This window comes from Kribbella sp. CA-294648 (assembly GCF_050943845.1).
Taxonomy (GTDB): Bacteria; Actinomycetota; Actinomycetes; order Propionibacteriales; family Kribbellaceae; genus Kribbella.
Genome location: NZ_CP191981.1, coordinates 6058701 through 6114577, shown reverse-complemented (window position 1 = coordinate 6114577; position 55877 = coordinate 6058701). Strand labels below are relative to the sequence as shown.

At 68.6% G+C, this 55877-nt stretch carries 55 protein-coding genes (2 of these 55 cut by a window edge); 39 read left to right on the top strand and 16 right to left on the bottom strand.

The window, feature by feature from the left end; genetic code table 11:
* Together ACQPYM_RS28870 and ACQPYM_RS28865 are read left to right on the top strand one after the other, a co-directional pair.
* Nucleotides 1-569, top strand: partial view of an HAD-IA family hydrolase gene (locus ACQPYM_RS28870; protein WP_433006573.1) — the 3' portion only. Its footprint begins 49 nt before the window's first position; only the last 569 of its 618 coding nucleotides appear in the window; its start codon lies beyond the left edge, outside the window; it ends in the stop codon at nucleotides 567-569.
* Nucleotides 566-1726: an MFS transporter gene (locus tag ACQPYM_RS28865; RefSeq protein WP_433006570.1), complete on the top strand. Its 1161-nt coding sequence runs from the start codon at nucleotides 566-568 to the stop codon at nucleotides 1724-1726. Before ACQPYM_RS28870 ends, ACQPYM_RS28865 begins: the two co-directional genes overlap by 4 nt.
* On the opposite strand, the gene ACQPYM_RS28860 is transcribed toward ACQPYM_RS28865, so the two are convergent.
* The gene (locus ACQPYM_RS28860) at nucleotides 1665-2279 is read right to left on the bottom strand and encodes an HAD-IA family hydrolase (protein ID WP_433006567.1); all 615 of its coding nucleotides are present in this window, start codon (nucleotides 2277-2279) and stop codon (nucleotides 1665-1667) included. The genes ACQPYM_RS28865 and ACQPYM_RS28860 overlap by 62 nt on opposite strands.
* 187 nt (nucleotides 2280-2466) lie before the next feature.
* Here ACQPYM_RS28860 and ACQPYM_RS28855 point away from each other — a divergent pair, with 187 nt between their 5' ends.
* The 5 genes from ACQPYM_RS28855 (at nucleotide 2467) to rpmB (ending at nucleotide 7949) form a co-directional block, all read left to right on the top strand.
* On the top strand, nucleotides 2467-3750 hold the full coding sequence (locus ACQPYM_RS28855) for an ABC transporter substrate-binding protein (RefSeq protein WP_433006564.1): 1284 nt from the start codon (nucleotides 2467-2469) through the stop codon (nucleotides 3748-3750).
* A gap of 1 nt (nucleotide 3751) precedes the next feature.
* Nucleotides 3752-4801 carry a carbohydrate ABC transporter permease gene (locus tag ACQPYM_RS28850; protein WP_433006561.1) on the top strand — a complete coding sequence of 350 codons (1050 nt, stop codon included), beginning with the start codon at nucleotides 3752-3754 and terminating at the stop codon, nucleotides 4799-4801.
* On the top strand, nucleotides 4791-5618 hold the full coding sequence (locus tag ACQPYM_RS28845; protein WP_433006558.1) for a carbohydrate ABC transporter permease: 828 nt from the start codon (nucleotides 4791-4793) through the stop codon (nucleotides 5616-5618). Before ACQPYM_RS28850 ends, ACQPYM_RS28845 begins: the two co-directional genes overlap by 11 nt.
* Nucleotides 5619-5648: 30 nt before the next feature.
* Nucleotides 5649-7643, top strand: a complete 1995-nt coding sequence (locus tag ACQPYM_RS28840) for an aldo/keto reductase (protein WP_433006555.1) — start codon at nucleotides 5649-5651, stop codon at nucleotides 7641-7643.
* An 84-nt stretch (nucleotides 7644-7727) separates the two neighbouring features.
* Nucleotides 7728-7949, top strand: a complete 222-nt coding sequence (gene rpmB / locus ACQPYM_RS28835) for a 50S ribosomal protein L28 (RefSeq protein WP_360286914.1) — start codon at nucleotides 7728-7730, stop codon at nucleotides 7947-7949.
* 69 nt (nucleotides 7950-8018) lie between these two features.
* Here the strand turns inward: rpmB and ACQPYM_RS28830 are convergent, their stop codons facing one another.
* Entirely contained in the window at nucleotides 8019-8501 is a 483-nt protein-coding gene (locus ACQPYM_RS28830) for an AAA family ATPase (protein WP_433006551.1), read from the bottom strand.
* A 183-nt stretch (nucleotides 8502-8684) separates the two neighbouring features.
* Here ACQPYM_RS28830 and ACQPYM_RS28825 point away from each other — a divergent pair, with 183 nt between their 5' ends.
* The gene (locus ACQPYM_RS28825; protein ID WP_433006548.1) at nucleotides 8685-9314 is read left to right on the top strand and encodes a hypothetical protein; all 630 of its coding nucleotides are present in this window, start codon (nucleotides 8685-8687) and stop codon (nucleotides 9312-9314) included.
* 5 nt (nucleotides 9315-9319) lie between these two features.
* On the opposite strand, the gene ACQPYM_RS28820 is transcribed toward ACQPYM_RS28825, so the two are convergent.
* The gene (locus ACQPYM_RS28820; protein ID WP_433006545.1) at nucleotides 9320-10303 is read right to left on the bottom strand and encodes an SAM-dependent methyltransferase; all 984 of its coding nucleotides are present in this window, start codon (nucleotides 10301-10303) and stop codon (nucleotides 9320-9322) included.
* Between the two features lie 75 nt (nucleotides 10304-10378).
* On the opposite strand from ACQPYM_RS28820, the gene ACQPYM_RS28815 reads away from it, so the two are divergent.
* The 16 genes from ACQPYM_RS28815 (at nucleotide 10379) to ACQPYM_RS28740 (ending at nucleotide 26055) form a co-directional block, all read left to right on the top strand.
* Entirely contained in the window at nucleotides 10379-12073 is a 1695-nt protein-coding gene (locus tag ACQPYM_RS28815; protein WP_433006542.1) for a DAK2 domain-containing protein, read from the top strand.
* Nucleotides 12070-14319, top strand: coding sequence for an ATP-dependent DNA helicase RecG (recG, locus tag ACQPYM_RS28810; protein ID WP_433006539.1), 2250 nt, complete (start codon nucleotides 12070-12072; stop codon nucleotides 14317-14319). Before ACQPYM_RS28815 ends, recG begins: the two co-directional genes overlap by 4 nt.
* A 157-nt stretch (nucleotides 14320-14476) precedes the next feature.
* Nucleotides 14477-15040 (top strand): 16S rRNA (guanine(966)-N(2))-methyltransferase RsmD, encoded by a 564-nt coding sequence (rsmD, locus tag ACQPYM_RS28805; RefSeq protein ID WP_433006536.1) that lies wholly within the window; start codon nucleotides 14477-14479, stop codon nucleotides 15038-15040.
* Nucleotides 15033-15503 (top strand): pantetheine-phosphate adenylyltransferase, encoded by a 471-nt coding sequence (coaD, locus tag ACQPYM_RS28800; RefSeq protein ID WP_433006533.1) that lies wholly within the window; start codon nucleotides 15033-15035, stop codon nucleotides 15501-15503. The genes rsmD and coaD overlap by 8 nt, the downstream gene beginning before the upstream one ends.
* Before the next feature lie 173 nt (nucleotides 15504-15676).
* Nucleotides 15677-16189 carry a YceD family protein gene (locus ACQPYM_RS28795; RefSeq protein ID WP_433006530.1) on the top strand — a complete coding sequence of 171 codons (513 nt, stop codon included), beginning with the start codon at nucleotides 15677-15679 and terminating at the stop codon, nucleotides 16187-16189.
* 93 nt (nucleotides 16190-16282) lie between these two features.
* Complete coding sequence (gene rpmF, locus ACQPYM_RS28790) at nucleotides 16283-16474, top strand: 50S ribosomal protein L32 (protein WP_020389378.1); 192 nt, start codon at nucleotides 16283-16285, stop codon at nucleotides 16472-16474.
* Between the two features lie 13 nt (nucleotides 16475-16487).
* Nucleotides 16488-17222: a ribonuclease III gene (rnc, locus tag ACQPYM_RS28785; protein ID WP_433006526.1), complete on the top strand. Its 735-nt coding sequence runs from the start codon at nucleotides 16488-16490 to the stop codon at nucleotides 17220-17222.
* Nucleotides 17223-17228: 6 nt separating this feature from the next.
* Nucleotides 17229-18083 carry a bifunctional DNA-formamidopyrimidine glycosylase/DNA-(apurinic or apyrimidinic site) lyase gene (mutM, locus tag ACQPYM_RS28780; RefSeq protein WP_433006523.1) on the top strand — a complete coding sequence of 285 codons (855 nt, stop codon included), beginning with the start codon at nucleotides 17229-17231 and terminating at the stop codon, nucleotides 18081-18083.
* Between the two features lie 189 nt (nucleotides 18084-18272).
* A complete protein-coding gene (locus ACQPYM_RS28775; protein ID WP_433006520.1) occupies nucleotides 18273-18428 on the top strand; it encodes a hypothetical protein in 156 nt (51 codons plus the stop codon).
* 235 nt (nucleotides 18429-18663) lie between these two features.
* Nucleotides 18664-22212 (top strand): chromosome segregation protein SMC, encoded by a 3549-nt coding sequence (gene smc, locus ACQPYM_RS28770; RefSeq protein WP_433006517.1) that lies wholly within the window; start codon nucleotides 18664-18666, stop codon nucleotides 22210-22212.
* 41 nt (nucleotides 22213-22253) lie between these two features.
* A complete protein-coding gene (locus ACQPYM_RS28765; protein ID WP_433006514.1) occupies nucleotides 22254-22547 on the top strand; it encodes a type II toxin-antitoxin system Phd/YefM family antitoxin in 294 nt (97 codons plus the stop codon).
* Entirely contained in the window at nucleotides 22540-22944 is a 405-nt protein-coding gene (locus ACQPYM_RS28760) for a type II toxin-antitoxin system VapC family toxin (protein ID WP_433006511.1), read from the top strand. The genes ACQPYM_RS28765 and ACQPYM_RS28760 overlap by 8 nt, the downstream gene beginning before the upstream one ends.
* Before the next feature lie 77 nt (nucleotides 22945-23021).
* Nucleotides 23022-23504, top strand: coding sequence for a hypothetical protein (locus ACQPYM_RS28755; RefSeq protein WP_433006508.1), 483 nt, complete (start codon nucleotides 23022-23024; stop codon nucleotides 23502-23504).
* A gap of 111 nt (nucleotides 23505-23615) precedes the next feature.
* On the top strand, nucleotides 23616-24149 hold the full coding sequence (locus ACQPYM_RS28750) for a sigma-70 family RNA polymerase sigma factor (protein ID WP_433006505.1): 534 nt from the start codon (nucleotides 23616-23618) through the stop codon (nucleotides 24147-24149).
* On the top strand, nucleotides 24146-24880 hold the full coding sequence (locus tag ACQPYM_RS28745; RefSeq protein ID WP_433006502.1) for a zf-HC2 domain-containing protein: 735 nt from the start codon (nucleotides 24146-24148) through the stop codon (nucleotides 24878-24880). The genes ACQPYM_RS28750 and ACQPYM_RS28745 overlap by 4 nt, the downstream gene beginning before the upstream one ends.
* Before the next feature lie 56 nt (nucleotides 24881-24936).
* Nucleotides 24937-26055, top strand: coding sequence for a threonine aldolase family protein (locus ACQPYM_RS28740; RefSeq protein ID WP_433006499.1), 1119 nt, complete (start codon nucleotides 24937-24939; stop codon nucleotides 26053-26055).
* A 154-nt stretch (nucleotides 26056-26209) separates the two neighbouring features.
* On the opposite strand, the gene ACQPYM_RS28735 is transcribed toward ACQPYM_RS28740, so the two are convergent.
* Complete coding sequence (locus ACQPYM_RS28735; protein WP_433006496.1) at nucleotides 26210-27115, bottom strand: M56 family metallopeptidase; 906 nt, start codon at nucleotides 27113-27115, stop codon at nucleotides 26210-26212.
* Complete coding sequence (locus ACQPYM_RS28730; protein ID WP_433006493.1) at nucleotides 27112-27498, bottom strand: BlaI/MecI/CopY family transcriptional regulator; 387 nt, start codon at nucleotides 27496-27498, stop codon at nucleotides 27112-27114. The genes ACQPYM_RS28735 and ACQPYM_RS28730 overlap by 4 nt, the downstream gene beginning before the upstream one ends.
* Nucleotides 27499-27578: 80 nt before the next feature.
* Between ACQPYM_RS28730 and ACQPYM_RS28725 the strand changes: the two genes are divergently transcribed.
* Genes ACQPYM_RS28725 through ftsY form a run of 5 tightly spaced genes read left to right on the top strand, consistent with a single transcriptional unit; the run spans nucleotide 27579 to nucleotide 34596 of the window.
* Nucleotides 27579-28997, top strand: coding sequence for a cytochrome ubiquinol oxidase subunit I (locus ACQPYM_RS28725; RefSeq protein ID WP_433006490.1), 1419 nt, complete (start codon nucleotides 27579-27581; stop codon nucleotides 28995-28997).
* Nucleotides 28998-29008: 11 nt separating this feature from the next.
* Nucleotides 29009-30103, top strand: a complete 1095-nt coding sequence (cydB, locus tag ACQPYM_RS28720) for a cytochrome d ubiquinol oxidase subunit II (RefSeq protein WP_433006487.1) — start codon at nucleotides 29009-29011, stop codon at nucleotides 30101-30103.
* Nucleotides 30104-30153: 50 nt separating this feature from the next.
* Nucleotides 30154-31749, top strand: coding sequence for a thiol reductant ABC exporter subunit CydD (cydD, locus tag ACQPYM_RS28715; RefSeq protein ID WP_433006484.1), 1596 nt, complete (start codon nucleotides 30154-30156; stop codon nucleotides 31747-31749).
* Nucleotides 31746-33365: a thiol reductant ABC exporter subunit CydC gene (gene cydC / locus ACQPYM_RS28710; RefSeq protein ID WP_433006481.1), complete on the top strand. Its 1620-nt coding sequence runs from the start codon at nucleotides 31746-31748 to the stop codon at nucleotides 33363-33365. Before cydD ends, cydC begins: the two co-directional genes overlap by 4 nt.
* A 37-nt stretch (nucleotides 33366-33402) precedes the next feature.
* Nucleotides 33403-34596, top strand: coding sequence for a signal recognition particle-docking protein FtsY (gene ftsY / locus ACQPYM_RS28705; protein ID WP_433006478.1), 1194 nt, complete (start codon nucleotides 33403-33405; stop codon nucleotides 34594-34596).
* On the opposite strand, the gene ACQPYM_RS28700 is transcribed toward ftsY, so the two are convergent.
* From ACQPYM_RS28700 to ACQPYM_RS28685, 4 genes are all read right to left on the bottom strand, one after another.
* Nucleotides 34593-35357 carry a class I SAM-dependent methyltransferase gene (locus ACQPYM_RS28700; RefSeq protein ID WP_433006475.1) on the bottom strand — a complete coding sequence of 255 codons (765 nt, stop codon included), beginning with the start codon at nucleotides 35355-35357 and terminating at the stop codon, nucleotides 34593-34595. The genes ftsY and ACQPYM_RS28700 overlap by 4 nt on opposite strands.
* Nucleotides 35358-35370: 13 nt before the next feature.
* Nucleotides 35371-36303, bottom strand: a complete 933-nt coding sequence (locus tag ACQPYM_RS28695) for a nitric oxide synthase oxygenase (protein ID WP_433023409.1) — start codon at nucleotides 36301-36303, stop codon at nucleotides 35371-35373.
* Between the two features lie 300 nt (nucleotides 36304-36603).
* Nucleotides 36604-37119 (bottom strand): DivIVA domain-containing protein, encoded by a 516-nt coding sequence (locus ACQPYM_RS28690; RefSeq protein ID WP_433006472.1) that lies wholly within the window; start codon nucleotides 37117-37119, stop codon nucleotides 36604-36606.
* Entirely contained in the window at nucleotides 37103-38359 is a 1257-nt protein-coding gene (locus ACQPYM_RS28685) for a globin domain-containing protein (protein WP_433006469.1), read from the bottom strand. Before ACQPYM_RS28685 ends, ACQPYM_RS28690 begins: the two co-directional genes overlap by 17 nt.
* A gap of 445 nt (nucleotides 38360-38804) precedes the next feature.
* On the opposite strand from ACQPYM_RS28685, the gene ACQPYM_RS28680 reads away from it, so the two are divergent.
* A complete protein-coding gene (locus tag ACQPYM_RS28680) occupies nucleotides 38805-40043 on the top strand; it encodes an RNA polymerase sigma factor (protein ID WP_433006466.1) in 1239 nt (412 codons plus the stop codon).
* On the opposite strand, the gene ACQPYM_RS28675 is transcribed toward ACQPYM_RS28680, so the two are convergent.
* Entirely contained in the window at nucleotides 40015-40998 is a 984-nt protein-coding gene (locus ACQPYM_RS28675) for an asparaginase (RefSeq protein WP_433006463.1), read from the bottom strand. The two genes, ACQPYM_RS28680 and ACQPYM_RS28675, sit on opposite strands and share 29 nt — an antisense overlap.
* Before the next feature lie 86 nt (nucleotides 40999-41084).
* Nucleotides 41085-41666, bottom strand: coding sequence for an XRE family transcriptional regulator (locus ACQPYM_RS28670; RefSeq protein WP_433006460.1), 582 nt, complete (start codon nucleotides 41664-41666; stop codon nucleotides 41085-41087).
* An 85-nt stretch (nucleotides 41667-41751) separates the two neighbouring features.
* On the opposite strand from ACQPYM_RS28670, the gene ACQPYM_RS28665 reads away from it, so the two are divergent.
* Complete coding sequence (locus ACQPYM_RS28665; protein WP_433006457.1) at nucleotides 41752-42729, top strand: NAD(P)/FAD-dependent oxidoreductase; 978 nt, start codon at nucleotides 41752-41754, stop codon at nucleotides 42727-42729.
* Here ACQPYM_RS28665 and ACQPYM_RS28660 read toward each other — a convergent pair.
* Nucleotides 42707-43291, bottom strand: coding sequence for a CGNR zinc finger domain-containing protein (locus tag ACQPYM_RS28660; RefSeq protein ID WP_433006454.1), 585 nt, complete (start codon nucleotides 43289-43291; stop codon nucleotides 42707-42709). The two genes, ACQPYM_RS28665 and ACQPYM_RS28660, sit on opposite strands and share 23 nt — an antisense overlap.
* A gap of 25 nt (nucleotides 43292-43316) precedes the next feature.
* Here ACQPYM_RS28660 and ACQPYM_RS28655 point away from each other — a divergent pair, with 25 nt between their 5' ends.
* Genes ACQPYM_RS28655 through ACQPYM_RS28645 form a run of 3 tightly spaced genes read left to right on the top strand, consistent with a single transcriptional unit; the run spans nucleotide 43317 to nucleotide 46232 of the window.
* Nucleotides 43317-44498, top strand: coding sequence for an MFS transporter (locus ACQPYM_RS28655; RefSeq protein ID WP_433006451.1), 1182 nt, complete (start codon nucleotides 43317-43319; stop codon nucleotides 44496-44498).
* Nucleotides 44499-44529: 31 nt separating this feature from the next.
* Entirely contained in the window at nucleotides 44530-44988 is a 459-nt protein-coding gene (locus ACQPYM_RS28650; RefSeq protein WP_433006448.1) for a sigma factor-like helix-turn-helix DNA-binding protein, read from the top strand.
* Nucleotides 44985-46232: a hypothetical protein gene (locus tag ACQPYM_RS28645; RefSeq protein ID WP_433006445.1), complete on the top strand. Its 1248-nt coding sequence runs from the start codon at nucleotides 44985-44987 to the stop codon at nucleotides 46230-46232. The genes ACQPYM_RS28650 and ACQPYM_RS28645 overlap by 4 nt, the downstream gene beginning before the upstream one ends.
* Here ACQPYM_RS28645 and ACQPYM_RS28640 read toward each other — a convergent pair whose 3' ends face one another.
* A complete protein-coding gene (locus tag ACQPYM_RS28640; protein WP_433006442.1) occupies nucleotides 46233-46832 on the bottom strand; it encodes a TetR/AcrR family transcriptional regulator in 600 nt (199 codons plus the stop codon).
* Nucleotides 46833-47083: 251 nt separating this feature from the next.
* Between ACQPYM_RS28640 and ACQPYM_RS28635 the strand changes: the two genes are divergently transcribed.
* The 4 genes from ACQPYM_RS28635 to ACQPYM_RS28620 are packed head-to-tail and all read left to right on the top strand — an operon-like array spanning nucleotide 47084 to nucleotide 52075.
* Entirely contained in the window at nucleotides 47084-48427 is a 1344-nt protein-coding gene (locus ACQPYM_RS28635) for an ammonium transporter (RefSeq protein WP_433006439.1), read from the top strand.
* Nucleotides 48424-48762, top strand: a complete 339-nt coding sequence (locus ACQPYM_RS28630; protein WP_131346991.1) for a P-II family nitrogen regulator — start codon at nucleotides 48424-48426, stop codon at nucleotides 48760-48762. The genes ACQPYM_RS28635 and ACQPYM_RS28630 overlap by 4 nt, the downstream gene beginning before the upstream one ends.
* Complete coding sequence (locus tag ACQPYM_RS28625) at nucleotides 48763-51024, top strand: [protein-PII] uridylyltransferase (RefSeq protein WP_433006435.1); 2262 nt, start codon at nucleotides 48763-48765, stop codon at nucleotides 51022-51024.
* A 10-nt stretch (nucleotides 51025-51034) separates the two neighbouring features.
* Entirely contained in the window at nucleotides 51035-52075 is a 1041-nt protein-coding gene (locus ACQPYM_RS28620; protein ID WP_433006432.1) for a DUF2332 domain-containing protein, read from the top strand.
* Nucleotides 52076-52231: 156 nt separating this feature from the next.
* On the opposite strand, the gene ACQPYM_RS28615 is transcribed toward ACQPYM_RS28620, so the two are convergent.
* The 3 genes from ACQPYM_RS28615 to ACQPYM_RS28605 all read right to left on the bottom strand — a co-directional run bounded on the left by ACQPYM_RS28615 (nucleotide 52232) and on the right by ACQPYM_RS28605 (nucleotide 54622).
* Nucleotides 52232-52975 carry an arginase family protein gene (locus ACQPYM_RS28615; RefSeq protein WP_433006429.1) on the bottom strand — a complete coding sequence of 248 codons (744 nt, stop codon included), beginning with the start codon at nucleotides 52973-52975 and terminating at the stop codon, nucleotides 52232-52234.
* Between the two features lie 195 nt (nucleotides 52976-53170).
* Nucleotides 53171-54178: a hypothetical protein gene (locus ACQPYM_RS28610; protein WP_433006426.1), complete on the bottom strand. Its 1008-nt coding sequence runs from the start codon at nucleotides 54176-54178 to the stop codon at nucleotides 53171-53173.
* A 3-nt stretch (nucleotides 54179-54181) separates the two neighbouring features.
* Nucleotides 54182-54622, bottom strand: coding sequence for a hypothetical protein (locus tag ACQPYM_RS28605; protein WP_433006423.1), 441 nt, complete (start codon nucleotides 54620-54622; stop codon nucleotides 54182-54184).
* A 113-nt stretch (nucleotides 54623-54735) separates the two neighbouring features.
* Here ACQPYM_RS28605 and ffh point away from each other — a divergent pair, with 113 nt between their 5' ends.
* Nucleotides 54736-55877 carry the 5' portion of a signal recognition particle protein gene (gene ffh, locus ACQPYM_RS28600; protein WP_433006421.1) on the top strand. Its footprint extends 427 nt past the window's final position, so 1142 of the gene's 1569 nt are visible here — the first part of the coding sequence; the start codon lies at nucleotides 54736-54738; its stop codon lies off the right edge, out of view.

Genomic DNA, 55877 nt, shown 5'->3' with positions numbered 1-55877 from the left:
TGGTCACCTCGGACGCGTCTGTCGAGCGCGCGTGGACGACGTGGGCTTCGGAGTACGGCGTATCCGTGGCCGAGGTGCTGTCGCAGGCGCACGGCGCGCCCGCCGAGTCGACCGTCGCCCGGATGCTCCCGCAACTCGGCGAGGTGGCCCGGTCGACGGCCGCGGCCCGGCAGTTGGAGTTGCAGTACGACGATCTCTCCGACGTCGTCGCGGCGCCCGGTGCGTTCGAAGTACTGGCGTCGCTCGGCGGTCTTCCGTGGGCAGTCGTCACGAGCGCTGACCTCAGGCTTGCGAAAGCACGTCTCGGCGCGGCCGGCATCGACCCGCCGCTGCTGGTGACGATCGAAGACATCAGCCGGGGCAAACCCGACCCTGAGGGCTACCTTCGCGCTGCCGAATTGCTCGCCGTCGATCCGCGGTACTGCCTGGTCGTGGAAGACGCCGAAGTGGGACTGGCCGCCGGCCGGGCGGCAGGTGCCCGGACCGCGGCGCTCAAAGGCCTCGACGGTGACTTCCGGCTCCGCGACCTCCACGACCTGGCGTCCCTGCTGAACCGGTCGGGAGGATGACCGACCAGTCGCTGGACCAGAGCGGCCGGCGGGAGGAGGTGGAGATCGGGGTCGCGCTGGGGGCCCTGGGGTTCCTGCTGTCCGGGCTCGGCGCTTGTGTCGCGGTACTGGCCCGGGATCTCGATTTGCCCGCGGAGCGGCTGGCCTTGCTGCCGTCGGCCTTCGCGGTGGGCTTGCTGGTTGTCGCGGTGGTCGGGCCGGTGGTGCTCAGGACGTTCGCCATCAGCGCGGTACTGCGGGTGGGGTCGATCGTCTGCGCGCTCGGTGGAGTGCTGATCGCGGTTGCTCCGCAGTACGTCGTGGCGATCGGTGGCGGGTTGTGTGTCGGACTAGGTGGAGCCCTGCTGATCCTGATCGCGCCGCTGCTGCTGAGCGGTCCGACGGCCGCGGTGAGACTCACCAAGGTCAATGCCTTCGCCAGCGCGACGGGCATCCTGGCTCCACTGGCTATCGGTGCGGTAGACACCCTCGGCTCCACCGGACGCCTGGCGATGCTCGCCGCAGCGCCGCCACTCCTGGCTTTGGCCGTCTTCGCCCGGCCCGCGGCGACTCATCAGCAAGCAGCCAGCGGCGGACTGGTCGTGTCGCAGGTGGCCAAAGGCTGGCTTCGCGTGGTGCTGGCCGTGGCGGTGGAGTTCTGCTTCGTTGTCTGGGCTGTGGCGCGACTGGTCGCCACTGGGTTGCCGATGGCAACGGCTGCTCTGCTGGGCAGCGCGTTCCCGGTCGGGCTGGCAGCAGGGAGGGCAATCGGCCCACTGAGTCTTCGCGGCTGGTCGCCGCTGGTGCCAGCCGGCGTACTGGCGGTCGGAGGCACGCTGTTGGTCAGCCTGTTTGACGGACCGGGCATGGTGACGGTCGGCCTGGTGGTCGCGGGGATCGGCATCGCGCCGCTCTATCCCATGACGGTGGCTGCCCTGGTCGCCACCCCGGGCCTCAGCCCGGCGCGCCTGGCAGCACTCGGAGCTGCCGCTTCCGGTGCGGCGATCCTGTCGGCACCAGCCATCCTCGCCGGCCTCACCCGGGTCGTCGACCTACGAATCGCCTTCCTGATCACCATCCCGCTGCTGGCGATCCTGTTCGCCATCAGCCGCCCGCTCAGACCACTGTCAGTCCGTACTTCGCCAGGAGATCACGCAGCACCTCGTGTCCTTCGCTGAGGTCGTAGAGCTCGGCGTGCAGGCCCGCATCGCGGGCACCCTTGATGTTGGCCTCGTTGTCGTCGATGAACAGCGTCGAGGTCCCCGGCCGGTCCACGGCGGTCAGGATCGCGGTGAAGTACGCCGGATCAGGTTTGGCCAGGCCGAGGTCGCACGAGTAGAAGGTCTGGTCGAACCAGTCGCCGTACCGGCGCTCGTCGTGCATGATCGCCCGCCGGTAGGTCTGCTGGTTGGTGGCGAGATGACAACCGATCCCGGCGGCCCGGAGCTGCTGGATCCAGCCGACCACGACGGGATCGGCCTCGAACTGGTGCCACAGCTGCAGCACCTCCTCGAGGGTGCCGGTCGATGACCAGCGCTGGAGCACCTCGGCCAGCGCCTCGCGGAAGTCACCCTTGCCGGTGAGTGTCGGAGCCTCCGAGGCCATCAGGTCGAGGATGAACTCCTCGGCCTCGGCCGGCTCGACGAACGAGGACAACGTTCCCCGCCAGTCACTGGTGCCTTGCTGGATGACTCCGTCGGCGTCGAACAGGACGGTATCGATCGTCGGCATGGCCCCATCCTGTCAGTTCCGTAACAGTCGGGCCCGCACCGGCTGGAGGTGGGATGACCCCTTGACCGGTTCAGTTGGTATGCGCTTACCTAGACCCTTGTGTGAACATTTCTCGACACGTTTTCGCGGAAATGAACATCTGTACTTCCCTCCCGGTAGCGACGCGAAGGTGTAGGTGAGGCGGTTCATGGCAGTGACACGCAGGCGGTTCCTGGTGCTCGGCGCCGGGGCGAGTGCCGCGGCGGCCGGGCTGACCGGATGTGGATCCCCAGGTTCGCTCGGCGCCGCCAACCAGCTGAGCATGTGGACCTGGACCGGCTCGGTCAACGACGCCCTGATCGCCGAGGCCGAGAAGGCCATCCCCGGTGGCAATGGCAAGCAGCTCTCGATGACCCGGATCGGCGGCGACTACAAGACCAAGGTGCTGACCTCGCTGGCCGGCAAGTCGATGGTCCCCGACATCATCGCGATCAACGACGACGTCGCCACCTACTTCCCGAACGCCGACCAGTTCCACGACCTGCACGAGCTCGGCGCGGACAGGTTCAAGGCCGACTTCCTGGAGTGGAAGTGGAAGCTCGGCATCACGCCGGAGAACCGGATGATGGCCTATCCGATGGACACCGGACCGACCGCGCTGTTCTACCGCCGCGACATCTTCGAGAAGGCCGGCCTGCCGACCGAGCCGCAGGACGTGGCCGCTGCCGCGCCCGACTGGGACCGCTACATCCAGCTCGGCAAGAAGCTCAACCAGGCGGTGCGCGGCTCGGCGATCACCGACAACATCACCTCGGTCTATTCCTACGCCCTGGCCCAGTTGCCGCAGCGCTACATGACTGCCGACGGCCGCTACATCGGCGACGGTGAGCACATCAGGAAGGCCTGGGAGCTGGCCGTGCGGGTGGTCAAGGAAGGCCTGTCGGCCAACGCGCAGCAAGGCAGCACCGATGCCAACGCCGTGGTCACCAACGGCCGGCTGGCGGCCTTCATCGGCGCGGTCTGGTGGGCCCAGCTGGGACCGAAGAACGCCGCACCCAAGACGAAGGGCCTGTGGCGGGTCACGCCGTCGCCCGGCGGTCCGGGCAACCGGGGCGGCTCGTTCCTCGCGATCACGAAGTACTGCAAGGACCCGCAGGCCGCCTTCGCCTTCATCACCTGGCTGGAGTCGGCGAAGAACCAGGCCCAGTCCTTCCTCGATCCCGTGCTCTTCCCCTCCACTCCGGCCAGCTACACCGATCCCCGGCTGGCGGCTCCCGACCCGTTCTTCGGCGGCCAGAAGATCGTCGACGTGTTCGCCGAGTCCGCGAAGAAGTACCCGGGCGCCTACTTCAGCCCGTACGACTCGATCATCAACAAGCCGTTGACGGCGGAGCTGGTCAACGTGGAGATCGGCAGCAAGACCTCCGACCAGGCCTGGCAGGACGCGCAGCACCAGATCGACCGCGAACTCACCCGGGCGGGGGCGATCTGAGATGGCCGTCAGCGACGCGCTGCGCAGTACCGCCGCGGTGACCACCAAGGACCCGGCGCCGGACAAACCACCCAACAAGATCCGCCAGGCACTGCCGCAGTACGCCGCGGTGTCGCCGTTCTTCATCCTGTTCGCGATCTTCGGCGCGTTCCCGGTGTTCTTCTCGGTCTGGCTGTCGTTCCACGCCTGGGACGGGATCGGCACGATGAAGTGGGTCGGGCTGGAGCAGTACAGCTACCTGCTCACCGACCCGACGTTCTGGAAGTCGATCACGAACACCCTGCTGATCTGGGTGCTCTCGACCGTACCGATGCTGCTGCTGGCCCTGGTGATCGCGAACGCGCTGCACAACGCGACCCGGTTCCGCAGCTTCTACCGGATCGCCTACTTCATCCCGAACATCACCTCGGTGGTCGCGGTGACGATGGTGTTCGGCTCGATCTTCAGCAACAACTTCGGCCTGCTGAACGCCTTCCTGCAGTCGATCGGGCTGGACAAGATCGAGTGGCTGAGCCAGCCGTGGGGAATCAAGGTCGCGATCGCGACCATCGTGGCCTGGCGGTGGACCGGCTACAACGCGATCATCTTCCTGGCCGGCCTGCAGGCGATCTCGTCCGACATCTACGAGGCCGCCAAGGTGGACGGTGCCTCGCCATCGCAGACGTTCTGGCGGATCACCGTCCCGCTGCTGCGCCCGGTGATCCTGTTCACCGCGGTCACCTCGACGATCGGCGGCCTGCAGATCTTCACCGAGTCGCAGGTGCTGTTCGGCAGCAGCGGCGCGATCGGCGGGCCGGGTGACGGCGGGCTGACCATCGTCTCCTACCTGTACGACAACGCGTTCGGCTCCAACCAGTTCGGCTACGGCGCCGCGATCGGCTGGGCGCTGTTCATCCTGATCGTCTTGTTCTCGATCATCAACTGGCGGCTGATCGGCGGCAACGACGACGAGCGGATCACCAAGCGCGCCGCGCGCCGGGTGCAGCGCAGGATCGCCGCGGAACAGGTCGCCGCGGACAACGCAGCGAAGGAGCACGCCGATGCGCACTGAAAGACTCCGGACCGTCGTCGGTCACGTCGTGCTGATGTTCGGCGTACTGGTCTCGATCTTCCCGTTCTACTGGATGCTGGTGATGGCCTCGAACACCACCCCGGACATCTTCGCCTACCCGCCGAAGCTGACGATCGGCTCGCACCTGTTCGAGAACATGGGCAAGGTGCTGGACAACATCGACTTCTTCGGCGCGATGCTGCTCACCCTGGCCGCCAGTCTGGGCGTCACCGTGCTGGTGCTGTTCTTCGACTCGCTGGCGGCGTTCGCGTTCGCGAAGTACGAGTTCCCGGGGCGCAACTTCCTGTTCGGGCTGCTGCTGGCGACCTTCATGATCCCGTCCCAGCTGGCGCTGGTGCCGCAGTTCGTGACGCTGGCCGAGTTCGGCTGGATCGGGTCGCTGAAGGCGCTGATCATTCCCGGCGCCGCGAACGCGTTCGGGATCTTCTGGATGCGCCAGTACGCCAAGGGCGCGATCCCCGACGAACTGATCTCGGCCGCGAAGGTCGACGGCGCCGGCTTCTTCCGGCAGTACCTCACCGTCGGCCTGCCGGTACTGCGCCCCGGCCTGGCGTTCCTGGGCATCTTCACCTTCATCAACGTGTGGAACGACTACCTGTGGCCGTTGATCGTGATGACGGATCCCAACCGGCTCACCTTGCAGGTCGCGCTGCAGCAGCTGAACGGCATCTACGGGACCGACTACAGCATGGTGATGGCGGGAGCCCTCATGAGTGTGGTTCCGTTGATCGGCGTCTTCCTGATCGGTGGCCGCCACTTCATCGCCGACATCGCCGCCGGCGCCATGAAGTTCTGACCCTGACCGCACACGATGAGGGGAACCTCTGTGCAGAACAGCAAGCTCCGCTGGGGAATTCTGGGGACCGGCAACATCGCGTCCCGGTTCGCCAGTCAGGTCCCGGCCTCGGCCACCGGCGTACTGGCAGCGGTCGGTAGCCGCAGCCAGACGTCGGCGGACGCGTTCGGTGACAAGTACGACATCCCGCACCGCCATGCGTCGTACGACGAACTGCTCGCCGACGAGACCGTCGACGCCGTCTATATCGCCACCCCGCACCCGCTGCACCCCGAGTGGGCGATCAAGGCCGCGGAGGCCGGCAAGCACGTGCTCTGCGAGAAGCCGCTGGCGATCAACCGCGCCTGGGCCGCCACCATGATCGAGGCGGCGATCCGCAACGACGTCTTCCTGATGGAGGCGTACATGTACCGCTGCCTGCCGCAGACCAAGCTGGTCGCCCAGCTGGTCCGCGACGGCGCGATCGGCAAGGTGCACCAGATCCAGGCGTCGTTCGCCTTCCAGGCGTCGTTCAACCCGGAGAGCCGGATCTTCGCCGACGACCTGGCCGGCGGGGGCATCCTCGACGTCGGCGGGTACCCGGTCTCGATGGCGCGGCTGATCGCCGGCGCCGCCATCGGAGCGCCGTACGCCGAACCCGCCGCGGTGACCGCCGTCGGTCAGGTCGGGGAGACCGGTGCCGACGAGTGGTCGGTCGCGACGCTCTTCTTCGACAGCGGGATGACCGCCCAGGTCAGCACCGGTGTCCGGCTCGGTGACGAGAACCGGGTCCGGGTGCTCGGCAGCGAGGGGTACCTGGTCATCGAGGACCCGTGGTTCGCCGGCGACGGCAAGCCGACCCACGTGACGCTGCACAAGGTGGGGGAGGAGCCGCGGGACATCTCCGCCGAGCCGGCCTTCATCTACACCGCGGAGGCCGACGCGGTCGCCGCCGCGATCGAGCAGCGGCAGGCGCCGGAGATGACGTGGGCCGACACGCTGGGCAACCTCGACGTCCAGGACGCCTGGCGGAAGGCGATCGGGCAGCAGTACGCGAGCGAGCGGGACGACGTACTGATCCCGACCGCGACCGGGCGGCCGCTGGCGCGTCGTGAGGACGCTCCGATGACGTACGGCAAGGTGCCCGGCCTCGACAAGCAGGTGTCGCGGCTCGTGATGGGTGTCGACAACCAGCAGACGCTGCCGCACGCCGCGACGATGTTCGACGACTTCGTCGAGCGCGGCGGCACGACGTTCGACACGGCGTACATCTACGGCGGCGGGCGCGGCGAGAAGTTGCTCGGGCAGTGGATCACGTCGCGTGGCAACCGCGACGAGGTCGTCGTGATCGGGAAGGGCGCACACACGCCGTACTGCGACCCGGAGTCGATCACCCGGCAGTTGAACGAGTCGCTGGAGCGGCTGCAGACCGATCACGTCGACCTCTACCTGATGCACCGGGACAACGAGGACATTCCGGTCGGGGAGTTCGTGGACGTGCTGGACGAGCACTTCCGGGCCGGGCGGATGAAGGCGTTCGGCGGCTCGAACTGGTCGACCGCGCGTTTCGACGAGGCCAACGCGTACGCCGCGGCCAACGGGAAGCAGCCGTTCACGCTGCTGAGCAACCACCTCAGCCTGGCCCGGGCGTACGACGTACCGTGGGCCGGTTGCCGGCATGTCAGCGACGACGAGTCGCAGGCGTGGTTGCGGGACCGGCAGGTGGCGCTGTTCCCGTGGTCGAGCCAGGCTCGCGGGTTCTTCACCGGCCGCGCCAAGCCCGAGGACCGCTCGGACGAGGAACTGGTGCGGTGCTTCTACTCCGACGGCAACTTCGAGCGGCTGCGCCGTGCGGAGGAACTGGCCGGCAAGTATGGTGTGGAACCGACGGCGATCGCGCTGGCCTGGCTGCTCAACCAGCCGTACCCGGTGTTCCCGCTGATCGGCCCGCGTCACCTGAGCGAGACGCGGACCTCCCTGCCGGGGCTGTCGGTGGAGTTGTCGGGCGACGAGGTGGCCTGGCTGACGGCCGCCGACCTCGGCTGACCCTCGGCCGGCACCGAATTGGTGGACACATCTACCGCTGTGTAACATGGTCTGTCGGTGTCTCGACCCTAAACACGGAGAATCATGTCTAAGAAGTGCGATGTTTGTGACAAGAAGCCGATGTTCGGCAACAGCGTTGCCCGGCTCGGCAAGGGCGCGATGATCCGTCGGGTCAAGGCTCGTACGTCGCGGCGGTTCAACCCCAACATCCAGCCGATCCGCGCGGTCATCAAGGGCACGCCGGTCAAGCTGAAGGTCTGCACGTCCTGCATCAAGGCGGGCAAGGTTCAGCGCGTCGTCGGCTAGAACTTCCGGCCTCCAGCAGGCCGGCCCTCCGTGTAGGTCCTCAGTGGCGCCCGGGTCCAACCCGGGCGCCTACTGCTGTGTCCCCAGCTCGCTGTACTGGTCGTACTTCGCCAGCTCGTCCGGGGTTGGCCGCTCGAAGAGCTTGTCGTACGAGACGAGCTCGGCGTGGGTGATGTGGAAGGTGTTGGGCGGGGCGGACTCGTTGCGGGTGTTCAGGCGGGTCCAGAGCACGTTCAGCGGTGGGTCGAGGACTATGAGCTCGGTGCGGGCACCGAGTTTTGCCGCGTTCTCGCGGAACAGTTCGCGTTCGGGGCGGCTCCAGCAGCCGTAGTCGAGGATCACGCTCACCCCGAGCGTCAGGACCCGGGCGGCCACACCCCAGAGCAGTTCGGACTCGAGCACCCAGCGTCGGCCGTCGTTCTCGCCGGCGCCGAAGAGCGGGGGCATCCACTCGTCCGGTGTCAGGCGGAGCGCTGATCGCTCGACCTCCAGCTGTCTGGCCAAGGTGGTCTTGCCGGAGCCGGGCAACCCGATGAGCAGGGTCATGATCATGCCAAGACCCTAGGCGGCGACCACGCCGTCCGGCTCAGCGCCGCGGTGACAGCACGGCCACCGGGATGGGCGCAGAGACTCGTAACTCTCCGCTATGGACGCCCACCCGGTTTTGGTCCATCGTGGGTGGCTTCAAGGTGGCCGGGGGGCCATCGCACCAGTTGCCTTGTGGGGGGAACCACAGTGGATCAGACCAAGACGCGTCAGCCTGCCAAGAAGCCGGCCAAGGAGTACGCCTGGCACCGGCATCCCGCTCTGATCGCGGCCATTCCGGTCGTCGGGGCACTGATCGGCTCGGTGCTCACCATCGTCGCCGGCCAGTCCGGCAAACTCCCCGACAGCATCAATCCTGCGCCACCGGCGACCACGGTGGTGGCAATCCAGACCGAGACGGTCACCAGCACTGTCACCGCGACGACCACCGTCACCCCGCCCGGGGAAGAAACGACCACGCCGGGTACCCCGACTTCGCCGACCATCGCCCCACCTCCGCCGGGGACGCTGGCGATCACCATCTTGATGACCACCCGCGGCAAGATCGGACCGAACGAGTACCGCGCAGGCTCGGCTCCCCTCGCTTACGCAAAGGTGAACGACGAGTCGGGTGAGCAGTTGGGCAAGGGCTGCTACCCCACCTGGGTGCTCAAACGCGGCACGGCCGTCATCCAGACCGTGCGCAACGAGAGCTGCGGCGCCGGCATCGACATCAGCAGGGACTCGCTGAAGGTCCGTGGGCTGTACCAGGTGACGATCTCCGTCACGACAGACTCCGGTGCCAAGGGAACCAAGACCTTGGACTTCAAGGTGACCTGAGCGGGCTAGCGGGCTTGGGCGATGACGGTTAGTTCGTTGCGGTTGTGGTGGAGTTGGCGAGCCGTCAGGACGTCGTACTGCTTGTGGAGGACGTCCAGGGCGCGGCGGGCGGCGTCGATGGGGTTTCGGCCGCCGCCTTTGAGGGTGACGATTGCGAGGGCGCCGCGGCGGAGGTGGGGGACGGCGTCGACCATGACTCGGGCGCTGAGGATCTGGTCCATTCGCATGTCGTTGACTACGACGTCGAAGCGGAGCTGGTTGCGGCGGAAGAACTCGCCGGCCGTCGTGGCCACGTGATGCACGCCGCGGTCGGCTGCCACGCGACGGTCGAGTTCGCCGGGATCGACGGACCAGACCTCCTGGCCGTGCTGGCGCAGGATCCTCGTCCAGCCGCCCGGGCTGGCGCCGAGGTCGAGCGCCTTGCCGCCGTCCGGCAACCGCAGGTCGAAGGTCTGGAGCGCCTCCTCCAGCTTGAACTCCGAGCGCGACACCCGCTCGTCCGACCGGGCCAGCCGCATCCGCCCACCCGGCCAGTCCGACAGGCTGTGCTCCAGCCGGTTGAGGCCGATCAGCACGTTCTTCTTCGAGGCGAAACAGGAGACGACGAATTCCTGACCGGCCCGGCTGACCTCGATCCCGCGGGCGCCCAGGCCTTCCTCCAGCAGGTGGTAGTACGACCCACCGCTAGACGCGCCATCGGTCCACGTCTGTACTGCGAGAGCCCGCGGATGGCGCGGCAGTTCGGCCAGGATCAGCTCCGTCAGCTCGTGTGCCGGTGGCACCTCGCTGACCGGAAAACTCGCGAGCTCCGCGGTCAGGTGGCGGATGAACATGATCCGCCCGACCCCGCAGGCGGCGGCCAGCTCCTCGATCGGCGGCCCGTGCTCGGCGATCCGGCCGAGGTCGCCGCTGACCCGCTCGATCTTCACCCGCGGCCCGAACTCGTCCCGGATCTCGCGGACCGCCACGTCATAGCTGTCGGTAGCCACCGAGAAGAGCGAAGCGAGCACGCCACATAGTAAGCGGCCGGATGCCGGGCGGCCGGACCCGTTAGCCTTCCGGGCGTGGACGTGCGTGGAGAGGTGCTGACGACGGCGGTACTGCGAGCCTGGGCCCGTACTGCGCTGTCCGAGCTCGGGCGCGCCCGGGCCGAGATCGACGAGCTCAACGTGTACCCCGTCCCCGACGGCGACACCGGCACCAACCTCTACCTGACCTGGGAGGCGGCCTGCGACGCCCTCCCCGAAGGCGAACTAACCTTCGCCGAAGCAGTCCAAGCCTTCGGCCGAGGAGCCCTCCTGGGAGCAAGAGGCAACTCCGGAGTCATCACGTCGCAGCTGGTCCGCGCATGTGGCTTACGGCTGGCCGAGAACCTGCCGGCGGAGCGCCTGGGCCGCCCCGCCTCCCCGGAGGGCGAGGCGGCTGGGGCTAGCGAGACGCGAGCTGTGCTGGCGGATGCGCGGATGAGTGAGGCTGCGGCTTTTGCGGATGCGTTGGCTTTCGCGGCTGATGCTGCCTACAGCGCGGTGGCGCAGCCGGTGGAGGGGACCATGCTGACTGTCGCTCGGCAGGCGGCCAATGCGGCCCTGGAGGCGGCTAATGCGGGCAAGAGCCTGGCCGAGGTGTGTCTGGCGGCGGTGGCTGCGGCACGGGTTGCTCTCACCAAGACGACCGAGCAGCTGGAGGTACTACGCCGTGCCGGTGTGGTGGACGCCGGTGGCGCCGGGCTGGTCGTGATCCTGGGGGCCATGGAGTCGGTCCTGTCGGGACGGGGGCCAGCCGCGACTACCGGCGTACCGGCTCGGGTTCCGCCGCTTGAAGCCCTGGTGCCGGCGCAGGGGACTGATCTGGACCCAGACGGACCGGCGTACGAGGTGATGTATCTGCTGGAGGCGCCGGACGAGCAGATCGGCGACTTCCGTCGGCAGCTCGCCGAGCTGGGAGACTCGGTCGTGGTGGTCGGCGGGGACGAACTCTGGAACGTCCACGTGCACACCGATGACGTCGGCGCGACCATCGAGCTCGGGATAGGGATCGGGAAGCCGTACCGGATCAGGGTCACCCACTTCGCCGACCTGGCTCACCGTGTGCCGGTGCCGAACCGGGCGGTGATCGCTGTAGCCGCCGGTGACGGGCTGGCGAACCTGTTCGCCGAGGCCGGTGCAGTGGTCGTCCAGGGCGGCCCCGGACGGCGCTGCTCGACAGGTGAGCTGCTGAAGGCGATTGAGCGTTCCGGTGCGCCAGAGATCGTGCTGCTGCCGAACGACAGCGACTCCATCGCGGTTGCCGAGGCAGCTGCGGCTGCGGCGCGACAGGACGGCGTACGGGTGGCGGTGATTCCTACGCGGGCTCAGGTCCAAGGGCTGGCGGCGATTGCGGTCCACGACCCCGAGCGGAGCTTTGACGACGCAGTCGTGCAGCTGTCGGCAGCGGCCGGGCAGACCAGGCATGGCGCGGTGACGATCGCCGTGAAGGACGCCTGGACGATGGCCGGCACCTGCCGGATCGGTGACGCGTTGGGCGTGGTGGACGGCGACTTCACCCTCATCACCGACGACCTGGTGACCGCGGCAACGGGAGTTGTGGACCGCTTGCTGGGTGGCGGTGGCGAGCTGATGACGGTGGTCACGGGACGTGAAGTGGACCAGGCGCTGGTCGACGCGGTGGTGCGGTATGTGCGCCGGATTCGCAGAGATGTCGATGTCGTGGTGTACGACGGTGGACAGGAAAGGTACCCGTTGCTGATCGGGGTGGAATGAAGACCGACGTCGACCGTAAGCTCCGCGACTTCATCGGGGCGAAGACGGCCAAGAGTTTCTCCGAGGTGCTCGGTATCGAGACCGTCGGCGAGTTGCTGCGGCACTACCCGCGGCGGTACCTGAAGAAGGGCGAGCTGACGCCGTTCGACGAGCTGGAGATCGGCGACCAGGCCACGGTCAGTGGCCGGGTCAAGAAGGTCACCGTTCGCTCGCTGGACTCCAAGCAGGAGATCCGGCCGGACGAGGTGCAGAAGTTCCGCCGGCACAAGACGATCACCAAGGTGGTCGTCACGGACGGCCGCAACGACCTCGAGCTGGCGTTCTTCAACCAGCCCTGGCTGGCGAACAAGCTGACCGCCGGCACGGCCGCGCTGTTCTGGGGTGAGGTGACCAGGTTCCGCGACATCATGCAGCTCAAGGGCCCGGGCACCGAGATCCTCGACGAGGAGGACCTCAGCGAGGAGGAGATCGAGCGCCGCGCCAAGCCGTTCCGGCCGCTCTACCCGGCCAGCGCGAAGCTGCCGACGGCGACGATCGAGCGCAGTATCAAGATCGTCCTGGACAACCTCGAGGACGTCGACGACCCGATCCCTGAGCTGATCCTGCGCAAGGAGAAGCTGCTCGGCCTGCGCGAGGCGCTGCAGAAGGTGCATCTGCCGGAGACCGAGAAGGACTGGGAGCTCGCGCAGAAGCGGTTCCGGTTCGAGGAAGCGCTGGTGATGCAGACGATCCTGGCCCAGCGCCGGGCCGTCACCGACGCGCTCAAGGCGATACCGCGCGAGCGCACGGCGGGTGGGTTGCTCGACGAGTTCGACGCGCGGTTGCCGTTCCAGCTGACCGCGGGACAGGCCGAGGTCGGCGACGAGATCTTCGCCGATCTGGCCCGGCCGCACCCGATGCACCGGCTGCTGCAGGGCGAGGTCGGCTCCGGCAAGACCGTGGTCGCGTTGCGGGCGATGCTGTCGGTGGTCGACGCGGGTGGCCAGGCGGTGCTGCTCGCGCCGACCGAGGTGCTCGCGACCCAGCACCACAAGACGTTGACGAAGATGCTCGGTGAGCTGGCCGAGCAGGGCATGCTCGGTGGGGCGGAGCAAGCGACCCGGGTGGGGTTGCTGACCGGGTCGCTGAACGCGGCAGCCCGGCGTACGGCGATGTTGGATGCGGCCAGCGGGGCCGCGGGGATCGTGGTTGGTACGCACGCGTTGCTCGAGGACAAGGTGCAGTTCGCCGATCTCGGGCTGGTGGTGATCGACGAGCAGCACCGGTTCGGGGTCGAGCAGCGTGCGGCGCTGAGCCAGAAGTCGGGCGACGCGACCCCGCACGTGCTGGTGATGACGGCGACGCCGATCCCGCGGACCGTCGCGATGACGGTGTTCGGCGATCTCGCGGTGTCGACGCTGACCGAGCTGCCCGCCGGACGGTCGCCGATCATGAGCTCGGTGGTGCCCGCCAAGGAACGCCCCGCCTGGCTCGAGCGGGCTTGGGAGCGGATCCGCGAGGAGGTCGGCAAGGGGCATCAGGCGTACGTCGTCTGCCCGCGGATCGGCGACGACGTGAAGAACGCGGGTGACGAGGAAGGCGAGTTCGCGGCGGGTGCGGAGGAGGAGGGCGGCCCCGGGGCGAAGGGCAAGCCGCGGCCGGCCATCTCGGTGCTGCAGGTGGCCGAGGTGCTCGAGCAGGTGCTGGGCGATCTGCGGGTGGAGATCCTGCACGGGCGGCTGCCGGCCGACGAGAAGGACTCGGTGATGTCGCGGTTCGCGGCCGGCGAGATCGACGTGCTGATCGCGACCACCGTGATCGAGGTCGGCGTGGACGTGCCGAACGCCTCGACGATGGTGATCATGGACGCCGACCGGTTCGGCATCTCCCAGCTCCACCAGCTGCGCGGGCGGGTCGGCCGGGGCAAGGTGCCGGGCCTCTGCCTGCTGGTGACGGACACCTGGCCGACGTCACCGTCGCGCGGCAGGCTCGATGCGGTGGCCGCGACGAGCGACGGCTTCGAGCTGTCCCGGATCGACCTGGAGAACCGCCGCGAGGGCGACGTACTGGGAGTCGCCCAGTCGGGCCGCCGCAGCAGCCTCAAACTGCTCAGCGTCCTCCGCGACGAGGAAATCATCCTGACGGCTCGCCACGTCGCCAACTCCCTCATCTCCGTCGACCCCGAACTAACCGAATACCCCGTACTGCGGTCGTTTGTCCGCAGCGCGCTCGAATCGGAAGCAACCGATTATTTGGAGAAGACATGACTGTGTTTTTGGCCTCGCCTTCGGCTCGGCGGGTCATGGGGCTAACCTCCCGGTCTTCCCTCGTCGCTCCGTCGCTTCGCTCCTCCGCTCCTCAGTCCAGACCGGGAGGCCCCATGACCGGGCGTCCTCACCTCGTCGGTCAGGGGTGGGAGGGTCGATGACCCGCATAGTCGGGGGAGTGGCTGGTGGGCGGCGGATTGCTGTGCCACCTGGCAACGGAACCAGGCCGACGGCTGATCGGGTCCGGGAGGCGCTTTTTTCTTCTCTGGAAGCGGAGTTCGGGGGGTTCGACGGGTTGCGGGTGCTTGATCTGTACGCCGGGTCGGGGGCGGTCGGGTTGGAGGCGTTGTCGCGGGGTGCGGTGCAGGTGGTGCTGGTTGAGTCGGATCGTGCGGCGGCCGAGGTGATTGCGGGGAATATCAAGGCCGTGGGGTTGCCGGGGGCGACCTTGCTGACCCGGCCGGTCGAGAAGGTTGCCTCGGGCCCCAAACTGGAAGGGCCGGTGGATCTGGTGTTTGCCGACCCGCCGTACAAGCTGGACGCCGGTGAGTTGCAGGACGTGCTGACCGCGCTGGTGAGCGGCGGCTGGCTGGCCGACGACGCGGTGGTGGTGGTCGAGCGGGCCAAGCGGGAGCCGTGGGAGTGGCCTGAGGGGTTCGCCGCGCTGCGGGATCGCAAGTACGGCGAGGCGCGGCTTTGGTACGGTCACCGCCATGAGTAGGGCTGTGTTCCCCGGCACCTTCGATCCGCCCACCAACGGGCACCTGGACGTGATCGCCCGGGCGGCGGCCGCGTTCGACGAGCTGATCGTGGCGACCGGGGTGAACCAGTCCAAGCAGCGGCTGTTCAGCGTCGAGGACCGGGTCGCCATGCTGACCGAGATCGCCGCGCCGTACCCGAACGTCCGGGTCGGGACCTTCGACGGGCTGCTGGTCGACTACTGCCGGGCCGAGGGCGCCACCGTGATCGTCAAGGGGCTGCGCTCGGGCGGCGACTACGACTACGAGCTGCAGATGGCCCAGATGAACCGGAAGCTGTCCGGGGTCGACACGCTCTTCCTGCCGACCGCACCGGAGAACGCTTACATCTCCTCCAGCCTGGTCAAGGAGATCGCGAAACTGGGTGGGCCGGTGGAGGGTTTCCTGCCACCCGCCGTCCACGCGAAGTTGCTCGCGGCCCTCTAGCCGAGTGTGTCCACGGCGCTCAGGTGACCGAGGCGGCGCGCTCGGAGGTGCCCGGATTGGGCCAACCGGTGCGGACTTGGTAATGTTGTCCACTGGTCTTGTTGAGACCGAGATTCTGCCTGCCTACGCCTGAAAGGGATGTCCTGAACGCCTTGGACCCGCGGTCCCCACTCGTGATCGATACGCACGAGCTGTCACGCCGCGCCGGGTCCCAGCGCGAGGTCTCCTTCACGGCTCCGGCACCGCAAGATCTCGGAATCGACGTGATCGGCGTCCCCGAAGGCGACCCGATCCAGTTCGATCTGCGACTGGAAGCGGTGGTCGAAGGGGTGCTCGTGACCGGTTCGGCCAGTGGCCGGCTGGTCGGGGAGTGCGCGCGGTGCCTGGTCGACGTCGAGGACGAGTTCCTCGCCGACGTCCAGGAACTGTATGTCTACCCCGGTAGCGAGGCCGAGCCCGACGAGGCCAGCCGGATGGAGGGCGATCTGATCGACCTCGAGCCGGCGTTGCGGGACCAGGTGGTGCTCGCGCTACCGTTCCAGCCGCTGTGTACGGACGACTGTCCGGGTCTGTGCCCCGAGTGTGGGGTGCGCCTGGTGGAGGAGCCCGGCCACAAGCACGAGGACGGAGCCGACCCGCGCTGGTCCGCTCTGCAGGGCCTGCTCCCGCAGGATGAACGACCGTAGTACCAGCGCAGCCGTAGTACCTGAAGCAGTTCGCCAAGTCACCAGCCAGCCGGCCGGGTCGCAAGCCCCCGGCCGAACCGAGGAGTCATAACCGTGGCCGTTCCGAAGCGGAAGATGTCGCGCAGCAACACCCGGAGCCGCCGGGCCCAGTGGAAGGCCACTGCGCCCGCCCTGGTCACCTGCGTGAACCCCGCCTGCCGCGCGAAGCACCTGCAGCACACCGTTTGCCCCACCTGCGGCCAGTACGGCGCCAAGGGCGAGCGTCGCCAGGTCGTCGAGAGCTAAACGGCACCAGTCAGTGAATTCTTCAGTCAACGGAACGGGGCTCTACGCCGAGCTGAACCAGCGGCTCGGCGTATCGCTGGCTGACGAACTACTGGAGCACGCCTTCACCCACCGTTCGTTCGCGTACGAGAACGGTGGGTTGCCGACCAATGAGCGGCTGGAGTTCCTCGGGGACTCCGTGCTCGGCGTCATCGTCACGGAGTCGTTGTTCCGCAACCATCCGGACCTCTCCGAGGGCCGGCTGGCCAAGTTGCGCGCCGCGGTGGTCAACATGCGCGCCCTGGCGGGCGTGGCCCGCGAGCTGAAGCTGGGGAAGTACCTTCGGCTGGGGCGCGGCGAGGAAGCCACCGGTGGACGCGACAAGTCGTCGATCCTGGCCGACTGCGTCGAGGCACTGATCGGCGCGGTCTACCTGGATCGCGGGTTCGAGACCGCCGGCCGGGTCGTGCACACGCTGTTCGACGAGCTGATGGAGTCGTCGGCGCGGCTGGGTGCCGGCCTGGACTGGAAGACCAGCCTGCAGGAGCTCGTGGCGCAGCTGGGAGTCGGCGTACCGGAGTACGTGATCGCCGAGTCCGGTCCTGACCATGCCAAGACCTTCGAGGCGCGGGTGCGGATCGGTTCCGACACCTACGGCCACGGCATCGGCCGGAGCAAGAAGGAAGCCGAGCAGCAAGCCGCCGAGACCGCCTGGAAGGCGCTCAGGGCAGCCCACCCGGACAGCACAGACCCGTCGCAGCAGCCCTAGCATCCGGTGCCTGAGCTTCCTGAAGTAGAGGTCGTTCGCCGCGGACTCACGGATTTCACCACCGGGCGGACGATCGACGCCGTCGAGGTGCTGCATCCGCGTCCGGTCCGCCGGCATCTGGCCGGGCCGGACGATTTCGTCGCCCTGCTCAAGGGGCAGACGTTCGGGACGCCCGCCCGGCGCGGGAAGTACCTGTGGCTCCCGCTGGAGTCCGGTGACGCGATCCTGGCGCATCTCGGGATGAGCGGGCAGTTCCGGGTCCAGCCGGTCGGCGCGCCGGACGAGAAGCATCTGCGGGTCCGGTTCCGGTTCGCCGACGAGGGCGGAGAGGTCCGTTTTCTGGACCAGCGGATGTTCGGTGGTCTGTCGTACTCCGAGGGTGGCGCCGAGCTGCCGGCGGAGATCGCGCACATCGCCCGGGACCCGTTCGACCCGCTCTTCGACGAGGACCTTTTCGTGGCCGGACTGCGGCGGCGCAAGACCGGCCTGAAGCGCGCGCTGCTCGACCAGACGCTGGTCAGCGGAGTCGGAAACATCTATGCCGACGAGGCTTTGTGGCGTGCCAAGCTGCACTACGCCAAGGCGACCGAGACGATGAAACCCTTGCAGGCAAGGGAAATCCTCGGTCATGCCAAGGCGGTGATGGGTGAGGCGCTGGAGGTCGGCGGCACCAGCTTCGATGCCCTGTATGTCAACGTGAACGGGGAATCCGGCTATTTCGAGCGGGGTCTCGCGGTCTACGGCCAGGAAGGTTCGCCGTGCCCGCGCGACGGCCGTCCGATCCGTCGCGAGCCGTTCATGAACCGTTCCTCGTTCCGCTGCCCGAAATGCCAGCCGGCGCCGCGACACGCCCGGTGGTGAGCGCGGTATCGTTAATTCGCGTAGCTCAGGTTGACCCAACCCCGTCGCGGTGTCACCCTGAAAGACGGCACACAATTCTGCGCTCCGTGTCATGACAGGGACCAGGGGCGCCAAACTGCCAGACCCCTTCCGGAGGACAGCACAATGGCCAAGGCTCTTCTAGGGCACCTTGGAGGCACTGACCCGCGCATGGTCGAGCAGGTTCGTCTGCTCAACCGGCGTGTCGCCGATCTGGAGGCGCACGTGATGCGTCTGCAGGCTGAGAACGACCACCTGGTCGCAGCAGTACACGACGGACGCCTGCTCACGGTCAACGAGGCTCTGCGCGAGCCTGCATCGGTCTGACCCGCCGACGCCGCACCACCTCACCGTCCGCACCACCCACGGCGGCGGCCCCTGCTTGGGGCCTCCGCCGCGTTTTTTGCCGATCTACGGGTCCGGCTTGGGTAGACTCGCGTTCGGAACTTCTTCCCCCCGGTAGCGGCAGCGTGTAGCGATAGCGTCACGAGCAGTTACGGCGGTTCCTTCGGTACCGTCTGTCCACTCACGGGTTGGGAGCCTCGCTTTGTACCTCAAGAGCATGACGCTCCGAGGATTCAAGTCATTCGCGTCGGCCACGACGATGAACTTCGAGCCAGGGATCACCTGCATCGTCGGCCCCAACGGATCCGGCAAGTCCAACGTCGTCGACGGGCTCGCCTGGGTGATGGGTGAGCAGGGCGTCAAGTCCCTGCGCGGCGGCAAGATGGAAGACGTCATCTTCGCCGGCACCTCCGGCCGCCCCCCGCTGGGCCGCGCCGAGGTGGTGCTGACCATCGACAACACCGACGGCGCGCTGCCGATCGAGTACGCCGAGGTCACCATCTCGCGGACGATGTTCCGCAACGGCGGCTCGGACTACCAGATCAACGGCCAGAACTGCCGGCTGCTCGACGTCCAGGAGCTGCTCAGCGACTCCGGGATCGGTCGCGAGATGCACGTCATCGTCGGCCAGGGCCAGCTCGACTCGATCCTGCGCGCCACGCCCGAGGGCCGCCGCGGTTTCGTCGAGGAGGCAGCCGGGGTGCTCAAGCACCGCAAGCGCAAGGAGAAGGCGCTGCGGAAGCTGGAGTCCACCGAGGGCAACGTGCACCGCCTCGGCGACCTGATCGCCGAGATCCGCCGGCAGTTGAAGCCGCTCGGGCGCCAGGCGGAGGTGGCGCGGCGGGCGGTGACGATCCAGGCGGAGGTCCGCGACGGCCGGTCCCGGCTGCTCGCCGACGACATCGTGCAGGCCCAGTCCGCGCTCGAGGCCGAGCTCAAGGACGAGGCGGCGCTGACCGAGAAGCGCGCCCAGATCGAGGCCGCGTTGCGGGAGGCGCGGGATCTCGAGGCCGAGCTGGAGGACGCGCTGCGCACCGACGCGCCGGCCCTGCAGGCCGCCCAGGACACCTGGTACGCGCTGTCCGGTTTCGGCGAGAAGATCAAGGGCACCGCCCGGATCGCCGCGGACCGGATCCGGTCGCTGAACGACGAGGCCGAGGAGTCGCGCAGCGGTCGCGACCCCGAGGAGCTGGAGCTGGAGGCTGCCCGGGTCCGCGAGACCGAGGCGCAGATCGAGGCCGAGGCCGAGGAGCACTCCGAGCTGCTGGCGCGGGCGATCGAGCGCCGCCAGGAGCTGGAGGCCCAGCACGCCGAGGAGGAGCGCCGGATCGCGGCGCTGATCCGGGCCGCCGCCGACCGCCGCGAGGGCCTGGCCCGGCTGACCGGTCAGGTGAACGCGCTGAAGAGCCGTGCGGCCGCCGCCGAGTCCGAGATCGGCCGGCTGGCCGCCAACAAGGCCGAGGCCGAGGCCCGCGCCGCCAAGGCGCAGCACGACTTCACCGCGCTGGAGACCCAGGTGGCCGGCCTCGACGCCGGCGAGCGGGGCCTGGACGAGGAGTACGAGGCAGCCCAGAGCGTCCTGGACGAGCTGGAGGAGCGCCTCACCAAGCTCCGCGCCGAGGAGCGGGACGCCGAGCGGGAGCGCGCCGGTCTGACCGCTCGCAAGGACGCCCTGGAGATGGGCCTGAACCGCAAGGACGGCGCCGGCGCTCTGCTGGCCGCCTCCGAGCAGGTCACCGGCCTGATGGGTTCGGTCGCCGCGCTGCTGAGTGTCCGCGCCGGCTACGAGACCGCTATCGCCGCCGCGCTGGGCGAGGCCGCCGACGCGGTCGCTGTGACCCACACGCAGGCCGCCCTGGACGCTGTCGGCCACCTCAAGGAGCACGACCTCGGCCGCGCCGGGATGCTGCTCGGCGATGCTCCGGCCGACGACTTCGCCAGCTGGCCGCAATTGCCCGCAGGCGCGACGTACGCCGTCGAGGTGGTCGACTGCCCGGAGACGCTGCGGCCCGCGCTGCGGCGGCTGCTCCGCAAGGTCGCTGTGGTCGAGGATGTCCCTGCTGCCCGGTCGCTCATCCAGCACCTGCCCGACATCACCGCGACCACCCGCGTGGGCGACGTCCTGGGCGCGCACTTCGCGTACGGCGGGTCTGACGCGGCGCCGAGCCTGATCGAAGTACAGTCCGCCGTCGACGAGGCTGCCGAGAAGCTGGTCGAGGCGACCGCGCGGAGTGAGCGGCTGCGGTTCGAGCTGGCGGCGATGGAGCGCGAGCGGGAGGCGCAGAAGCAGCACGTCGAGATCGCCCTGGCCCGGCTGCACGAGTCGGACGCGTCGATGGCCGCGGTGGCCGAGCAGCTGGCCCAGTTCGGGTCGCTGGCGAAGGCGTCCCGTGGTGAGGCCCAGCGGATGGCCGAGGCGATCGCGGCAGCCGAGGCGGAGCGCGACCGGAACCTGTCCGGCCTCGCCGACCTCGAGAAGCGGCTCAGCGACGTCGAGCAGTACGGCGACGACGAGGGTGACGAGCCCGATCCGACCGAGCGTGACCGGCTCGCCGAGGCGGCCAAGGCAGGCCGGGCGGCCGAGATGGAAGCACGGCTCGCGCTGCGGACCACCGAGGAGCGTGCGCGGGCCCTGTCCGGCCGTGCCGACTCGCTGGAGCGCGCGGCTCGCCAGGAGCGGGAGGCCCGGGCCCGGGCCATCGCTCGGGCGACCCGCCGGGCCCGGCAGTCAGAGGCCGCGCAGGCCGTGCACCTGGCCGCGGGACATGTCCTGGCGCGACTGGAGCACTCGCTGCAGCTTGCAGCCACCGAGCGGTCGGCGATCCAGGCTCAGCGCGCCGAGCGCGAGCAGGCGCTGGCCCAGGCCCGCTCTGCCACTCGAAACCTGAGCAGCGAGCTGGAGCAGCTCACCAACACCGTGCACCGCGACGCGCTGGCCCGGGCCGAGCAGAAGATGCGCCTGGAGGCCCTGTACGAGAAGGCCCTGAGCGAGCTGGGTACCGAGGTCGACGCGCTCGTCGCGGAGTACGGGCCGGATCAGCTGGTGCCGCCGCTGCCCAAGGACGGTGACGAGAACACCCTCGAACTGGAGGGCGAACCGTTCGACCGGGCCAAGGTGCAGAAGCGGCTCAAGCAGGCCGAGCGCGCGCTGAACCAGCTGGGGCGGATCAACCCGCTCGCGCTGGAGGAGTTCGAGGCGATGGAGGAGCGGCACCGCTTCCTCGCCGAGCAGCTCGAGGACCTGAAGAAGTCGCGGCGCGACCTGATGGACATCGTCAAGGAGGTCGACGACCGCGTCGAGCAGGTCTTCACCGAGGCCTACCGCGATGTCGAGGTCGCCTTCGAGCACGTCTTCAGCCGGCTGTTCCCCGGTGGTGAAGGCCGGCTCGTGCTGACCGACCCCAACGACATGCTGAACACCGGCATCGACGTCGAGGCCCGCCCACCGGGCAAGAAGGTCAAGCGCCTGTCGTTGCTGTCCGGTGGTGAGCGCTCACTGGTCGCGGTCGCCTTCCTGGTTGCCCTGTTCAAGGCCCGCCCGTCGCCGTTCTACATCCTCGACGAGGTCGAGGCAGCCCTGGACGACACCAACCTCGGCCGCCTGCTGGAGATCTACGAGGAACTGCGCGAGAACAGCCAGCTCCTGGTCATCACCCACCAGAAGCGCACCATGGAGGTGGCCGACGCCCTCTACGGCGTCACCATGCGCGGCGACGGCGTCTCCGCGGTCATCTCCCAGCGGATCCGCGAAACCGAACCCGCGTAGTACCTGTAGCGCGCTGTGTCTCATGGGGCTACGCTGGTGGAATGAAGATCATCACGCAACGCGAGTTCCGGAATCACTCTGCTGCGGTGATGGATGCGGTCGAGGCGGGGGAGACCTATCACATCACCCGGAACGGGAGCGAGGTCGCCGAGTTGCGCCCCCTGGGCCGCCGCAAGCGACCGACCGCTGAGGAGTTGATCGCTCAGCACCGGCGGCTGCCCCGGATGGACTATGCGCAACTCCGCCAGGATGCCGATGAGTTCTTCGGTGACGAGGATCGGATCGGCGATGATTCGACCGGCACCTCTGGCGCTCGGGAGCCCGGCCGTGGCTGATGGATCCGACACCGGCGTACTGGATACCAGTGTCTACGTCGATCTCGATGTGCTGGAGGCCAGCCAGATTCCGGAGTTTCCGGAGCTGACTGCTGTCACCCTGGCGGAGCTTCATCAGGGCATCGCGATGGCCAAGGACGCGGCAACGAGAGCCACTCGGACTGAGAAGCTCGGGGCTGCTGTGGCCACCTTCGATCCGCTGCCCTTCGACGGTGATGCGGCCGCACGTTACGGAACTTTGGTGGCATTGGTCGTCGCCGCTGGTAGGGACCCGCGGCCCCGGCGGATGGACCTGATGATCGCCGCCATCGCGTCGACCAGAGGACTGCCGCTCTACACGCGCAATGCCAAGGACTTCAAAGGCCTGGAAGACGTACTGACCGTCGTTGCGATCTGACCTGATTGTTCTTCTTGAACCGTCTTGGTGGTTTGGCCGTGTGCAGGGTGTCGGTCAACAAGGCGGGGAGAAGGACGATGAAGCGGTTTGTCGGCATTGTCGGGGTGGCTGTTCTCGGGCTGGCCGCGCTGGTGGGGTGTGGTGGGTCGGACGAGCCTGCCGCCGACGGCCCTGCTGGGGCCAAGTTGGCTACGGCGGAGGTCTCGAATCTGGGGAAGATTGTTGTTGATGGCAACGGGCGGACGCTCTACGTGTTCGACAAGGACACCGCTGCTCCGTCCAAGTCCAACTGCGACGGAGACTGCGCGGCCAAGTGGCCGCCGCTGATCGCGTCATCCGGTACGCCGCAGGTCGACGGGGTGGACGCCTCGCTGGTCGGTACCGTCACGCGCACCGACGGCAGCAAGCAGGTCACGCTGGCCGGATGGCCGTTGTACCAGTTCGCCGCGGACGGTAAGGCGGGCAAGGCCGACGGGCAGGCGGTCGGCGGAGCCTGGTGGGTGGTCGGCGCGGACGGTAAGAAGATCACCACCGAGCCCGCGCCCGGCTCCGGCTACTGACCGAGTGGGACCGGTCCGATGTCGATCGTGCTGTCCGGCCCTGCGAAGGGTCCTCCGAGCTGGGCGGCTGTCGTACGATCTAGCTCGACGATCGAGGCCGGGAGGACTGCGGTGGGTGAGACGGACCGCCGTCCGGAGACGGGCGAGGCGCTGATCCGTTCGCTGTACGCCGAACACGGGCGCAGCCTGCTTGCGTACGCGACCCGCCTGACCGGTGACCGGGCTGCCGCGGAGGACGTCGTCCAGGAGACGCTGGTCCGGGCGTGGAAGCATGCCGACGACCTCGTGGACGGCAAGGGATCCGTTCGCGGGTGGTTGCTGACTGTTGCGCGCAACCTGGTGACGGATCGGGCCCGGGCGCGTGCCGTCCGGCCCGCCGAGGTGGCCGAGGTCGAGGACAGGCCGCCGGTGGAGCGGGATCACTCCGAGTCGGTGGTGAACACCATGGTGGTGCTCGACGCGCTCGACCAGGTGTCGCCGGAGCATCGCGAAGTACTGGTGCAGTTGTACTACCGCGGCCGGTCCGTCACGGAGGCTGCGACGGAGCTGGGAATTCCGCCCGGTACGGTGAAATCAAGGTCGTACTACGCCCTCCGAGCGCTGCGCGCAGTGATGGCCGGATCCGAAGCGGAGGTGGCGCGATGAGCGAGCATGACCACTCGCAACTCGGCGCCTACGCCCTCGGTGCGCTGGAGCCGGACGAGGTCCGCGAGGTCGATCAGCATTTGGCCGGCTGTGCGACGTGCCGCCGGGAGCTGGCTGAGCTGGAGGAGCTGAAGGAGTTCCTCGGCGAAGTACCGCCCGAGGCGTTCCTGGACGGGCCGCCAGAGGGTGGCGACCTCCTGCTGCAACGCACCCTCCGCGAAGTGACCACCGCTGAGGCTGCTGCCCCGGCCGCCGCCGCTGCTGCTGAGGCTGGTGGCTCTGGTGGCTCCGTTGGTTCCCGCAAGCGCAGGCCTTGGTTGCTGGTTGCTGCTGCCGTCGTGCTGATCGCCGGTGCGCTGGGTGGCGGCGTACTGATTGGCCGCTCCTCGGTCGACGATCCCTACGTTGCCAGTACTCCGCCTGCCGGGTCCCGGCAGGCGACGGCGACGGATGCGGTCACCAAGGTCACGATGGCCGCCACTGTGGAGCCGCGGCCGGGCGGGAGCTGGGTCACCGTCAACCTGACCAACCTGAAGGCCGGCGCGGAGTGCGAGATGCTCGTCATCGACAAGGCGGGCAAGACCTACGTCGCCGGTAGCTGGGTGGTGCCGGAGAAGGCGGCACGAGACGGCGCTCGCTACGGCGGCGGTGTGCTCGTACCGGCCGACCAGGTGACGTCGGTGCAGATCAAAACCGTCCAGGGCGAACACATAGTCACCACTCCGGTCTGATACCCAGTGCCCCGTCAGCGGGACACAGGCTTGCCACGTCCGAGAGGATGGTTAGCGTGAATTACGGGATCACGGAGGCAAGCGAGGACCTGCGGGAGCGGCGCAAGGCCGCGGCGGACGACTGCACGCGCTGGTTGTCCGGTCGCAGGCTGCCGCCGGCTGAGGCGCTCCGGGCGCTGGCGGACGTGGCGATGGAGGACGGCCGGGACGGCTATGGCAGCGGCGGTGAGGTCGCGCTGCTGGAGCAGGAGGTCGCCCAGCTACTCGGGAAGCCGGCAGCTGTCTTCCTGCCCAGTGGGATCCTCGCCCAGCAGAGCGTGCTCCGCGTCTACGCAGACCGGGCGGGGACGCAGCGCGTCGCAGTACACGGGTTGTCTCATCTGCTGTTGCACGAGTTGAACGCACTGGAAGAGGTGCACCACCTGCGGATCGAGCGGATGACGTCTGAGCCGCGGCAGCCTAGGCCTGATGAGCTGGCCGCCGTCCCGGGCAAGCTGGCTGCGGTGACGGTGGAGTTGCCGCTACGCGACGGTGGATTCGTGCTGCCGACCTGGGACGAGCTGGTGGTGTTTGCTGCGGCCTGCGAGGAGCGTGGGGTTCCGCTGCACCTCGACGGCGCTCGCCTGTGGGAGAGCACGCCGTACCTCGAGCACAGCTTGGCAGAGATCGCTGCACTCGCCTCGACGGTCTATGTGTCCTTCTACAAGGGTCTCGGTGGTCTGAGTGGTGCCGCACTGGCCGGACCGGAGGATGTGGTCGCAGAGGTACGCCGTTGGCAGCGCAGGCTCGGCGGCAACCTCTACACGCTCTTCCCGTACGCCGTGTCCGCGCGCGAAGGCCTGCGGACCGTGCTGCCGCAGATGGGGGAACTGCACCAGCGGGCGGTCGAGTTGGCAGAGGCCTTGCAGAACACGGGTTTCCGGGTGTTTCCCGAGCCGCCGCACACCAACTCGTTCCGGGTCTACGCACCGCGCCCGACCGAGCAGATCGAGCTCGCCGCGATCCGGCGGATGGAGGCGACTCGGGAGGCGACTGCGGCCACTTGGCAGGCAGCCGACGTACCGGGCTGGTCGTGGGTCGAGCTCGTCGTCACCCCTGGGACCTTGCAGTGGCGCATCGACGAAGTTTCCAAGGCCTTCGGAGAGTTGCTGAGCGGGGAACTTCTCGACGGGTGACTTCGTAGCTAGGGTGCGGGGTTTTTTGCACGGCAACAATTTCGGGGAGTAAACCACCTGTGCTGACGTTCGTCATCACCATGCTCGTCCTGCTGGTCCTGTCCGGCCTGGTCCTCCTGGCAGTAGCCCGGGGGGAAGGCCGAGGCATCGGCCACTAGCTGACCGCGTCGATGACTGCCTTGGCGATGGGGGCGGCGACTGTGAAGGTGGGGACGACCAGCAGCAGGACTGCCGCGCTGTAGGCGGCAGCCGCAAGCAGGGTCGAGTTGGGCGCGGGGTCGGCCAGCCGCTGGACTCGCAGTACGGTCGACGACTTGGCAGCAGCAAGGCCCGCCTCTGGAGCCGGTGAGCCTGCCAGGGCGACCAGTGCGCGGGCCAGTGGCAGCGGGCCGCTGCGTCGCCGGGCGTCGTCATCAGCCAGCAGTTCCACGAGTGTGCGCGCCTGATCCAGCGCTACGTCGCTCCGCACGAAGCGGGGGAACGCCATGTGGAGTGCGGTGACGGCCTCCAGCACCAAGTCGTGCCGGGCCCGCAGATGAGCCTGCTCATGCGCCAGTACTGCGCGCAGCTCCCTGTCGTCCAGCCGGTCGAGTGCGCCCACCGACACGACCACCCGGGAGCCCCGAATCGCCGGCAAGCAGTAGGCCAGTGGCGTCTCCTCGGCCAGCACCCGAAGCCCTGGGATCAGCCCGTCAGGTGTCGCCAGCACGTCGACCAGGTCGCGGTGGCGCTTCCTGCGGGCTCGCGTCCCGACAGCAACCCGTCCGACCGCCCAGAGCAGCCGTATGCCGACCAGAGCGGTCAGTGCGAGCACCAGAGCCGCAGCAAGGTCCCGCGGCGAGGACGGATCGAACCGGGGCTCACCAGGCTGACCCGCCGTCGAGTACGACAGCGAGATGCCAGCCCCGAAAGCAGCCAGTACTGCGGCCAGCGCGATCGACTGCCACAAGGCGACAGCAGCCCGGGGGATCCGGTACGGCCAAGTCGCCCGAGCCATGAGTGCCGGGGCCGGCCCGGTCAGCACCAGAGCCAGCGCTGCGAGGAGCAGTGGGGTGATCACCCCTCCTGTGCCTCCAGCCGGGCCAGCGCATCGCGGAGCAGCGCGGCCTCCTCGTCGCTGACCTGCCCGACGAAGCGCACCAGGGCCTCGCGGCGGTCGCCCGCCCGGTCGAGGGCGTCGCGCATCAGGTCCGCGGCCAGCTCCTCGCGGGGCGCGGCAGCCTTGTAGCGCCAGGCCTTGCCGTCGCGCTCGCGCTCGGTCAGCTGCTTCTTGGCCAGCCGGTCCAGCACGGTCATCACGGTGGTGTAGGCCAGCTCGCGGGTGGTGGACAGCCGGTCGTGCACCTCGCGCACCGTGAGCGCGCCGTCGGCGGCCCACAGCTGTTCCATCACCAGCCGTTCCAGCTCGCCCAGGCGGCGCGGAACCTTCTCGTCGATGGCCATGTGGCCAGTATAACTACGACGTGTAGTAGATCTGCGCTAGCATCTACTACGTAACGTCGTAGATCGCCCGGGAGGGCCCTGTGGACACGCTCGATCTCGCCCGCTGGCAGTTCGCGATCACCACCGTCTACCACTTCTTCTTCGTCCCGGTGACGCTGTCGCTGGTCGCCGTCACGGCCGGCCTGCAGACCGCGTGGTACCGGACCGGCAAGGAGAAGTACCTGCGGCTGACCAAGTTCTACGGCAAGTTGTTCCTGATCAACATCGCGATGGGCGTGGTCACCGGGCTGGTCCAGGAGTTCCAGTTCGGGATGAACTGGAGCGACTACTCACGCTTCGTCGGCGACGTGTTCGGGGCCCCGCTCGCGCTGGAAGGGCTGCTCGCGTTCTTCCTCGAGTCGACCTTCATCGGGTTGTGGATCTTCGGCTGGGACCGGCTGCCGAAGAAGGTGCACCTGGCCTGCATCTGGATGGTGGTGCTCGGTACGCAACTGTCGGCGTACTTCATCCTGGCCGCCAACTCCTGGATGCAGAACCCGGTCGGCTTCCGCTACAACGCCGAGCGCGGCCGCGCCGAGCTGACCGACATCTGGGCGGTGCTGACCAACAAGGTCGTCCTGGTCACCTACCCGCACACGATCTTCGCGGCCTTCATGGTCGGTGGCGCGTTCGTCGCGGCGGTCGCGCTGTGGCACCTGCTCCGCCGGCCCGGGGTCGACACCGGCGCCTTCCGGACCGCGCTGCGGCTCGGTGCGGTGATGGTGATCGTCGCGGGTGCTGGGGTGGCGCTGAGCGGTGACCAGCAGGGCAAGGTGATGACCGAGGTGCAGCCGATGAAGATGGCGGCCGCCGAGGCGCTGTACGAGTCCGAGAAGCCGGCGTCGTTCTCGATCTTCACCGTCGGGACGCTGGACGGTTCGCGCGAGCTTTACTCGGTCAAGGTTCCTTATCTGCTGTCCTTCCTCTCCACCGGCACCTTCGACGGTGAGGTGCAGGGCATCAACAACCTGCAGCAGGCCTACGAGAAGCTCTACGGGCCCGGGTCGTACAAGCCGAACGTGCCGCTCACCTACTGGACCTTCCGGCTGATGATCGGGGTCGGGATGTCGGCCGCCGCGATCGCCCTCTTGTTGCTCTGGGCAACGAGGAAGGGTAGAGCGCCGCACCGGCTGCTGGCCTGGCTGGTGGTGCCGCTCCCGCTGTTGCCGCTGTTCGCCAACGTCTTCGGCTGGGTCTTCACCGAGACCGGGCGCCAACCATGGCTGGTGTTCGGGCTGTTGCCCACCGCGGCCGGGGTCTCCCCGGGCACCACGATGACCGAGCTGCTGATCTCGCTGATCGGCTTCACCGTCCTGTACGGCGTACTGGCGGTGGTGGAGGTCAAGCTGATGCTCAAGTCGATCCGGGCGGGCCTGGCCGGGGCCGCGCCGCCCCCGGACGGCGAACCGTCCGGCGAGTCGCCGGACGACGCCGCCAAGCCGCTCTCCTTCGCGTACTAGAGGGGTCTGACATGGAACTCACGACGATCTGGTTCGTCGTCATCGCGGGCCTGTGGATCGGGTACTTCGTACTCGAGGGCTTCGACTTCGGGGTGGGCATCCTGCTCCGCGTGCTCGGCCGGGACGAGCCCGAGCGGAGGGCGGTGATCACCACGATCGGGCCGGTCTGGGACGGCAACGAGGTCTGGCTGATCGTGGCGGGCGCGATGACGTTCGCGGCCTTCCCGGAGTGGTACGCGACGCTCTTCAGTACCTTCTACCTGCCGCTGTTCGCGATCCTGGTCGCGCTGATCCTGCGCGGGGTGGCGATCGAGTACCGCGGCAAACGCGACGACCTGGCGTGGCGCAGCCGGATGGACACCCTGATCACCATCGGCTCGCTACTGCCGTCACTGCTCTGGGGAATCGCCTTCGCCAACCTGGTCCGTGGCGTACCCCTGGACGCATCCCACGAGTTCACCGGAAGCCTGGCCACCCTCCTCAACCCCTTCGCCCTCCTAGGCGGCGTCGCCTTCACTGCCTTGTTCGTAGCCCACGGCGCAATCTTCCTAGCCCTGCGCACAACAGACGACCTCCGCCACCGAGCCAACCGCCTAGCCTCAATCACCGGCGTGGCAGCAGCAGTACTGGTCGCCACCTTCCTCACCTGGGCCCAGGTCCTACGCGGCACCACAGCCTCCGCAGTGGTAGCGGCCCTGGCAGCCCTTGCCCTCCTGGCAAGCCTCGCGGCCAACAAGCCGCTGCGTCGGCCGAGCGAAGCGAAGGGCTCGGGGGCGGCGGTCCCCACCCACCCCACACCACCCCGGGAGGGGTGGGCCTTTGCGGGGACTGCTTTGGCTATTGCTCTTGGGGTGGCTTCGTTGTTCGTGGCGATGTTCCCGGCGGTGATGCCGTCCACCCTTGACCCTGCTTGGAGTCTCACGGTCACCAACGCGGCCTCCTCGGCGTACACGTTGAAGATCCTGACCGTGATCGCGGCGATCTTCACGCCGCTGGTGATGCTCTACCAGGGCTGGACCTACTGGGTGTTCCGCAAGCGCGTCACCGTCGAGCCGGTCACGGTGCAATTGCTGACCCCACCCCACCACCCCGGTCAGGCCTCGTGAAACCAGTCGACCCGCGGTTGCTGCGGAGAGCCAAAGCAGCCCGGACGTTCATGGCCGGCTCTGTGGTGATCGGTGTGCTCACCGGGCTGCTGATCGTCGTGCAAGCGGTGCTGCTGGCTCGCGGGATCACCGACGTCGTACTACGCGACAAGGGCGTCGGCCAGGTCGCGTGGCTGCTAGCGGGAGTGCTCATAGCGCGTGCAGCACTCGTCTGGCTGCAAGACGTCGTGGCACAGCGAGCAGCCGCTGCGGTCAAGTCGACACTGCGCAGGCAGGTCCTGGAGCACTCCCTGAAGCTCGGCCCGACCTGGCTGAGCCGCGAGCGCAGCAGCGCTCTGACAACCCTGCTCACCAAGGGACTTGACGACCTGGACCCGTACTTCGCCCGCTACCTCCCGCAGCTCGTGCTGGCCGCGACAGTCCCGGCCGGTGTGGTCGGCTGGATGGCTACCGGCGACCTCCTCGCGGCCGGGACGGTAGCGGTGACTCTGCCGCTCATCCCGATTTTCATGGCACTGGTCGGCTGGGCCACCGAGGCGCACAGCCGTCGCCGGCAGCACGCACTAGCAGTACTGGCTCATCACTTCTCCGACGTGGTGGCCGGGCTCCCGACGCTGAAGCTGTTCGGGCGGGCGAAGGGACAGGTCGGCGCAGTTCGGCAGGTGACCGACCGGCATCGCGTGCCGTCGATGAAGAGTCTGCGGCTGGCGTTCCTGTCGTCGTTCGTGCTGGAACTGCTGGCGAGCATCTCGGTGGCGCTCGTCGCGGTCGGCGTCGGGCTCCGGCTCATCGACGGCAAGCTCGGGCTCGAGACGGCGTTGCTGGTACTGATCCTGGCTCCGGAGGCCTACGTGCCACTACGGCAGGTCGGTGCGCACTTCCACGCGAGTGCCGACGGCGTAGCGGCCAGCGAAGAGGTGTTCCGGGTGCTGGAGACTCCACTGCCCGAGCGGGGCGAGCGGACCGACGTACCGGATCTGCGGGTGACTCCGCTGCACCTGCACGACGTGACAGTGCGGTACCCCGACCGGGACGAGCCTGCGCTGGAGGGATTCGACCTGGATCTCTGGCCGGGCGAGGTAGTCGCACTGGCTGGTCCGAGTGGCGCCGGCAAGTCCACAGTGCTTGCGGCGGTGCTGGGCTTCGTAGTACCGGAGCGGGGAGTCGTGATCGCGGGTGCGAGTGCCGCTGACGAGTTCACCCCGGAGCGGTGGCGGGCCCAGTTCGCCTGGGTGCCGCAGCGTCCCGGGCTCCGCACCGGCACGATCACCGACAACATCCGCCTCGCCCGACCCAACGCCACAGACGACCAGGTACTGCGCGCGCTGGCTGAGGCAGGCGCGCCGGAGCTGGACCCGAGCCAGCCAGTGGGCGAGGGCGGACGGCTGTTGTCAGGCGGGCAGCAGCGGCGGGTAGCTCTCGCCCGGGCACTCATCACCGAGGCGCCCGTCCTGTTGCTCGACGAGCCCACCGCTGGGCTCGATGCGGAGGCAGAAGCGGCAGTAGTCCGTCACCTCCGTGCATCCGGGCGCACGGTCCTCCTGGTAGCCCACCGTCCCGCACTGCTCGCAGCAGCCGACCGAGTCGTCACAGTCGGCGCAACGACCACCGCAGACCTGTCGACTGAATCGGTGCTGGTGAGATGAGCGTCTTGATGGCCTTGGTGAAGCCCGAGCCGAACGTCAGGCCCCGGCTCGCTCTAGCGGTCCTAGCCGGCGTGCTGGCCTCCGGGTCAGCCATCGGCCTCCTGGCGACCTCTGCGTGGCTGATCACCACAGCAGCCGCTCAACCGCCGGTGCTCACCCTGCTGGTAGCAATCGTGGCAGTCCGCGCCTTCGGTGTCGGACGCGGCGTCTTCCGGTACGTCGAACGGCTCGCCGCGCACGACGCCGCCTACCGAGTGCTGGGCGCGACCCGCTCGCGGGTGACCGGCCGCTTGGAGGAGCTGGCTCCTGCCGGGCTCGGGCCGATGCGCAGTGGCGACCTCCTCGCACGACTGCTGCTCGATGTCGATGCAGTGCTGGACCTGTGGCTGCGTGTGGTCCTGCCTTTGCTGGTGGCGAGCGTGACAGCACTCGCGACGGTAGGTCTGCTGGCGGTGTTGCTACCAGCGGCCGGGGCTGCAGTGGCCGTCGCCGTAGCACTCGCTTGCACGCTGGTGCCGTGGCTGACCGCTTACAGCGCCCGCCGAGCCGAAGCAGCGATCGCGGGCGACAGGGGAGAGGTTGCAGCCAACGCGACCGAGACACTGCTGACTGCTGCCGATGTGGTGGCCTTCAACGCGACGGACGCAGTACTGGCTGCCTTTGGGGAGGCGGATGCACGGCTGGCGGCTGCAGAGCGGCGGTCGGCGTGGAGTGCGGGCCTGGGGAACGCCTTGCTGGTGCTCTGTGTCGGCGGTGCCAGCGTGGCCGGCCTGGTACTCGGCAGCGGTGCCGACATCTCCGGCCCAGTCTTCGCTGTGCTCGTCCTGACCCCTCTGGCACTCGCAGACGCGCTCGGCGGCATCCCGGCCACAGCCCAGGTCGCCATGCGCGTCAAAGCCTCGCTTCAACGAGTGCAGGACCTCCTGAGCGCCCCCACCCCGGTACACGAGCCAGCCACGCCCCACGAGCTCCCAGCAGGCCGAGACCTCGTCATCAGCCACCTGACCGCCGGCTACGACAACCACCCCGTACTACGCGACGTCGGTCTGACCGTCGCTGCCGGGAGCCGTGTGGTGGTGACTGGCCCGAGCGGATCGGGCAAGAGCACCCTGGCCGCCGTACTGCTCCGCTTCCTGGAGCCCACGAGTGGCCAGGTCGCTCTGGGCGGCGTCAGCCTGACTGACCTCAACGGCGACGACGTGCGCTCGGTGATCGGGCTGCTGACGCAGGAGAGCCACGTGTTCGACACCAGCATTCGGGAGAACCTCCTGCTCGCCAAGCCCGGTGCCAGCGACCTGATGCTCTGGCGGGCGCTCTACAGAGCCCGCCTGGGCGAATTCGTCTACGGCCTGCCGGAAGGGCTGAGCACGATGGTTGGCGAGCACGGGGCCCGGCTGTCCGGCGGGGAGCGGCAGCGGCTCGCGTTCGCCCGGCTGCTGCTCGCGGACCACGACGTACTGGTGCTGGACGAACCCACCGAGCACCTGGACGAGGAGACCGCCCAGGTGCTGCTGGCAGACCTGTTCGCGGCGGCCGGGCACCGTACCGTCGTACTGCTGACACACCGCCCGGAACTGGCTCCTCACACAACGCAACCGGCACTGGTTCTGCCGTGAGGCCTGCCAGCCGCGGTCCTGGCGTCTGCGAAGATGGGTGATCGTGTTGACCCCTCAGCTTGTCACCCTGCTCACCGACCAGGTCCTGATCGCGATCATCGCGGTGATCGCCGTCGCGCTCATCGGCGCTGCCACCGGCGTCGTGGTTGCCAGGCGCCGGAAGGCGGAGCTGCCTGCGGCAGAGCCGGCACCGGAGCTCACCGAGCCCAAGGTGGGCGACGACGCCGAGGAACCGCGGGACACGCCGACCCGGACGCTCGAGGACACCGAGCTGCCCGAGGCTGCCACCGCGACCACAACGGTCGAGAAGCCGGAGTCGGCGCAGGGACGACTGGTCCGGCTGCGGGCCCGCCTGGCCCGCTCCCAGGGCTCACTGGGCAAGGGCCTGCTCGCGCTGCTGTCCCGCGACAAGCTGGACGAAGAGGCGTGGGAGGACATCGAGACCACGCTGATCACCGCCGACGTGGGTGTCGCGCCGACGCAGGAGCTGGTGGAGAAGCTGCGGACCCGGGTGCGGGTCGAGGGCGTCACCGGCGACCAGGCGCGGACCATCCTGCGCGAGGAGCTGATCGCGCTGGTCGACCCGTCGCTGGACCGCTCCCTCAAGGTTGAGCGCAAGGACAGCCAGCCCGCCGTCGTCCTGGTGGTGGGTGTCAATGGCACCGGCAAGACCACGACGGTCGGCAAGCTGGCCCGGGTACTGGTCGCCGAGGACAAGAAGGTCCTGCTCGGAGCGGCCGACACGTTCCGGGCCGCGGCAGCCGACCAGCTGCAGACCTGGGGTGAGCGGGTCGGCGTGAAGACCGTCCGCGGCCCCGAGGGCGGCGACCCGGCCAGCATTGCGTTCGACGCGGTCAAGCAGGGCATCGCCGAGGAGGCGGACGTCGTACTGGTCGACACGGCCGGCCGGCTGCACACCAAGACCGGCCTGATGGACGAGCTCGGCAAGGTCAAGCGGGTGATCGAGAAGACCGCCGAGGTGGACGAGGTGCTGCTCGTCATCGACGCCACCACCGGCCAGAACGGGCTGACCCAGGCGCGCGTGTTCGCCGAGGTGATCAACGTGACCGGCCTGGTGCTGACCAAGCTGGACGGTACGGCCAAGGGCGGCATCGTGATCGCCGTCCAGCGCGAGCTCGGCGTCCCGGTCAAGCTGGTCGGCCTCGGCGAAGGCGCCGACGACCTGGCCCCGTTCGACGCCGAACAGTTCGTCGACGCCCTACTCGACTAGAACCTGCTCGACTGAACGCGTTTGGCGAGGTAGAGCGCGGTCGCCATCTCGAGTGTGACCGGGTCGGGCAGGACACCGCGCAGCTTGTCGAGGAGCTCGTCCCGATCCTCGTCCTCGAGCATCCGGTACGACGACTGGGTGCTCAGGTTGGCCAGGTAGTCCTCCCGCGGCAGCGCGCGCTCCCACCGGTAGAGCTCCTGCCGGAACTCCGCGAACTCGGGCCGCCCAGCAAGCTCCGGGTCGGGCTCGAGCTGGTCGGATTCGGGCCACTCACTCCACGGCCGCAGCTCGTACTCGTCCAGGACCGCAGCGGCCGCTGCCCGCAAGGCGGCGCCCGGTAGACGCTCCATGTTCCAGAACAGAGCCAGCGAGCCACCTGGGCGAAGGGCAGCCGCAGTACGGGACCACCGGGTCTTCTCGTCGGTCCAGTGGAACGCCTGGGCGCAGTAGACGAGATCGACGGCCTCCTCCGGCTCGTACGACTCCAGAGACGCCATGGCGATGTTCACCGCGAGCCCGGCCACGCGCTGCCGTAGTACGAGCGCCATGGCTGGGTCCGGCTCCAGTGCGAGGACGTGTACGCCGCGGGAGGCGACCGTGACTGTCGCCTTCCCGGTACCGGCGCCGATCTCCAGAGCGGTGGTCGGCACCGAGTAGCCGAGCATGTCCTCGAACAGTGCGGGCGGATAGCCCGGCCGGACCCGGTCGTACTCCTCAGCGACCTCACCGAACACCAGCGCCTGCACCTTGTCCCCAGTCATGCCAGCAGCTTAGTCAGGAGAACGCGGGCGGACCGCCGCGCAGACCCCGCAGGCCGGCGTCGTGATCGGTGCGGAAGCTGGGTTGCTGGGGTTCGGCGTCGTAGTAGCGATGGAAGACCGGGGTCTGGGAGCCGGAGAGCGGCGGCACGATCCACGTCCAGTCGGCCGGGCAGCGGCGGCCGGCGCGTTCCTCTCGCTCCAGGTGGATGAGGAATCGACGGGACTCGGTGTGGTGGTCGGTGATGCTGACCCCGTTCACCCGGAACGAGTGCAGGACGGCGCGATTGAGCTCGACCAGGGCCCGGTCGCGCCAGAGGGTCGCCTCGTCGGACATGTCCAGTCCCATCCGCTCCGCGACCTCGGGGACCATCGCATAGCGATCGTCGTCACCCAGGTTGCGCGCGCCGATCTCGGTGCCCATGTACCACCCGTTGAAGGGTGCCGCCGGATAGGAGACCCCGCCGATGTCCAAGCGGTTGTTACTGATCACCGGTACCGCGTGCCAGCGCAGACCCAAGTCGGCGAACCAGGCCAGCTCGGGGTGTTCGAGGGCGACCTCGTACACGGATCGCCGCGGAAGCTCGAACAACCGCGGGCCCTCGTCAACGGTTTCCACGACGAGGGGGAGGACGTCGAAGGCTCCGGGGAACGCCGGTGGCCGCCAGCCGCGATGGACGAGCTGGCTGGTGAACGTCCGGTAGCGGGGGTCGCCGAGAATCCGGCCGTCGGGTTGCGCGTACCCGGCGTACCGGATCAGTTGTTCGTTCCAGATCCTCGGGGCTGGTCTGGTGGGGGTTTCGGGCGCGAACACGCTGATCAGCGGGCGGATCTTCCCGCCGTTGCGGGCGATCCGGAGGTGGTCGAAGCAGTGGGCCGCGACATCGCCCGCGGCGGTGACGCTCCTCAGGTCGCGCACTTGCAGGCTGTGCCAGTACAGGCGGCCGATGCAGCGGGCGTTGTTGCGCCAGGCGACGCGGGCGCCGAAGACGAGTTCGTCCTCGGGTGTGCCAGTAGGTGCCGGTCAGGTCGATCTCGCGCATGACGGCGGCGATCCGCGACCCGATCGGACCGGCCTGTGGGTTCTCGGCATGGAAGAGCTCGAGGAACTCTTCGGCCGCCGCCTTGAGCGCCGCGGTCTCGCTGTTTTCCGGACTGCTCACCGCAGGGGTGTACCTGGCCGGAACCCGTCCGGGACCGGTCGACGCCCGGCGGCCGGTCCGCGGAGCCTTCCGCCACGGCCGGGTGCTCATGGACTGTCCGAACCGCTCCGGAAACGCGTCTGCCACTCCCTGTCGAACAACGGATCGGGCACCGGGGCAGGGGCGGGCGGCGTCGCGATCTGGTCGACCTCGGTGGCGAACGAGTTCACGATCGACTGCATCTGAGCCTGGGCCGTCTGGGCGTACTCGCGCACCTGGTCGCCGGCGCTGTCCATCGCCGCGGCGACGATCTTGCGCTCGTGCGCCCGGGCCTGGCTGATCCGTTCCCGAGCGTCCCGGCTGACGTCCTGGACCATTTCCTCGACCACGAGCTGCGCCTGGCTGAACATCTGAACGACCTGTTCGTTCACGCGGTCGCCGGCCTCCTCGTAGTGCTCCACCTCGGTCCGCACGGCCTGCAGCTCCGACCGGGTGCGCTGCAGTTCGGCCAGCAGACGCTCACTTCTGGCCTGGCTCTCCGCGAGTTCGCGTTCGCCGGCCTGAACCTGATCAGCCAGCCGATCGAGGAATTCGAACACCTCGTCGCTATCGAGACCGCGCATCCGCCGCCGAAACCTCTTGTCCCGGATCGAGTGCGGTGTCTGCCGTGGGAAGTCGTGGCGGTTCATCGGTGGCTGTCTCCTGACCTGGAATCGCCGGTCCGGCGGCGTGTTCGCCCGCTGCGGCGTAGTAGAAGTGCTCGTACTTGATGTGCTCGGCGCGCAGGCCGGCGGCGGAAAGCCGCTCCAGCGTGTGCGCGACCATCTGCGGTCCGCCGCACACCATCGCCGTACGGCCAGCCAGCGTTTGCCGCGCCGCCGCCGTACCGACCTTCCCGCGGGTCCCCGGATAGGACGGATCGTCGGACACGACCTCCGTGTAGTCGAACCACGACCGCCGTTCGGCCAGCTCGCGCAGCCTCGGCCGGTCGTAGAGGTGCCACGGCATCCGCACTCCGTGCAGCAGTTGCACGACAGGTCCACGACCCGTCCGCTGCCACTCGTTGTCGATCTGTTCCAGGACGGCGAGCAGCGGGGCGAGCCCGGTTCCACCGGCGACCAGCAGCAGGTCACGCGGATCGCCCACCCGGCGGGTCAGTCGCTCGCCGACCGGTGCTCCGAGCTTCACCGTGTTGCCGACCTTCAGGAACCGGACCACGGCCGGGCTCACCTGACCACCGTCGATCTGCTGCACGTGCAGATCGATGGAACCATCCGCGCGGGGTGCATTGGCCGGGCTGAAGTAGCGCCACTGCCGTGGGCGTTGCGGAATCTCCATCGAGATCGACTGGCCGGGCAGGTACTGGAACGGGCGCCGGGGGCGAACGGTCAGCAGCGTCAGGTCCATGGTCCGGCGCTCGACCGACAACACCTCGGCGTCCCACCAGTCCGGACTGGTCTCCGACGACGTCTCCGCCGCCTCGACCATGAGCCGCGCGACAATCTGGTACGCCGCCGTCCAGTGCGCGGCGAGCTGCTCGTCCCACTCCGAGCCGAGGAAGTGCATCAGCGTCGCGCACAACGAGGCACCGACCGCGTCATAGTGCTCGGCCAGTACGGCGTACTTGCGGTGATCGCGGCCCAGGTGTTGCAGGAAGGCCGCGTCCTTCTCGATCTGGTCGGCATGACTGACGATTCGCCCGAGCGCGCCGACGAACTTGTCCCGCTGGTGCGACATCGACAGCGGGAACATCGTCCGCACCTCGGGGTGCGACACGAACAGGTGTGAGTAGAAGTAGAGCGGAACCTTCTCACCGTGCTCGGTGACCTGGTCCCAGCTGCGTTGCAGGGCATAGGCGTCCATCGGACTTCGCTATCCGTCTCGGACCGGCAGCTCCTCCGGGGCGTCCGACCGCCCATCGCAAGGCCTCATGTGGTTGCGGCCGTCGGCAGCTCGCGCCGGCGGGTGCTGTGGTGACAAGGGTTCCCTCCCAGATCCAGTCCCCGAGTCTTTCCAGTCCTCCTCCGACCTACCCGCGGTCCAACGGACCGAAACCAGTAAATCGGACCGAAGCGTCTCGGAACTCCCACGGCCTCACCCGGGCGATGCTAGACCCGCCCCCACCCCACTGGCTACCCCTCGAAACACAGGGTTTTCAGCAGAAAGTTGCCCATGGCAACTACCTCGTCATGCATTAAACGTTTCAGAGCTGGAATCGATTCCCTAGGGAACGTTCGGAACACCTGAACCGGGGCCGAGTCAAGGTGTCAGCCGACCTTTGAAAGTATGCGTCCGTAAACCGTTCGCGATGTTCGGCAGAAGGCGGGCGATGGGCATGGCGGAGACGAGACTCGAGGATCTGTTGCGGGAGCTGACGCCGCAGGTGCTCGGCGCGGTGGTCCGGCGGACCGGGGACTTCAGCGCGGCCGAGGACGCCGTCCAGGAGGCCTTGATCGCGGCGGCCCGGACGTGGCCGGCCGACGGGGTGCCCGACAACCCGCGCGGCTGGCTGATCCAGGCGGCTTCGCGCCGGTTCATCGACCAGGTCCGGCAGGAGCAGGCGCGGCGGCGGCGCGAGGAGCTGGCCGCGCAGTGCGAAGTACCGGCCGAGGAGGTCGAGGAGCACGACGACACCTTGCGGCTGCTGTTCCTGTGCTGCCATCCGGCGCTCACCGCGGCCTCGGCGATCGCGCTCACCCTGCGCGCGGTCGGCGGGCTGACCACCGCGGAGATCGCGACCGCGTACCTCGTGCCCGAGGCAACGATGGCGCAGCGGATCAGCCGGGCCAAGCAGAAGCTCAAGGGCCAGCCGTTCGAGCTGTCCCAGGACGAGGAGCGGCTGGCGCAGGTGCTGCATGTGCTCTACCTGCTCTTCAATGAGGGCTACACGACGAGCAGTGGAGCCGAGTTGCATCGCGCCGACCTGTCCGGCGAGGCGATCCGCCTGACCCGGATGGTGCGCGCGTTGCTGCCGGACAATCCTCAGGTCACCGGGCTGCTCGCGCTGATGCTGCTCAACGACGCACGGCGGGCGGCGCGGACCGGTTCGGCGGGTGAGCTGATCCCGTTGACGGAGCAGGACAGATCACTGTGGAACAAGGAGTTCATCGACGAAGGCGTCGCGCTGGCGGTCGAGGCGTTCCAGCAGCCGCCGCTGGGGGAGTACCAGTTGCAGGCCGCGATCGCCGCCCTGCACGACGAGGCGGCCCGGCCGGAGGACACCGACTGGCCGCAGATTCTCGGGCTCTACAAGCTGCTGGAGGAGCTCTCCGGCAACCCGATGGTGACGCTGAATCGCGCGATCGCCGAGGCGATGGTGGCCGGTCCGGAGGCGGGTCTGGCGCTGCTGCGTCCGCTGGACGAGAAGCTGGGCGGGCACTACCGGCTGGACGCAGTACGCGGGCACCTGTACGAGATGCTCGGTGAGTCCGAGACCGCCGCGCAGCACTTCGCTGCGGCGGCCCGGGGGACGACCAGCCTGCCTGAGCAGAACTACCTGACCACGAAGGCCGCCGAGGTCAGTGATGCTGGGCGAAAGCCCCGATGATCTCGTCCTGTCCCTCACCCGTTGCCAGCAGCAACCTCAGGAGTACGCGCGCCTTGTAGGGGTCGAGGAAACCGCCGTCGATGAGACCTCGACGGAGCAGGTCGGACTCGGAGCCGATCGAGCTGTAGGTGTTGCGCAGTACCGACCCGCCGCCGGTCCGCGACGTCAGTACTACGGGGATGCGCTCGGCCAGCTCGCCCAGTACTGGCGCCAGGGCGGCCGGCACGTGTCCGACGCCGTACCCGGCTACCACCAGCCCCTGATGCGTGTCGGCGAGCCCGGCCAGCAGTACGCCGTCGTCGTCCAGCGTGACGGTGTAGAGCGCCACCCGGGCAGCGTCGAGATCCGCAGGCTCAGCCCGCCCCGGTACGCCGTCCTGCCGGGCGGGGCGCGTGAGGATCCGGACCTGGTCCTCGACGAGCTGGCCGATCGGTCCGGCGTTGGGGGACGCGAAGGTCGCAGTACTGGTGCTGTGGGTCTTGCGGACCCAGCGGGCGGCGTGGATCTGGTCGTTGAACACGACCAGGGCGCCAAGGTCGCGAGCGGCGGGGGAGCAGGCGACACGGGCGGCCGCGAGCAGGTTGGCCGGGCCGTCGGGGCCGGCCAGCGTCGGGTTGCGCATGGCGCCGGTGAGGACGAACGGGTGCGCGTGGGGCCAGACCTGGTCGACCAGGAAGGCCGTCTCCTCCAGCGTGTCCGAGCCCTGGGTGACGACGATGCCTGTCGCGCCGTTGCTGATCGCCTTCGACGCGGCGTCGACCACGTCGAGCATCTTGGCCAGCGTCAGGTTCGCACTCGGCACCGCCTCGACGTCCTGGACCTCCAGCGGCACCGGCAGGTCGGCCAGGCCGGGCACGGCGGCGGTCAGGTCGGCACCGGTCAGTCGGTTCACACCCGCGGCTGTGCGACCTGCCATGGAGATGGTGCCGCCGAGGGTGAACAACGCAACGCTCACGGACAGAGTCCTCTCATCGGTTCACGATCGAGTGGTGGGGCGGTAGGTACTCCGGCTGGTGCTGCGGCGCCGCCGGAAGAGTACTACTACTTCGAGCGGGCGCGGACGTGCATCCGCTCGCCCTGCGGGCCGAACAGGCAGAGCATCTCGGCCGGCCCCGGCCCGGGGTTGCCGAACCAGTGCGGGACCCGGGTGTCGAACTCGGCCACCTCGCCCTCGCGCAGGACGAAGTCCTGGTCGTCGAGGACGAGACGGATCCGGCCGGACAGCACGTAGACCCAGTCGTAGCCCTCATGCACCTTCTGCTGTACCTCGCCGCCCGGCCAGCCGTCCGGAACGATCTGCTTGAACGCCTGCAGGCCGCCCGGCCGCCTGGTCAGTGGGATCACCGTGGCGCCGCCGTGCCGCTTGAACGGCTTGGCGTGCACGCGCGGGTCGCCGGTCGGTGGTGCGTCGACCAGCTCGTCCAGCTGGACCTGGTGGGCGCGCGCCAGTGGCAGCAGCAGCTCCAGGGTCGGGCGGCGCCGGCCGGACTCCAGCCGGGACAGCGTGCTGACCGAGATGCCGGTCGTCTCCGACAGTTGAGCGAGCGTGGTGTCGCGCTCCAGGCGAAGTGAGCGCAGCCGCGGGCCGACCGCTTCGAGGACATCGTCCAGATCAGGTTCCATGTTGCCATTCTGGCAAAGAAGTTTGTCGTTTTCGAGAAAGCGACGGAGAGTCGGACCAGGAGCACGACAACGAAGGAGCACGAGGATGAAGCGGTACGACGTGGTGGTGGTCGGCGGAGGAGCAGCCGGGTTGAGTGGAGCGCTGGCGCTGGTCCGGGCGCGCAGGTCCGTGCTGGTGGTCGACAACGGCACGCCCCGCAACGCCCCGGCCGAGCATGTGCACAACTACCTGACCCGGGACGGCGTCCCGCCCTCGGAGCTCTACTCCATCGGGCGGGCCGAGGTCAGCGGGTACGGCGGAGACGTGGTGATCGGAACCGTCACGGGGGTGCGGCCAGGCGGATCGGAGTACGGGTTCGTGGTGGAGCTGGCCGGGCGGGAGGCGGTCGAGGCTCGGCGGCTGCTGGTGACTACCGGCGTTGTCGACCAGCTGCCCGCAGTGCCGGGCCTGGCTGAGCGGTTCGGCCGGGACGTGTTGCACTGCCCCTACTGCCATGGGTGGGAGGTGCAGGACCAGGCGATCGGCGTACTGGCTACTGGCGGGATGGCTGGGCACCAGACGCTGCTGTTCCGGCAGTGGAGTGACGACGTGACACTGTTCCTCAATGACGTGCTGGAACCGACAGAGGAGGAGTGGGAGCAGTTCGCTGCCCGCGGGATCTCTGTGGTGCAAGGGAAGGTGGAGTCGGTCGAGGTGACCGACGACAAGCTCACCGGGGTTCGGCTGGAGGGTGGCAGGGTCATCCCGCGGCAGGCGCTGGTCGTGCAGACCGAGCTGGAGGCGCGTGCGGACTTCCTGACCGACCTGGGCCTTAAGGCCGTCGTGCGGGAGGCGCGAGGTGTAGTAGTCGGCACCGCGATCGAGTCGGACGCCACTGGAGCCACTGAGGTCCCGGGTGTCTGGGTGGCGGGCAACGTCACCGACCCGATGATCCAGGTGATCGCCTCCGCCGCTGCAGGCCTCATGGCAGGCGCAACGATCAACGCAGACCTGGTTGCAGACGACACCCGCAAGGCAGTGGACGCCTACCGCGCAGGCGTCACGGCGTCTGAAGCCGTCTAGCTCTGTGCGCGGCTGCCTTGACGCGGCTCTGGCACTGGGGTGAGCAGAACCGCCGGGCGCTGTTGCGAGAGGCGTCGACGAACACCCGGTCGCAGGCCGGCGCGGAACACACACCGAGCCGGCCTGCCAGGTCGCTGCCGAGCGCCATGGCCAGCCCTGCCGCGCAGCCGGCGGCCCAGCCGTTCGCCAGGGTGTCGTCGGCGCCGTGGAAGTGAAGGTTCCAGCCCGGTGAGCCGGTCCGGTCGAGTTGCGGCCGGGCGTTGGTGTCGAGCAGCAGAGCGTTGGTCTCCTCGGCAGCCCGGTCCAGGTCTCCGCTGTGCGCCGCCTCGAAGACAACGCGCATCCGGCGGGCCACCGCAGCCAGGTACTTCGCATCGTCCGCGCTCACCGCTGGCCTCGGCCGCCCGTCGTCACCGAGCGCGTCCGCCGTCGCCTCGGCGAAGTCGGCCGGGCCGCTGAAGGCCGAGCCGCCGGCGTGCCCGGGAGTGAGCCGGTTGACCAGTGCGGTGGCAGCGGTCAGCACGTTGAGGATGTGACTATCGAAGTTCACTTGACCAGTCACTCCGGAGTTCGTAGGGTCTCGTCTCGTGACCAACCATACCGGGTTAGCCAGTCATCGCAGGTTGCCGGCCGCCGTCTGGGTCCTGGTGGTCGCGCGCGGGGTGAATCGGCTGGGTGCCTTCACCCTGCCGTTCCTCGCGGTGGTGCTGACGGTGGAGCTGGGGGCCACGGTCGCCCAGGCAGGGCTGGTGCTGACGGTGTTCGGGGTCGCGACGTTGCCGTCCCGGGTCTTCGGCGGGTGGCTGGCTGATCGCCTCGGGCGTCGGTGGACCATCGTGTTCGGGCTGGTCGGCTGCGCGGTGGGACAGGTGTGGATCGCGGCTTCGGGGAGCTTGTGGTCCGCGGTGCCGGCGGTAGTGGTGCTGGGGCTGGCGTTCGAGATCTACGAGCCACCGAGTCAGGCGATCATCGCCGACGTCACCGAGCCCGCCGACCGGCCGGCGGCGTACGGGTTGCTGGCTGCGGTGATGGCGGTGGCCGGGGTTGTTGCCGGGCTGTTGGCCGCGTGGCTCGGCCAGTGGGACCTGCGGTGGCTGTTCGTTGCCGATGCCGTCTCCTGTCTTGCCTGTGCTGTCTTGGTGGCGATCGCGTTGCCCGGTGGGGGGCAGGCAGCACCGGCGGCTGCAGCGGTCTGGCGCGACCGGCCGCTGTTGCTGGTACTCGCGTCCGGCACAGTGTTCGCAGTACTCGCCATGGTGATCGTGTTCAGCCTTCCGCTCACTCTGCTCGACCGTGGTGTGCCGGCATCGGGCATCGGGCTCATCCTGGCCGTCTCGGCGATCGCGCAAGTCGCAGTACAGCCGGTACTGCGAACCCGTCGGCTGCAAGCGCTTGAGAACTTCCAAGCCATGACGCTGGGCTATGTCTTGCTGGCCGCCGGTCTGATCGCCAACGGCTTCTCCCGCAGCCTGCTGGCGTTCATGGTCGCTGCTGTGGTGTGGAGCCTGGCCGACCTGATACTGATCGGCCGTGCGCTGTCGATAGTCGCCGAACTGGCTCCGGAACACGCACGGGGTCGCTACCTCGCCACCTACGGCCTCAGCTGGGGAGTGGCCACAGCAGTCGCACCGCTACTCGGTAGCCAGGTCTATGCGGCGGCAGGTCCAGTAGGTCTCTGGGTCGGCTGCGGGCTGGCGGCAGTGGCGTTGGCGGCCTTCCAGCCGAGGTTGCGCCGAGAAGTGCGGTCACAACCTCCCCAATCCGGGTAATTGAGAGGTCTAATGCTCTCGGGAGGGTTGAATGCGCGAAACAGTCGACCCGGAGTTCGCTGCGTACGTCGATGCGCGGCAAGGGAGATGGATCCGTACGGCGTACCTCGTGTACGGCGATCTGCAGCGGGCTGAGGAGCAGTTGCTGGACGCCTTCATGCGGTTGTCGTTGCGGTGGGGGAAGGTCGACGACCCGGACGCCTACGTGCTCGGGAACCTCTACCAGGCGGCCTTGTCGCGCTGGTCGCGGGCGAAGCCGTTCGAAGGCGAAGAGGATCTGGTCAAGACCGCACTGGCTGCTCTCACGCCGCAGCAGCGCGCAGTATTGGTGCTCATGTACTTCGAAGAGCTCACCGAGTTCGAGACCGGCGAGATCCTGGGCATGTCCCACTCGGCCGTGCATTCGACCGCCATGACCGCCGTCCGCCGGTTCCGGCTCGAGCTCGGTACGCCGGACTGGCGCGACGTCACCAGGGGTGACTCGCGATGAGGCGGGAGGAGGTCCCTCTCCTGCTCAACAGGGCATCCGACGGCATCCCAGAGCCTGACCTGGCCGACGCGGCTTGGGCAGCGGCGGTCGCACACCGCCGCAGGCAGCGGCGCAACACCGTGTCCGGACTGGTTCTCCTGCTGGTGGTGGCGATCGTCGTTGCCCTGGTGATGACGGTGGGAGGCGGCAAGAGCGCCTTCACACCGCCCGACACGACACCCACTCCACCCGGCACCATTCCGCCGGCCGGGCAGATCTCTGGCATCGACTACTGGAACGCACCGCCCGCAGGGAGCGAGCGCTTCCTCGATCGGCTCTCCACTCCACTGGGCGACGTACTGCGCGTCCCGGACAACCCCGACGATCTCCGGACCAAGCCGATCGACCAGCTCGCGGGAGTCGTCGTGGCCTTGCAGGAAGGCGGCTATGTGCCTCTCTTCCTCAGTGCAGACTCTCGCTGGGCGTACGGCTCCCGCCAGTTGCAGCCCATCGCCACCGGCCAGCCACTCAGCTCTGGAGCCATCGCATCCAACGGGACACACGTGGCCTTCCCGCAACCCGGTGCGGTCTACGTCATCGACGCCAGTACTGCGAACAGCCGCCTGATCCCCTTGCCGTCGAGGGATCTCCGCAGCGTCTCCTGGCTGGCCAACAGCACTCGCTTGATCGTCAGCGGGCCGGGTACGGCGTACCGGCTCGATGTCGATCTGGAGACCTCTGGCGACCCGGTCATCGGCGGCGTGGCCGCCAGCAACGACGCCGAGGACGCCACCACGCCGTACCGGCTGGACGGGGTCACCGGAGGCGTCATGCTGCGGCAGTACGCCGGGGCCAACGGCTGGGTGGAGATCAGCAATCCGCGGCTGCCGGTCTCTTCCTGGGTGGGACAAACGTTTACTGGCGGCGACCGGGTGGGCCGGGTGTTCGTGGCCGGCCGCCTGCCGCAGGTGCCGACGGTCGCGTCGGCAGCCCAGGTAGTCGCGGCCATCTCCACCCTGCAGCCGCTCGAAGACCGGCTGCTGGTCCTCGGCGAGACACCGCCGGCGACACCGACCCCTGGCCGGACCGCCCCGGACCGGATCCGCGAACCTGGCTGCTGCTTCGTACTCGGCTGGTACAACAGCCAGACCGCGCTGTTCCAGGTCACCGACTGGCTGCTGGCCTGGAACGTCCAGACCGGCCAGGTCCGCCGCGTGGCCGAGCTAGAGGTCGACGGTGTCGCCCTCGGCCCCGGCATCCGCTGACTACTCGTCGGACACGCACCGCATGGTCATGGCGACCAGGTGGTCGGCCTGCTCGACGGCCGGCATCGGCTCACCCGTCAGCGCACGGATGATCAGCACTCCGGCCAGCCACTGCACCATCAGGACCGGGTCCGCGGTGGCCCGGATCGGCTCACCCCGCTTCCGGGCCCGCTCCAGCGCGTCCGCCGTCAGGGCGATCCGGCGCTGCAGGAAGTTGCGGTAGAAGGCGCCGAACTGCTCGTCGCGGTTCGCCTCGCTGACGGCCAGCCGGATCAGCGCGACGCCTTCCTTGCTGTTCACGAACCCCAGCGCGTCGCGGTAGACCTGGCGCAGGTCACCGGCCAGCGACCCGGTGTCGGCATCGGGAATCTCGATGTCGAACAACTCGGCCATCGCGTCGTTGGCCAACTGCTCCTTGCTCGCCCAGCGCCGGTAGATCGTCGCCTTGCCGACGCCGGCCGCCTCGGCCACGTCGTCCACCGTCATCCCGTCGAACCCGCGCTCCAGCAGCAGCCGGACGGCGTACTGGCGGATCCTCGGCTCGGCGTCCGGGTCCCGCGGCCTGCCGCGGCGCGGCCTTTCGGTGCTGTTGGTCCCCATTTCGTACTTCCCCAGCTCGGACGGTCGCAGTGGCGCGGCTGCTGGCCGTGTGGTCTGCCCAGACTGCCACAACCGGGCCGATGTCACGCCGATGTCACCTGAGGAGCCGCTTTGTCACATGCCTGAAACATGAGGACCGATCGGTTGAAACGACGCGCCGACACCGTTTGCGATGTGGGCGTGCGCGGGTTCCCCGGCGTTGTGGAACTCCCCGATCGAGGACGCGGCCCACCCCCAGATCGATGGAAGGGATGACGTTGATGGAGATCAACGCCGGCGATACCGCCTGGGTCTTGGTCAGTGCCGCCCTGGTGTTCTTGATGACACCGGGCCTGGCTTTCTTCTACGGCGGCATGGTGCGCGTCAAGAGCGTACTGAACATGATGATGATGAGCGCCATCACCATCGCGGTCGTCACCATCTTGTGGGTGGTGGTCGGCTACTCGCTGACGTTCGGTGGTGACTCCGGGCATGTGATCGGCGACTTCTCGCTGGCCGGGCTGAAGGGCCTGATCGCTCCCGAGGCGGTCACCGGCACGATCCCGACGCTGGCCTTCGTCGCCTTCCAGCTGATGTTCGCGATCATCACCCCGGCGCTGATCTCGGGTGCGATCGCCGACCGGGCCACCTTCCGCGGCTGGATCGCGTTCGTCGCGGGCTGGACCTGCCTGGTGTACTTCCCGGTCGCGCACTCCGTCTGGTTCCTCGACGACGGCAACGGCGGCTGGATCGGCGACAAGCTGAAGGCGATCGACTTCGCCGGTGGTACCGCGGTGCACGTCAACGCCGGTGCCGCCGCACTCGCCCTGGCGATCGTGCTCGGCCGCCGGGTCGGCTGGCGCAAGGACCCGATGCGGCCGCACAGCCTGCCGCTGGTCGTTCTCGGCGCCGGTCTGCTGTGGTTCGGCTGGTTCGGCTTCAACGCCGGCTCGGCGCTGAGCGCCGGTACCACCGCCGCGGTCGTCTTCGTGAACACCCAGGTCGCCACCGCGGCCGCCGTGGTCGGCTGGCTGATCATCGAGCGGATCCGGCACGGCAAGGCCACCACGCTCGGCATGGCCTCCGGCGCGGTCGCCGGTCTGGTCGCGATCACGCCGGCCTGTGGCGCGCTCACCCCGGTGGGCTCGCTCATCCTCGGTGTCGTGGCCGGTGGAATCTGCGCCTTCGCGGTCTCGCTGAAGTACAAGCTCGGTTTCGACGACTCCCTCGACGTGGTCGGCGTGCACCTGGTCGGCGGTCTGGTCGGCTCGCTGGCGATCGGCTTCCTCGGCACCGCCGCTGCTCCGTCGGCAGTGGACGGTCTGTTCTACGGCGGCGGTGTGGGCCAGCTCGGCCGGCAGGCGCTGGCCAACCTGGTCGTGGCTGTCTACTCCTTCGTGGTCGCCTTCATCCTCGGCAAGGTGATCGACAAGACGATCGGCTTCCGGCTCAGCGAGGACGACGAGGTCGCGGGTGTCGACCAGGTCGAGCACGCCGAGACGGCGTACGACTTCCTGGCCGCGGGTTCCGGCCTGCGCGGTCACAGCACCGTCGTCCGGACCCCGGTCGTGCAGGATGACGCCGAGACGGCCGACAAGGAAGGGGCGAACGCATGAAGCTGATCACCGCGGTGGTCAAGCCGCACAAGCTGGAAGATGTCCGGGCCGCGCTGGAGACGTTCGGGGTGACCGGGATGACGGTCACCGAGGCGAGCGGCTACGGCCGGCAGAAGGGCCACACCGAGGTCTACCGGGGCGCGGAGTACGAGGTGGACCTGGTCCCGAAGGTCCGGCTCGAGGTGGTCGTCGAGGACGGCGACAGCGCCGACGTGGTGGACGTGATCGTGAAGGCCGCGCAGACCGGCAAGATCGGTGACGGCAAGGTCTGGGTCACCCCGGTCGAGACGATCGTCCGGGTCCGTACCGGTGAGCTGGACGGAGACGCCCTCTAGATGGTGGATCGAGCAGCACAGCGGCGCGTTCGTGCCGAAGAGGCCGACGCGCTGCTGTACCTGCTCCTCTCCAAAGCCTGCGACGCCCTCGGCCTTCCTGCCGAGGGCGTCGCGTTGGTCGCCGTCGGCGGCTACGGCCGGGAGGAGCTCTCGCCGTACAGCGATCTCGACGTGATGCTGTTGCACACCGAGGGATACCCGCGGATCGACGAACTCGCGGCCCAGATCTGGTACCCGCTGTGGGACTCGCGGACGAAGCTGGACCACAGCGTCCGGACGGTCGCCGAGGCTTCGGCAGCAGCCGCGGACGATGTACGCGTGGCGCTGGGGTTGCTGGACGCCCGGCATGTGGCAGGCGACTCCCACCTCACACTGCAGTTGCGCTCGGTGCTGATGGCCGACTGGCGCCGTACTGCGAAGACGCGGCTGCCCGCCTTGGCCGAGGCCTGCCGGGAGCGGGCCCACACGGTCGGGGAGCTCGCACACCTCGCCGAGCCTGATCTCAAGGAGGCGTACGGCGGATTGCGGGATGCCGTCGTACTACGTGCACTGGTCGCCTCCTGGCTGATCGACGTACCGCATCCCGTGGTCGAGCGAGCCCGGCTGGACCTACTGAACATCAGGGACGAGCTGCACTCAGTCGCAGGCCGGGCAACCGACCGGGTGGTTGCGGACGTGGCGGGTGAAGTCGCTGCTGGGCTGGGCCTCCCTGATCGCGATGCCCTGCTGCGACACATCTATTCGACCGGCAGGACGCTCGCGCACGTGTGTGACGTGTCGTGGCGACGGATCGAGAGCCTCACGGCCCGGCCGCCGCGCTCGCGACGACGTAACCGCACTGGCGGGCCGCTGCTGCTGGCACTGGACGAAGGCGTTGGCCAGCACGAGGGCGAGGTCGTCCTGATGCCAGACGCCCGTCCGGAGCGGGATGCGGCTCTTGGGCTGCGTGCCGCAGCTGTAGCCGCCGACAGAGACCTGGTGTTGTCTCCTGCTGTCTGTGCTCGGCTGGCGAACTCCGCTGCTCCTCTGCCCGAGCCCTGGCCTGCCGAGGCTCGACGGTTGCTCTGTGCACTGGTCGGTGCGGGGACAGGGCTCCTGGAGGTCTGGGAGGCGCTGGACCAGGCCGGGTACATCGCACGGATCCTGCCTGAGTGGGATCTGGTTCGCTTCCGACCGCCGCAGTCGGCGGTGCACCGCTACACGGTCGACCGGCATTTGCTGGAGACCTGTGTCGAGGCGTCGAAGATGGTCCGCGACGTACGGCGTCCTGACCTGCTGCTGATCGCCGCGCTGATCCATGACCTCGGCAAGGGGGTCGAGGGCGATCACAGCGTCACCGGTGCGGTCATTGCGACGACCGTTGCTCGCCGGCTGGGCTTTGCGGAGGCTGACGTCGACACGATCACCCTGCTCGTGCGGCAGCACCTCGTACTGGCGCAGATCGCCACCAGGCGCGACCTCGAGGACCCGATGACCGTGGATCTCGTGGCGGGCATCGTGGGCGACACCGAGACCCTGGACCTGCTGGAAGCTCTCACGTACGCCGATGCGCGCGCTGCCGGTCCTGCGGCCGCATCCCCTTGGCGGCTGCGGCTGGTGGGCGAGCTGACCCGCCGTGTCCGCGGCGAGCTGTCCGGGGGAGGGGCCGGCCTGTGGACCGAGGCTCCGCCGATCCCTGTGCCGGAACTGCATCACGTTGTCGGCGTGGGCCGGCTTGGCGTGACAGTGTCCGAGCACCGGGGTGATGTGCGGGTCAACGTGGCTGTGCCTGACCAGGTCGGGACGCTGTCGACGGTGGCCGGAGTGCTGGCGGTGGAGCGGCTCGCAGTACGGGCTGCTGTGGTCACCTCTGTGGAGGGGCTCGGGATCTCGCAGTGGTCGGTGGCTGGGTCTGCTCCGGACCCGGTGCGGCTGCGTGACCGGCTTGCTGTGGCTCTGCGCGACGACAGCGACCTGGTACGCCGGTTGGCGGCGCGGGACGCTTCTAGAGGCAAGAGTGCGGCCAGCCGAGTGGACTTGTTGCCAGAGGCATCCGAGACGGCCACTGTGCTGCAGGTGAGGGCGCATGACCGGCCTGGGCTGCTGTACGACATCACTGCCGCGATCGCTGCGACAGGAGCCGACATCAGGTCGGCACACGTGAGCACCCTCGGTGCGGAGTGCGTGGACGTCTTCTACCTGACTGATCGCAACGGCTCTCCGCTGGAGACAGAGGACGCCCGCACGACGGCCAAGTCGATCCTGGATCGCCTCACGTTCTAGGGTCGGGTGGGTGAACCTAGTACAAGCGTTGCAGCGGCAGGCGGTGGCTTGCGAGGACCTGGGATCGCCCATGTACGCCGACTTGTTGCGGCGGCTTGTGGACGACTATGAGCTCGGTGGTTCGTCCACCCGGGTGCTCGCCGGGTTTGAGTCACTGCCGCCAGATGCTGCGCTCGGGTTGCGGTTGCTGGGCGCAGTACACCGGCTGGTGTTGTCCGGGGCGGCGCCTGAGCTTGCTGCGTTCTACCCGAGTGTTGGCGGCCAGTGGGACCCGGTACTCGGCTGGGAGGCCTTCGACCAGGTCCTGCTCGCACGTGGACCCGAGCTGCGCAACCTGCTGACCCAGGCGCCGCAGACGAACGAGGTCGGCCGCTCGACTGCCCTGTACGGCGGACTGCTGCGGCTGGCCGAGGTCGTGCCGCTTCCCGTGCGGCTGTTCGAGATCGGCGCGAGTGGCGGGCTCAACCTGCGGGCCGACCACTTCCGCTACAACCTGCCCGACGGGACCAGCTACGGGCCGGCTGAGAGTCCGGTTGTCTTGGAAGACGCCTGGTCCGGCCGTGAGATCACCCCGGCTCCGGTGCGCATCGCAGAGCGGGTCGGCAGCGACATCTCGCCGGTGAACCCGCTCAGCGAGGACGGGGCGCTCACCCTCACGTCGTACGTGTGGCCGGACATGACTGCCCGGCTGGAGCGGCTCCGCGGAGCACTGGAGGTCGCACGGAAGGTGCCGGCCGACGTACGGCGTGAAGACGCGCTGTCCTTCCTGCGGAACCTGGAGCTGGCCGAGGGGCACGTCACGGTCATCTGGCACTCGGTCATGTGGCAGTACCTCGCACCAGCGGAGCAGGCGGCAGCGGACAAGCTGATCAACGCACTGGGAGCCAAGGCGACTCCGGCGACTCCGCTGGCCCACCTGTGCCTGGAGCCGATGCGCCGTACGCCGGACGCCGAGCCCGAGTTCCTCGTCGTGCTGCAGACCTGGCCCGGCGGAGTGCCCCGCATCCTCGGCACCGCCGACCCGCACGGGCTGCCGGCGTACTGGGAGTAACCCGCACCCCCTGGCGCCCAGCCCCCGACGCTGCCCCCTCCTCCCGCATTTCGGCGGTCAACCACCGACTTTGTGGGTTGCCACCCCTGATTCCGGGGTGGCAACCCACAAGCTGAGTGGTTGACCGCCGAAATGTGGAGGAGGGCGGGGCGGTGGTCAGGGGGTGAGGGCGTCGACCAGGGTGTCGGTGAGTTCCCGCGCATAGCGGCCGTCGGGGTCGAGGTCGGGGTCGAAGATGCCGATGTCGATGCCTACGCAGCTCGGTGAGGCGAGCAGTGGCCGCAGGAGTTGGCGTAGGTGCTCGTGCCGCAGGCCGCCGGGGTCCGGGCTGTCGACGGCCGGCATCACCTCGGCGTCGAGGATGTCCACATCCAGGTGCACCCAGAACCCGTCCAGGTCGTCCCGCTCCAGATGAGCCAGTACTCCGGCCGCGGCGGCCGCCGGGTCGTCGATGACGGTGAGCGCCGACCAGTCGGGGATGCCCGCTTCGCGCAGGCTGTCGAGGTAGGCCTCGTCCTCGCGGTACCCGAGCATCACGGCGTCGGTGTCGCGGACGTACGGCTTGAGGTTCTCCAGGTCGGTCAGGTCGTCCTGCCCGCGACCGGTCACCAACGCGAGCGCCTCACCACCGGCGGCCCCGACGTACTCGTCGTTGTCGACGGTCCGGAAGTCGGAGTGACCGTCGAGATAGACCACGCCGTACCGGCCACGCCGCTTGAGCGCCAACGCCGGCCCGAGCAGATTGCTGCACTCCCCACCCAGCAACACGACGAATTTGCCATCATCGAGCAGGGCACCGAGCCGATCGGCAAGCTTGGTCGTGTACGTCGCCATGGCACCGGCGTTGAAGACCCCGTCCCCAGGCTTCCAGTCACCCCGGTCATACCGCGGCGGCGTCACACACCCCGCGTCCTCAGCCCCAATCCTGCGCACAAACCCTTGATCCCGCACCGCCCCCGCCAACTTGTAACACCCCGGCACAGCCCCCACCACCGGCGGCCGCAACCCCAAGTTGGACGGCCCATCGAGCACGACCTTGCTCTTCCCCACACCACACCCCTAACCACAGCCACGCAATCATCCGGTTAGCAGACCCTACTCCCTCCCGCTTCCTCTGTCCCGCCCCGTCGCCGGACCAACCCGCGCATCCCGCCCTCGCCCCCCATCCCCAAGCACCGGCCGCCACCGAGTAGCCCCCGCAGCCCCCGCCTGCCCACCCAAAAACCGCATCTCCGGATGCTCCTTCGAAGAGGCCGCCGCGGGCCGGTCGCCCACGCTCACAACGTCAACCTGCGGATTCGGCGACTCACTCGGAAACGCCTCGCCGGACTGGGCGCGGTAGTGCCGCCGAATCTCCTCCACCGTGGAATTCAGCTTCCCCCGGATCTCGTCCGCCACCTTCTCCCCGACCTCGCGGGAGCTGTCCTTCAGGATCGGCCATCCCCGGTGAAGCATCGGCGCGATCAAGGCCGCCCGGACTGCCCGCCGATGCTCCTGTCGGAATGGCACGACGTCCGCCAGCCGATTCCGCAGTACGCCGTCCGCCAGTTGATCGAAGTGCATCACCGCCGGGCCGCGCGTGCCCTCGGCGATGAAGGTGGTCCGGTCCTTGGCCGGCCCAGAGGCCTGCAGAGCGAGGCTGTCCATCGCCGCGAAAGCACCCGGGTACTGCGGCTCGGTCAGCCTCAGGTGCGGATAGCCCGCACTGGCCGCGAAGGTTTCGAAGTCGGCGACCGTACGCAGCTCGGCGAATCCCTCGAGGGCGCCCCTGGAATGTTCGGTCCGGACCGCGTTCGGCTCGTTCGGTGCGTCGGTCTCCATGCCGGCGTGCGTCGCTTCGTGCAGGACGGTGGCAAGCGCCTCTGCTCGTTGGCTCGCGGTCGAGGTCGGGTCGGTGAGGTGCTGCAGCACGAGCGGGCCCGAGAGGCTGATGTGACCGGCCTTGGCGTGAAAACCGCCCCAGTGGTCAGCCGAGGTCGCATAGAGGTCGCCGTTCCAGCGGTCAAGGCCCGTCGGCCGGAGGTCCTGAGCCAGCCTGTAGAGCCGCACGAACTCCCGATAGGTCGGCGAGTCGCGGGGGACCAGCCCTCCTGGCTCGTCCATCGGCTACTGGGCCTCGGGTCGCGTCTCCTGCACCGGCCAGCTGGGGTCGCGCAATTCGCGCTCGAGGTGCTCCAGAGACCTGGTCATGGCGCGGATGTGCGGCTCTTCGTCGGGCGCCGCGCGGTCGGCGATCTCCCAGATCCTGCGGCGGGCCTCCGCCAGGGCCGCAAGCTGCTCCTCGACGGGAGCGCCGGTGCGGTAGGCGCCGGCGTGCACCTCGCCGGCCTCGTAGTACAGGTCGCTCCAGTCGCGAGGCGGCTCAGGCGGCTCGGCCAGCCGGTCGATCAGCACCTTGGTCCACTCCTGGTCGTGCTCGGAGGCGTCGTCGGGCACCAGCGCACGCAACCCGGCCTGGACCTCCGCGATGTCGACGCCGTCCTCGTTCTGGATCCTTTCGCGGGCGCGGAGGAAGGCGTTGTTGAAGGTGGCAAGGTCCAGTGGCATGGGGATGACGATATCGAGCGGGTGCCGGGTGGGGTGGGGGTTATCCACAGGTAGACTCGTCGGGTTGCCGGGTTCCTGGCTCTGCTCCATCGGAAGAAACGGACTGTCTTCTCGTGTTCGACACGCTTTCTGATCGCCTGTCCGCCACCTTCAAGAATCTGCGCGGCAAGGGCAAGCTGACCGACGCCGACATCGACGCGACCGCCCGGGAGATCCGGATCGCCTTGCTGGAGGCCGATGTCGCGCTGCCGGTGGTGAAGGACTTCATCGCCGCGGTCAAGGACCGCGCGAGTGGTGCCGAGGTGCGCGGTGGGCTGAACCCGGCGCAGCAGGTGATCAAGATCGTGAACGAGGAGCTCGTCACGATCCTCGGTGGCGAGACGCGTGAGCTGCGGATGGCCAAGCGGCCGCCGACGGTGATCATGCTGGCGGGTCTGCAGGGTGCCGGTAAGACGACGCTGGCCGGCAAGCTCGCCAAGTGGCTGAAGGAGACCAAGCACCAGACCCCGATGCTGGTCGCCGCGGACCTCCAGCGGCCGAACGCGGTCACCCAGCTGCAGGTGGTCGGCGACCGGGCCGGCGTACCGGTGTTCGCGCCCGAGCCGGGTAACGGTGTCGGTGACCCGGTCGACGTGGCCCGGCAGGCGATGGACGAGGCGCGGACCAAGCAGTACAGCGTGGTCATCGTCGACACGGCCGGCCGGCTGGGTGTCGACGAGGAGCTGATGAAGCAGGCCGCGGACATCCGCGACGCGGTCACTCCGGACGAGATCCTGTTCGTCGTCGACGCGATGATCGGACAGGACGCGGTCACCACCGCGCAGGCCTTCCTCGACGGGGTCGGCTTCGACGGCGTGGTGCTGTCCAAGCTCGACGGTGACGCCCGCGGTGGTGCCGCGCTGTCGATCGCGCAGGTCACCGGCCGCCAGGTGATGTTCGCCTCGAACGGCGAGAAGCTCGAGGACTTCGACGTCTTCCACCCCGACCGGATGGCGTCGCGCATCCTCGGCATGGGCGACGTGATGAGCCTGATCGAGCAGGCGGAGAAGTCGTTCGACGCCGAGTCGGCGGCCAAGACCGCCGCCAAGCTGCAGAAGAAGGGCGGCAAGGACTTCACCCTCGACGATTTCCTCGCCCAGATGCAGTCGGTGCGCAAGATGGGTCCGCTGACCAAGATCTTCGGCATGCTGCCCGGCGCGGCCCAGTTCAAGGACCAGCTGGAGAACTTCGACGAGCGCGAGATCGACCGGATCGA

What these genes read in the sequence shown, in the direction of transcription:
- ACQPYM_RS28645 (WP_433006445.1), top strand. Translation starts at nt 44,985, where the DNA reads ATGAGGCGGGAGGAGGTCCCTCTCCTGCTCAACAGGGCATCCGACGGC.
- ACQPYM_RS28765 (WP_433006514.1), top strand. Translation starts at nt 22,254, where the DNA reads ATGAAGATCATCACGCAACGCGAGTTCCGGAATCACTCTGCTGCGGTG.
- ACQPYM_RS28625 (WP_433006435.1), top strand. Translation starts at nt 48,763, where the DNA reads ATGGTGGATCGAGCAGCACAGCGGCGCGTTCGTGCCGAAGAGGCCGAC.
- ACQPYM_RS28610 (WP_433006426.1), bottom strand. Translation starts at nt 54,178, where the DNA reads ATGGACGAGCCAGGAGGGCTGGTCCCCCGCGACTCGCCGACCTATCGG.
- ACQPYM_RS28730 (WP_433006493.1), bottom strand. Translation starts at nt 27,498, where the DNA reads ATGGCCATCGACGAGAAGGTTCCGCGCCGCCTGGGCGAGCTGGAACGG.
- ACQPYM_RS28700 (WP_433006475.1), bottom strand. Translation starts at nt 35,357, where the DNA reads ATGACTGGGGACAAGGTGCAGGCGCTGGTGTTCGGTGAGGTCGCTGAG.
- ACQPYM_RS28830 (WP_433006551.1), bottom strand. Translation starts at nt 8,501, where the DNA reads ATGATCATGACCCTGCTCATCGGGTTGCCCGGCTCCGGCAAGACCACC.
- ACQPYM_RS28670 (WP_433006460.1), bottom strand. Translation starts at nt 41,666, where the DNA reads ATGGAACCTGATCTGGACGATGTCCTCGAAGCGGTCGGCCCGCGGCTG.
- ACQPYM_RS28860 (WP_433006567.1), bottom strand. Translation starts at nt 2,279, where the DNA reads ATGCCGACGATCGATACCGTCCTGTTCGACGCCGACGGAGTCATCCAG.
- ACQPYM_RS28775 (WP_433006520.1), top strand. Translation starts at nt 18,273, where the DNA reads ATGGTCGAGCAGGTTCGTCTGCTCAACCGGCGTGTCGCCGATCTGGAG.
- ACQPYM_RS28680 (WP_433006466.1), top strand. Translation starts at nt 38,805, where the DNA reads ATGTTCGGCAGAAGGCGGGCGATGGGCATGGCGGAGACGAGACTCGAG.
- ACQPYM_RS28865 (WP_433006570.1), top strand. Translation starts at nt 566, where the DNA reads ATGACCGACCAGTCGCTGGACCAGAGCGGCCGGCGGGAGGAGGTGGAG.
- ACQPYM_RS28665 (WP_433006457.1), top strand. Translation starts at nt 41,752, where the DNA reads ATGAAGCGGTACGACGTGGTGGTGGTCGGCGGAGGAGCAGCCGGGTTG.
- ACQPYM_RS28640 (WP_433006442.1), bottom strand. Translation starts at nt 46,832, where the DNA reads ATGGGGACCAACAGCACCGAAAGGCCGCGCCGCGGCAGGCCGCGGGAC.
- ACQPYM_RS28690 (WP_433006472.1), bottom strand. Translation starts at nt 37,119, where the DNA reads ATGCGCGGTCTCGATAGCGACGAGGTGTTCGAATTCCTCGATCGGCTG.
- ACQPYM_RS28845 (WP_433006558.1), top strand. Translation starts at nt 4,791, where the DNA reads ATGCGCACTGAAAGACTCCGGACCGTCGTCGGTCACGTCGTGCTGATG.
- recG (WP_433006539.1), top strand. Translation starts at nt 12,070, where the DNA reads ATGAAGACCGACGTCGACCGTAAGCTCCGCGACTTCATCGGGGCGAAG.
- ACQPYM_RS28650 (WP_433006448.1), top strand. Translation starts at nt 44,530, where the DNA reads ATGCGCGAAACAGTCGACCCGGAGTTCGCTGCGTACGTCGATGCGCGG.
- ACQPYM_RS28630 (WP_131346991.1), top strand. Translation starts at nt 48,424, where the DNA reads ATGAAGCTGATCACCGCGGTGGTCAAGCCGCACAAGCTGGAAGATGTC.
- rsmD (WP_433006536.1), top strand. Translation starts at nt 14,477, where the DNA reads ATGACCCGCATAGTCGGGGGAGTGGCTGGTGGGCGGCGGATTGCTGTG.
- ACQPYM_RS28685 (WP_433006469.1), bottom strand. Translation starts at nt 38,359, where the DNA reads ATGGACGCCTATGCCCTGCAACGCAGCTGGGACCAGGTCACCGAGCAC.
- smc (WP_433006517.1), top strand. Translation starts at nt 18,664, where the DNA reads ATGACGCTCCGAGGATTCAAGTCATTCGCGTCGGCCACGACGATGAAC.
- ACQPYM_RS28605 (WP_433006423.1), bottom strand. Translation starts at nt 54,622, where the DNA reads ATGCCACTGGACCTTGCCACCTTCAACAACGCCTTCCTCCGCGCCCGC.
- ACQPYM_RS28745 (WP_433006502.1), top strand. Translation starts at nt 24,146, where the DNA reads ATGAGCGAGCATGACCACTCGCAACTCGGCGCCTACGCCCTCGGTGCG.
- ACQPYM_RS28755 (WP_433006508.1), top strand. Translation starts at nt 23,022, where the DNA reads ATGAAGCGGTTTGTCGGCATTGTCGGGGTGGCTGTTCTCGGGCTGGCC.
- coaD (WP_433006533.1), top strand. Translation starts at nt 15,033, where the DNA reads ATGAGTAGGGCTGTGTTCCCCGGCACCTTCGATCCGCCCACCAACGGG.
- ACQPYM_RS28855 (WP_433006564.1), top strand. Translation starts at nt 2,467, where the DNA reads ATGGCAGTGACACGCAGGCGGTTCCTGGTGCTCGGCGCCGGGGCGAGT.
- cydC (WP_433006481.1), top strand. Translation starts at nt 31,746, where the DNA reads ATGAGCGTCTTGATGGCCTTGGTGAAGCCCGAGCCGAACGTCAGGCCC.
- cydB (WP_433006487.1), top strand. Translation starts at nt 29,009, where the DNA reads ATGGAACTCACGACGATCTGGTTCGTCGTCATCGCGGGCCTGTGGATC.
- ACQPYM_RS28850 (WP_433006561.1), top strand. Translation starts at nt 3,752, where the DNA reads ATGGCCGTCAGCGACGCGCTGCGCAGTACCGCCGCGGTGACCACCAAG.
- rpmB (WP_360286914.1), top strand. Translation starts at nt 7,728, where the DNA reads ATGTCTAAGAAGTGCGATGTTTGTGACAAGAAGCCGATGTTCGGCAAC.
- cydD (WP_433006484.1), top strand. Translation starts at nt 30,154, where the DNA reads ATGGCCGGCTCTGTGGTGATCGGTGTGCTCACCGGGCTGCTGATCGTC.
- ACQPYM_RS28635 (WP_433006439.1), top strand. Translation starts at nt 47,084, where the DNA reads ATGACGTTGATGGAGATCAACGCCGGCGATACCGCCTGGGTCTTGGTC.